At 70.5% G+C, this 40,388-nt stretch carries 32 protein-coding genes, 3 pseudogenes and 1 riboswitch; of the genes and pseudogenes, 11 read left to right on the top strand and 24 right to left on the bottom strand.

The features are described 5' to 3' along the window. Positions 1-82 precede the first annotated feature (82 nt). From JGS39_RS06085 to JGS39_RS06070, 4 genes and pseudogenes are all read right to left on the bottom strand, one after another. Positions 83-628: pseudogene (locus tag JGS39_RS06085) on the bottom strand (TerD family protein); the annotation flags it as partial. Positions 629-722: 94 nt separating this feature from the next. Further along, the gene (locus tag JGS39_RS06080) at positions 723-1,922 is read right to left on the bottom strand and encodes a serine hydrolase domain-containing protein (RefSeq protein WP_219567687.1); all 1,200 of its coding nucleotides are present in this window, start codon (positions 1,920-1,922) and stop codon (positions 723-725) included. Positions 1,923-2,140: 218 nt separating this feature from the next. Continuing rightward, entirely contained in the window at positions 2,141-2,755 is a 615-nt protein-coding gene (locus tag JGS39_RS06075; protein ID WP_219567686.1) for a DUF6461 domain-containing protein, read from the bottom strand. A gap of 147 nt (positions 2,756-2,902) precedes the next feature. Beyond that, positions 2,903-4,069, bottom strand: coding sequence for an alanine--tRNA ligase-related protein (locus tag JGS39_RS06070; RefSeq protein ID WP_219567685.1), 1,167 nt, complete (start codon positions 4,067-4,069; stop codon positions 2,903-2,905). A gap of 432 nt (positions 4,070-4,501) precedes the next feature. Here JGS39_RS06070 and JGS39_RS06065 point away from each other — a divergent pair, with 432 nt between their 5' ends. Continuing rightward, on the top strand, positions 4,502-4,825 hold the full coding sequence (locus JGS39_RS06065; RefSeq protein ID WP_219567684.1) for a hypothetical protein: 324 nt from the start codon (positions 4,502-4,504) through the stop codon (positions 4,823-4,825). A 36-nt stretch (positions 4,826-4,861) separates the two neighbouring features. On the opposite strand, the gene thpR is transcribed toward JGS39_RS06065, so the two are convergent. Beyond that, complete coding sequence (gene thpR / locus JGS39_RS06060) at positions 4,862-5,530, bottom strand: RNA 2',3'-cyclic phosphodiesterase (protein WP_219567683.1); 669 nt, start codon at positions 5,528-5,530, stop codon at positions 4,862-4,864. 34 nt (positions 5,531-5,564) lie between these two features. Continuing rightward, on the bottom strand, positions 5,565-6,179 hold the full coding sequence (locus JGS39_RS06055) for a TetR/AcrR family transcriptional regulator (RefSeq protein ID WP_219567682.1): 615 nt from the start codon (positions 6,177-6,179) through the stop codon (positions 5,565-5,567). Between the two features lie 114 nt (positions 6,180-6,293). On the opposite strand from JGS39_RS06055, the gene JGS39_RS06050 reads away from it, so the two are divergent. Both JGS39_RS06050 and JGS39_RS06045 read left to right on the top strand, forming a co-directional pair. After that, entirely contained in the window at positions 6,294-6,725 is a 432-nt protein-coding gene (locus tag JGS39_RS06050; protein ID WP_219567681.1) for an aldo/keto reductase, read from the top strand. Between the two features lie 151 nt (positions 6,726-6,876). Then, positions 6,877-8,418 (top strand): MFS transporter, encoded by a 1,542-nt coding sequence (locus JGS39_RS06045; RefSeq protein WP_219567680.1) that lies wholly within the window; start codon positions 6,877-6,879, stop codon positions 8,416-8,418. A 111-nt stretch (positions 8,419-8,529) separates the two neighbouring features. Here JGS39_RS06045 and JGS39_RS06040 read toward each other — a convergent pair whose 3' ends face one another. From JGS39_RS06040 to JGS39_RS06030, 3 genes are all read right to left on the bottom strand, one after another. Beyond that, a complete protein-coding gene (locus tag JGS39_RS06040; RefSeq protein WP_371930683.1) occupies positions 8,530-9,735 on the bottom strand; it encodes an MFS transporter in 1,206 nt (401 codons plus the stop codon). 126 nt (positions 9,736-9,861) lie between these two features. Beyond that, positions 9,862-10,866: an alpha/beta hydrolase gene (locus JGS39_RS06035; protein WP_219567679.1), complete on the bottom strand. Its 1,005-nt coding sequence runs from the start codon at positions 10,864-10,866 to the stop codon at positions 9,862-9,864. An 85-nt stretch (positions 10,867-10,951) separates the two neighbouring features. Continuing rightward, on the bottom strand, positions 10,952-12,568 hold the full coding sequence (locus JGS39_RS06030; protein ID WP_219567678.1) for a phosphodiester glycosidase family protein: 1,617 nt from the start codon (positions 12,566-12,568) through the stop codon (positions 10,952-10,954). A gap of 766 nt (positions 12,569-13,334) precedes the next feature. On the opposite strand from JGS39_RS06030, the gene rph reads away from it, so the two are divergent. After that, a complete protein-coding gene (gene rph, locus JGS39_RS06025) occupies positions 13,335-15,941 on the top strand; it encodes a rifamycin-inactivating phosphotransferase (protein ID WP_219567677.1) in 2,607 nt (868 codons plus the stop codon). Positions 15,942-16,070: 129 nt separating this feature from the next. Here the strand turns inward: rph and JGS39_RS06020 are convergent, their stop codons facing one another. The 3 genes from JGS39_RS06020 to JGS39_RS06010 form a co-directional block, all read right to left on the bottom strand. Next, positions 16,071-17,075: a MerR family transcriptional regulator gene (locus JGS39_RS06020; RefSeq protein ID WP_219567676.1), complete on the bottom strand. Its 1,005-nt coding sequence runs from the start codon at positions 17,073-17,075 to the stop codon at positions 16,071-16,073. 9 nt (positions 17,076-17,084) lie between these two features. Then, positions 17,085-17,750, bottom strand: coding sequence for a HEAT repeat domain-containing protein (locus JGS39_RS06015; protein WP_219567675.1), 666 nt, complete (start codon positions 17,748-17,750; stop codon positions 17,085-17,087). A gap of 156 nt (positions 17,751-17,906) precedes the next feature. Continuing rightward, complete coding sequence (locus tag JGS39_RS06010) at positions 17,907-18,260, bottom strand: PRC-barrel domain-containing protein (RefSeq protein WP_219567674.1); 354 nt, start codon at positions 18,258-18,260, stop codon at positions 17,907-17,909. A 291-nt stretch (positions 18,261-18,551) separates the two neighbouring features. Here JGS39_RS06010 and JGS39_RS40635 point away from each other — a divergent pair, with 291 nt between their 5' ends. The 4 genes and pseudogenes from JGS39_RS40635 (at position 18,552) to JGS39_RS41830 (ending at position 20,930) form a co-directional block, all read left to right on the top strand. Next, entirely contained in the window at positions 18,552-18,722 is a 171-nt protein-coding gene (locus tag JGS39_RS40635; RefSeq protein WP_148019197.1) for a hydrophobic protein, read from the top strand. Between the two features lie 176 nt (positions 18,723-18,898). Continuing rightward, positions 18,899-19,802 (top strand): annotated as a pseudogene (locus tag JGS39_RS06005) (ATP-grasp domain-containing protein). Between the two features lie 101 nt (positions 19,803-19,903). Then, positions 19,904-20,647, top strand: a pseudogene (locus JGS39_RS06000) (CocE/NonD family hydrolase C-terminal non-catalytic domain-containing protein); the annotation flags it as partial. Positions 20,648-20,744: 97 nt separating this feature from the next. Continuing rightward, a complete protein-coding gene (locus JGS39_RS41830; protein WP_372456131.1) occupies positions 20,745-20,930 on the top strand; it encodes a hypothetical protein in 186 nt (61 codons plus the stop codon). Positions 20,931-21,009: 79 nt separating this feature from the next. On the opposite strand, the gene JGS39_RS05995 is transcribed toward JGS39_RS41830, so the two are convergent. The 12 genes from JGS39_RS05995 to JGS39_RS05940 all read right to left on the bottom strand — a co-directional run bounded on the left by JGS39_RS05995 (position 21,010) and on the right by JGS39_RS05940 (position 36,956). Beyond that, complete coding sequence (locus JGS39_RS05995; RefSeq protein ID WP_219567673.1) at positions 21,010-21,612, bottom strand: gamma carbonic anhydrase family protein; 603 nt, start codon at positions 21,610-21,612, stop codon at positions 21,010-21,012. Between the two features lie 59 nt (positions 21,613-21,671). After that, a complete protein-coding gene (locus JGS39_RS05990) occupies positions 21,672-23,081 on the bottom strand; it encodes a purine-cytosine permease family protein (protein WP_236062980.1) in 1,410 nt (469 codons plus the stop codon). Continuing rightward, a riboswitch (TPP riboswitch) is annotated at positions 23,073-23,169 on the bottom strand. Its footprint overlaps the gene before it by 9 nt. Before the next feature lie 205 nt (positions 23,170-23,374). Next, positions 23,375-24,013 carry a hypothetical protein gene (locus tag JGS39_RS05985; RefSeq protein ID WP_219567671.1) on the bottom strand — a complete coding sequence of 213 codons (639 nt, stop codon included), beginning with the start codon at positions 24,011-24,013 and terminating at the stop codon, positions 23,375-23,377. A gap of 56 nt (positions 24,014-24,069) precedes the next feature. Next, the gene (locus tag JGS39_RS05980) at positions 24,070-24,840 is read right to left on the bottom strand and encodes a phosphatase PAP2 family protein (RefSeq protein WP_219567670.1); all 771 of its coding nucleotides are present in this window, start codon (positions 24,838-24,840) and stop codon (positions 24,070-24,072) included. A 3-nt stretch (positions 24,841-24,843) separates the two neighbouring features. Continuing rightward, entirely contained in the window at positions 24,844-25,797 is a 954-nt protein-coding gene (locus JGS39_RS05975; RefSeq protein WP_219567669.1) for a YihY/virulence factor BrkB family protein, read from the bottom strand. Beyond that, complete coding sequence (locus tag JGS39_RS05970) at positions 25,798-27,552, bottom strand: bifunctional phosphatase PAP2/diacylglycerol kinase family protein (RefSeq protein WP_219567668.1); 1,755 nt, start codon at positions 27,550-27,552, stop codon at positions 25,798-25,800. 262 nt (positions 27,553-27,814) lie between these two features. Next, positions 27,815-29,068, bottom strand: a complete 1,254-nt coding sequence (locus JGS39_RS05965) for a PP2C family protein-serine/threonine phosphatase (protein ID WP_219567667.1) — start codon at positions 29,066-29,068, stop codon at positions 27,815-27,817. Then, positions 29,065-29,865: an alpha/beta fold hydrolase gene (locus tag JGS39_RS05960; RefSeq protein WP_219567666.1), complete on the bottom strand. Its 801-nt coding sequence runs from the start codon at positions 29,863-29,865 to the stop codon at positions 29,065-29,067. Before JGS39_RS05960 ends, JGS39_RS05965 begins: the two co-directional genes overlap by 4 nt. A gap of 220 nt (positions 29,866-30,085) precedes the next feature. Next, positions 30,086-33,175, bottom strand: a complete 3,090-nt coding sequence (locus JGS39_RS05955) for an alpha-mannosidase (protein WP_219567665.1) — start codon at positions 33,173-33,175, stop codon at positions 30,086-30,088. Positions 33,176-33,248: 73 nt separating this feature from the next. Beyond that, on the bottom strand, positions 33,249-34,265 hold the full coding sequence (locus JGS39_RS05950; RefSeq protein ID WP_219567664.1) for a LacI family DNA-binding transcriptional regulator: 1,017 nt from the start codon (positions 34,263-34,265) through the stop codon (positions 33,249-33,251). A gap of 55 nt (positions 34,266-34,320) precedes the next feature. Continuing rightward, positions 34,321-35,247: an ROK family protein gene (locus JGS39_RS05945; protein ID WP_219567663.1), complete on the bottom strand. Its 927-nt coding sequence runs from the start codon at positions 35,245-35,247 to the stop codon at positions 34,321-34,323. Beyond that, positions 35,244-36,956: a class I mannose-6-phosphate isomerase gene (locus JGS39_RS05940; RefSeq protein WP_372456130.1), complete on the bottom strand. Its 1,713-nt coding sequence runs from the start codon at positions 36,954-36,956 to the stop codon at positions 35,244-35,246. The genes JGS39_RS05945 and JGS39_RS05940 overlap by 4 nt, the downstream gene beginning before the upstream one ends. 270 nt (positions 36,957-37,226) lie before the next feature. Here JGS39_RS05940 and JGS39_RS05935 point away from each other — a divergent pair, with 270 nt between their 5' ends. The 3 genes from JGS39_RS05935 to JGS39_RS05925 are packed head-to-tail and all read left to right on the top strand — an operon-like array spanning position 37,227 to position 40,314. Continuing rightward, entirely contained in the window at positions 37,227-38,543 is a 1,317-nt protein-coding gene (locus JGS39_RS05935) for an ABC transporter substrate-binding protein (protein WP_219567662.1), read from the top strand. Next, positions 38,540-39,481: a carbohydrate ABC transporter permease gene (locus tag JGS39_RS05930; protein ID WP_219567661.1), complete on the top strand. Its 942-nt coding sequence runs from the start codon at positions 38,540-38,542 to the stop codon at positions 39,479-39,481. The genes JGS39_RS05935 and JGS39_RS05930 overlap by 4 nt, the downstream gene beginning before the upstream one ends. A 2-nt stretch (positions 39,482-39,483) precedes the next feature. After that, positions 39,484-40,314, top strand: a complete 831-nt coding sequence (locus tag JGS39_RS05925) for a carbohydrate ABC transporter permease (protein WP_219567660.1) — start codon at positions 39,484-39,486, stop codon at positions 40,312-40,314. Positions 40,315-40,388 lie beyond the last annotated feature (74 nt).

Genomic DNA, 40,388 nt, shown 5'->3' with positions numbered 1-40,388 from the left:
CTGGCGACCGACTTCGGAATCAGCGTCGACGAGGAACCGCCTTCCCCCGGCCCCGCGGCACCGCACCGCGGCCCCGTCCGGCCCCCGGCCCCCGCCGGGCGGGGCCGCGGTGCGGTGCCGCGGGGCCGGGGGAAGGCGGTTCCTCGTCGACGCTGATTCCGAAGTCGGTCGCCAGCCCGGCCGGCCCGTCCGCGTATCCCTGGCCGACGGCGCGGAACTTCCACCCGCCGGCGCGCCGGTAGAGCTCACCGCTCACATAGGCGGTCTCCGCGCCGGCCTCCATGTCGAAGCGGGCCAACTCGGTACCGGACGCGGCATCGAACAGACGCAGATGCAGGCCGGGAACCTGCCCGAAGGTCCCACCGTCGGCCGAAGCGCACAGAGCGACCCGCTCGATGTCCGGTCCCAGACCGTTGAGATCGACATCGAGCGAGTCGGCCCCTGCCTGCTTGCCGAGGTGACGTACGGCCCCGGACGCGTGCCGCGGCCGGTTGCAGAAGACGAAGTCGTCGTCGGACCGGACCCGTCCGCTGCCGGTCAGCAGCAGCGCGGAAGCATCCACGTCCGGCACGCCGGGCCCCGGCGACCAGCCCAGGACGGCGCGCACGGTGGATGCCGTCACCGGCATGTTGGCGCCCCTGCTCAGTGTCGTCACGAGGACAGTCTGCCTGCCTTCCGGAGGACACGACCCCCGAGGTGCGACGAGCGTACGGCGAGGGTGCTCAGCGTGGCGTGACCGAACCGTCGTATACGTTGCCCGGCGTGACGACTTCGGTGACGGCCCGGGCGAGCAGCGTGGACGGTTCCTGGGACCCGCTGGTGATATCCGTGTTGATCATGATGACCAGGGTGGCCCGCTGCGAGGGCAGGTACACGGTCACGGTCTCGTACCCCGGCAGGGAACCGTTGTGCCCGATCCAGCCGCCGGTCTCGAAGATGCCGAGCCCGTAGCTCAGGCCCGGGATGCCCGTAGGAAGAGTCCTGAGCCGCTGCGCCTGCGTCGCGGGGCTCAGCAGCTCTCCGGTGGCGACGCCCCTGGCCCACCGGCGCAGGTCCTGCAGATCGGAGATCATCGCGCCGGCGGACCATGCCCAGCTGGGATTCCAGTCCGTGGAGTCCTCGGTCTCACCGCTCAACGTCTGGTCGGTGTAGCCGCGCGGGTGCGGATCCGGGAACCCGGGCCCCGTCGGGAACAGTGTGTGGTGCAGGTGGGACGGGCGGAGCACCCGGTCATGGATGACGTCCTCGATCCGGTGGCCGCTGACCTTCTCGATCACCAGGCCGAGCAGGACGAGGTTGGAGTTCGAGTACTGGAACTGCGCGCCGGGCTCGAAGTTGTTCCGGTGCTTCATGCCGTACGCGAGCAGTTGCCGCGGGGTGAAATGGCGCTGCGGGTTGCTGAGCAGGTCGTGTGTGAAGTCCGTGTCGGCGGTGTACGGGAACAGACCGCTGCGCATCTCCGCGAGATGTCGGAGCGTGATCCGGTGTCCGTTGCGCACCCCGGGGACGTACTTGGAGATCGGGTCGTCCAGCCGGATCCGATGGTCGTCGACGAGTTCGAGCAGAGCCGTGACGGTGAAGGTCTTGGTCTCGCTGCCGATCCGGATGTAGGAGTCTGCGGCCATCGGCTCGCGGGTGGTGGTGTCGGCGACGCCGGTCGCGCGGACGTAGCTCCCCTTGCCCGGCATCCACAGGCCGACGACGACACCGGGAATGCCGGCCTGCTCGCGGACGTCCTCGATGGCCTTGTCCAGCCGGGCGTTCACCTCGGGGCCGAGGCCACCGGGCGGGCAGTCGTCCTGGCCGTGCCGGTCCACGCCCACGGCGTGAACCGCCGGAGCCGATCCCACCGCCATCGGCGCCAGCAGGGTCGCCACGAGGGATGCGGCGGCGAACAGACGTCGAGCGGAGATACGTCGCATGTCAGGGTGCCTCGTCCAGGTCGGGGAGCGGACGGCAACATCACCATCCGGACCCCGGACGGAAGGCCGCGCCGGATACGCGCTCCGGTGATTCCACTCGTTCGGAGCCCACCGGATCACCGCAGCGGCCCTGACCCGCACCCGGACCCGGCAACACCCGCGCGCCGCCGCACAGTCGGCCGAAGGCCCGCGGGCCCAGGCCGCCTTCGCGCCGCGGGCTACGGCAGCCACGCCGCTTCCAGGTCGCTGAAGAGCGCGTCGGGGGAGGCGAGGGGCACGGTGCGCAGTGCCGTGTCCATCCAGGCGGGAACGACCTGTACGCCCATGATGCGCTCCAGCAGCGCGAAGGACTCGGAGCCCTGAGTGTCCAGCTGGAAGGGGATCCCGGCCGCCCAGGCGGGAATCTCGGGCGTGGGCTCCATCCAGGCGGCGTCACCCACGACGGAGGGGTCGAACATTCCGTCCACACGCCCGTCGCGTGCGTGCATGACCTGATGCTGGGCGAGGACGTTGTGATGGACGCTGAAGAACTCACCGCCGTCCGAAGAGGCGAGCCTGGCGATTTCCGGAATGCTGCCGTGGGACCCCCACTCGATGGCGACGACATGTTTCTCCACGGTGACGACCCGCAGGAGAGCGTGGTCCGCGTGGATGTGGTCCGCCTGCTCGTCGGCTGCCTCGGCGAACGTCATGGCTCGGGACGTGGCCGGGTCGCCGCCGAACGCCCGGATCACCTCCTCCTCGGTCTTCCCCCTGACCACGGAGAACGTGTACGTCTCCCAATCGGCCGCATCGGCCCACGCGTACCCGGCAACAAGGTCTTCCCACACCACGGCCTCCCCTGAGAACACCGGCGGCCGACGCGCTGACCGCTCCCGCCCGTGACGCCGCACTCCATCCAGCCCGCGACGCCGGACACCGTCCCCGGCCCCGGGCAGGGGACGGCTGCCCGGATGCCGCCCCCACCGGTGCCGGGCCCTTCAGTCCTGGCGCAGGCTCGTGACCAGATCACGGGGCAGGCCATGGGTGTCGTGGAGGTAGTGGAGGTCGTCCTCGGTGAGCCGGCCTCGGAACCGCGGCCGGGCGAGAACCTGCCGTCCGCGCTCCATCAGGAGTCCGAACCGGCGCTCCTCGTCGAGCAGCACCTGATGTACGTCGGCCGGCTGGAGGTCCTGCCGGAAGTGGTCCAGGGTGTGGCGGACCAGGTCGTCCGGCAGGTCGGCGAGACCGTACGAGGGATCCTGCCGCCACAGAGCGGTGAGGACCCTCCGTACCAGGCGGCGCACTACGTAGCCCCGCCCTGTGTTGGCCGGACGCACGCCGTCGCCCAGCACCACGACGGCCGAGCGCAGATGGTCGAAGACCAGGCGCAGCGACGGTTCGTCCAGATGCCACAGCGGCGGAACGAGGCGACGCCACGGCTCGAAGAGGTCGGACTCGAACACGGACGACTTGCCTTGGAGCAGGGCGGCCAGCCGCTCCAGGCCGAGCCCGGTGTCGACGTTCCGCTGGGGAAGAGGCACGAGCGATCCGTCGTCGAGCCGGCGGTGCCTCATCATCACGTGGTTCCACACCTCCACCCAACGGTCGTCCTGGGTGGGCGTCGACCGTGGCGGGCCGTCACCGTTCCACAGGAAGATCTCCGAGTCGGGACCGCATGGTCCGACGGCCCCGTTGGACCACCAGTTGTCCTCCACGGTGAGTTCGACGGGGACCCCGCGGTCCTGCCACAGCCGAAGCGACGGGGCGTCCTGTTCGCACTGGCTGTCGCCGGCGTAGACGGTGGCGTGCAGCAGACCGGGATCGATGCCCAGGGCCTCGGTGAGCAGTCCGTACCCCCAGCCGAGGCTGAGCGGACCTTCGTAGTCGCCGAGTGACCAGGTGCCGAGCATCTCGAAGACCGTCAGGTGAGTGGCGTCGCCGATCTCTTCCAGGTCCGTGGTGCGCAGACAGCGCTGTACGTTGACCAGCCGCCTGCCCAGCGGATGGGGGCGGCCTTCCAGGTAAGGGGTGAGCGGGTGCATGCCGGAGGTGGTGAACAGGACGGGGTCGCCGGGTGGGGGCAGCAGTGTCGAGCCGACGATCCGGTGATGACCGCGCTCTTCGAAGTACTCGACGAACGTGCTGACCAGCTTTTCCGTATGCATGGGATGGCTCCTTCGCGTCACAGCGGGGGAGGCACCGGAGAACGGGACCGTTCAGTCACCCGGCCGGGGCCAGAGGCTCCACGGCACTGCCGACGGACCGTTTCCGGTCGCCGGGGGGAGGGAAAGTCAGACGGCGGCAACCGGCGAGCTGGTCGCTCGCGCGGTCGCGGTGGTGTGAGAGCCGGTGACGTTCATGTGAACGACCATAGCGCGGCCCGCTCACCCGGTCATATGTATTTGCCGCCGCCGCCGCCCGCAGCGCAGGCCGCCCTGCGCGCCGTGGGGAGGGGCAGGGCGCGGCAAAGTACCTGGCCGGCGAGTTCGCTGTGACGGTAGTGTCCGGCTTCCGGCCCGACACAGCGGTGGGGCTCACGTACGGAGAGCGATGCGGATGACCGGGCGGCAACGACCCTTTGGCGCCCCACCGGACCCGTGGAACTGGACCTGGTGCGGGAGCTGAACTGGCGTGCCTGGCCGCCCCGGCTGCCCGAGCAACCGATCTTCTACCCGGTTCTCAACGAGGACTACGCGGTGAGGATCGCGCGCGACTGGAACGTGAAGCACGACGGCGTCGGCTTCGTCACCCGGTTCGAGGTCGAGTCGGAGTTCCTGAGCCGGTATCCCGTACAACAGGCCGGCGGGCGGACGATCCTCGAACTCTGGGTTCCGGCCGAGGAGCTCGACGACTTCAACGCCCACATCGTCGGCGAGATCCAGGTGGTCCAGGAGTTCCGCCGGCGCGACGAGTCCCTATGAGGGGGAGCGGCCAGGCCCTCGGCGCCGGTTCGGTGATCAACCGTCATGGGCGGTGCCCGCGGCCGGCCGGGCCGAGCCGTACGGGACCGCAGCCGACGGAGGTGCCGAAGACGCTTCACCGCGGTCCCCGGAGCCGAGGGGCCACGCCGTGATGTCGCGATAGTGGATCGGCCCACTGCTCCGCGCGGCGTTGCTGCCGACCAGATGCAGCCGTTCGGCGTCCCACGGGCGGCCGGTGAACCCGGCGAGCCCGGCCGCGATCTCCGCTGCCGAGGACTGGTCACCCCGGCGTGCGCGGGCCAGCGTCAGATGCGGTCGCAGGGGCCGGTCCGCCGGCACGGCTCCGCAGTCCCTGACCGCGGTACGTACGTCGGCGGCCAGCTCGTACAGCGCTTCCAGGTCTCCGTCGACTCCGGTCCATACGACCCGGCCGTCGAAGTCTCCGCCGCCCCGCAGCGCAAGGCGCGGTGAGGGATGCGCCGCCGCGATGCCGGCGAGTGGCGCACGCAGGAGCGGAACCGTGTCGACAGGCAGCTCTCCGAGGAACGCCAGGGTGATGTGCCAGTCCTCGACGCGATTCCACCGCATCCGTGGATGCGAGCCGTAGGCAGGCCGAAGTTTCCGGGCCAGTTCTTCCTTCGCGGGGTCGGGCGGGGCGAGGGCGATGAACACGCGGATGGTCGCGGGCTGCGTCTGCTCGTTCACGTTGGTTTCGGTCCGTATCCGGTCCGGGGGCCGGTCAGCCGCGCTCGCCGTCCGTAGCCGGGGGGAGGGCGCCGTCCGTGCCGTGACGGAGGCCGTTGACGAGCAGCGCGATCATGCGCTGCGTGTAGCCCTGGTCGTCCGGCGAGACGAGATCGCTGATGGCGCGCAGCAGGTCGTACGGGGGGATCTCCGCGCGGAGCTCGCCGGACGCGGCGGCACTCTCCAGGAGCTCTGTCACGACGGGGAGGAAGCGCTGCTGGAAGTAGGCGGGCAGGCTTTCGTAGGCGGGGTCGCCCGAGTGCAGAGCCGCCTTGAGGCCACGCTTGGCCGCGACGAACCGGGCGAAGCGTTGCAGCCACAGGGTGAGCGCTTCGACCGGCTCGTGCTGCTCCGCGAGGGCGGGGGCGGCCTCGGCACATGCGTCGACCTCGTGGCGGAACACGGCGGTGATGAGGTCGGAGCGCTGCGGGAAGTGACGGTAGAGCGTGCCCGCCCCCACACCGGCCCGGGCGGTGATGCGTCGCACGGGGGCGTCCACGCCGTCCGACGCGAAGATCTCGGCGGCTGCGGTCAGCAGGGCGTCCAGGTTGCGCTGGACGTCGGGCCGCACACGGCGGGCGACCGGCTCCTCGGTGGGGCGATCAGACATGGAAGGGGTTCCCTTTGCGCTCCGGAACGATGTTCCGTATTGTCATTGCTGAACGGTGTTCCGGTTTCATTCTATCCGGCCCCGCGACCGGGAGCCCATGGAGGGAGAGGACTCATGAAGTACCGCACGCCGGGCCGGACCGGCATCAAGGCCGGCCCCTACGCACCGGGTGCCATGATGTCCGGCGCCCGGGGCAACACCGACCACGACGACTGCCCCCGTATCGTCCACACAGCGCTGGACGCGGACGCGGGCATCGACTTCATCGACACCGCGGACGCCTGCGGACGCGGTGAGTCCGAGGAGATCCTCGCCGCGGCCCTGAAAGGCCGCCGGGACGATGTGGCCGAGGCTCAACGGGTCGCCGACCGGCGCGCCCTGCAGCGCTTCCGCGCCGAGCAGCCGCCGTACTCGAATCTCGACCGGATCGACGCCATCGTGGCCCCCGGGACCGGTGTCGGAGCCCTCGACGTGGCGTACAACCCGCCCGCCCTCACCGGGGCCACCTGCCGTCGCAGGCCCACGGCCACCCGCGACGCGGCCTGACCCGGCGCGGCGCGGAGCCTGCGAGACCAGGCTCCACAGACGCAACGCCGCTCACCCTCCTTCAGCCCCCGAATCCTTCTCCAGCCCTGAACCCTCCTTCCGTCCCGAATCCTTCCGCAGTCCCGAATTGAGTCCCGAAGTGGGTACCCCCATGTCCGAAACAACTCTGTCCGCCGGAAAGGTCGGCACCGGCCCCGACCCGAAGCGCTGGAAGGCGCTGATCTTCATAGCCCTGGCGCAGCTGATGGTCGTGCTCGACGCGACCATCGTGAACATCGCGCTGCCCTCCGCCCAGCAGGACCTGGGCATCTCGGACGGCAACCGGCAGTGGGTCATCACCGCCTACGCCCTGGCCTTCGGCGGTCTGCTGCTCTTCGGCGGCCGCATCGCCGACCTCTGGGGCCGTAAGCGGGCCTTCCTCGTCGGCCTGACCGGCTTCGCCACCGCCTCCGTGCTCGGCGGTGCTGCCCAGGGCGAGGCCATGATGCTCGGCGCGCGTGCGCTCCAAGGTGTCTTCGGCGCGCTGCTCGCGCCCGCGGCGCTCTCGCTGCTCGCGGTGACGTTCACCGAGGCCAGGGAGCGCGCCAAGGCGTTCGGCATCTACGGAGCGATCGCCGGTGGCGGCGGAGCCGTGGGCTTCATCCTCGGCGGCACCCTCACCGAGTACCTGAACTGGCGCTGGACCTTCTTCGTCAACGTTCCCTTCGCGATCGTCGCGGCCCTGGGCGCGTACTTCGTGATCCGTGAGCCGGCCGGTGGCCGCAACCGCTCGCCGCTCGACATCCCCGGCGTCGTCCTCTCCAGTCTCGGCCTGGTCTCCCTCGTCTACGGCTTCACGCGCGCCGAGTCCGCGGGCTGGTCCGACGCGCTGACGATCGGCATGTTCGTGGCCTCCGCGGTGCTGCTAGGCGCGTTCCTGGTCACCGAGGCCAGGGTCAAGGCGCCGCTGCTGCCGCTGCGCGTGCCGGCCGACCGCAACCGCGGCGGCGTCTACCTCTCGCTCGGCCTCGCCGTCATCGCGATGTTCGGCACCTTCCTGTTCCTCACCTACTACCTGCAGATCGTCCAGGGCTACTCGCCGGTCAGGACCGGGCTGGCGTTCCTGCCGATGGTCGCAGGCATGATCACGGGCTCCACCCAGATCGGCGCCCGGCTGATGACGAGGGTTCCCCCGCGACTCCTGATGGGCCCGGGCTTCCTGGTCGCCGCGACCGGGATGCTGTTCCTGACCCGGATGGACATCGGCAGCTCCTACGCCGGACTGGTACTGCCCGGGCTGCTGCTGCTCGGACTCGGCATGGGCACGGCGTTCATGCCCGCGATGTCGCTCGCCACCCACGGCGTCGAGCCGCGTGACGCCGGAGTCGCCTCCGCGATGGTCAACACCTCGCAGCAGGTGGGCGGCGCCATCGGCACCGCGCTCCTGAACACCATCGCTGCCTCGGCCACGACCGCGTACCTCGCCGCGCACGCGGCAGGTGCGACGACTCCGGCCGCACAGAAGCTGGTTCAGGCACAGGCCATGGTGCGCGGATACTCCAGCGCCACCTGGTGGGCGGTCGGGATCCTCGTTGTTGCCGCCGCCATCGCACTGACCATGATCAAGGCCGGTCACCAGGGCGGCCCCGCGGCCACCTCGCGTGCCACGGAGGGAGCGCAGGAGGAGACGAAGATCCCCGCGGCCGCGCACTGAACCCACTGGACACCCACCCGCAGTCGGAAGGGCACGGTCAGCACGCCGACCGCGCCCTTCCGGCGTCCCGGTCACCGCTGCCCACCTCAGGGTCCGGCCACCGGAAACCGGCTACGCGGGCGCCGGCGGCCTGAGGGCGGAGTAGATCCCCGCGCCTGCCGCCAGCAGCATGACGCAGCCCGTGAAGATCAGCCCGGCCTCGCGAAGGCCCAGCCACGTGGCCAGCGCACCGACACCGACCACCGGCACCGAGATTCCGGTGTACGCGACGACGAAGAACGCCGAAATGGTGCCGCCCCGGTGCGTCGCCGGAGCGGCGTCGCTGACCAGCGTGAGTGCCGCCCGAAAGGACAGCCCCTGGCCGGTACCCCCGCACAGGGCGCCGAGAACGAGCAGCGGCAGGGACTCCGCGAGCAGCGAGGACGCCACCAGCAGCAGGCCGACGACGAGAGCGCCGCACCCCAGCGGCAGCGCGAGGCGCGCGCCGATGCGCCCGCTCAGCGACTGCCCGACGGTCGAAGCCAGGAACACGGAGAACACGACGGCTCCGGTCACCGCCAGGTTGTCCACGCCCAGCGTCTGCGTGGCGAAGCTCGGCGCGACCGCGGTGAACAGCCCGAGCAGGGCGAAGCCGGCGAACGCCGCCACCGCGGCGCGCGCGAACACCCCTTTCACCTCCGGCGGAACCGCCACGCCCTGAGGCGCCGGACGCGGCCACCGCCGGGGATGCGCCACGGTCTCCGGCAGACGCCAGGTGATCCCGCACGCCACTGCCACCAGCCCCAGATGAACCCAGAACGGCAGCGTCAGGGGCCACGGCGTGTACTCGGCGAGGAAACCCGACAGCAGCGGCCCGCAACCCAGCCCGCCCATGTTCGCGGCCGTGGCAGCGAACCCGGCCCGCGCCTTCTGCCCCGGGCGGGCGAGCTCCAGGACCGCCGCGGTCGCCGCGCCGCTCAGCAGGCCGGCCGCGCCGCCGGACAACAGGCGGCCCGCGAAGAGCAGCGGCAGCCCGCTCTCCAGCAGGAAGCAGCCCGCGCTCGCCGCCGACAGCGCCATGGCGCACAGCAGCACGGGCCTGCGGCCGACCTTGTCGGAGTAGTTGCCCAGCAGCATCAGCACGGCGATCACCGCCAGGGCGTACGCGGCGAACACGACGGTCACCATCAGCTCGGAGAACCCGATCTTCTGCTGATAGAGCCCGTACAGGGGAGTGGGCAGCGTGGTCCCGGCCATCCCGATGGCGAAGACCACCGCCGCAGCCGGATAGCCGGGACGCCGGCCACTGCCCGTACTCACCGCACCCTCGCGAACGATCACCCGCGTCACCCTACGAGCGGCCACCCGTCCCGACCGTGCAGGGCGCGAGGCACGGCCGGGTCGATTCGCGGCCGCGGCCGGCCGCCGGCGGCCACGGGGGTGGCCGCAGCCGTCCGTACACGCTCAGCGGTCGGTCCCGAGAGCATGGAGCAGCATCGGCAGCGACGCGTGCAACTCACGCTCCCAGTACGCCCAGCGATGGGTTCCCGGCCCGTAGAAGTGGGTGACCACATGCCGTGCGCCGACGCGTTCGAGCTCGCCGGCCAGGGCGTGGTTCTGCCGGTTGAAGTCCGCCTCCAGGGCGTTCGTGCTGCCGGGCGGGTCCAGAGGGCCGGCGGTGCCGTCGCCGCAGGACAGGTAGACCGGGGTCGACCTGAGGCGCTTGGCCAGGTGGAACGGGTCGTGGTCCGCCCAGACATCGCGTTGCGCGACCGGGTCGCCCCAGACCCGCAGCGGGTCGTCGCCCTGACCTGCGAAGTACCCCATGATGCGGTTGACCGACTCGTCGTCGAGCAGCGGGTGGGCGGAGCCGGAGTACGAGGCGGCCGCCTTGAACATGCCGGGATGCCGGGCGGCGTACATCAGGGCGCCCTGGCCGCCCATCGACAGTCCCGCCACGACGCGGTTGCCGCTCGCCCCCCAGCCCTGTTCGAGCAGGCGGCGCAGTTCCTTGGTGTGGAAGGTCTCCCACGCCGGGTCACTGCCCTGGCCGTAGTTCCACCAGTCGCTGTACCAGCCGTTCCAGCCGGCCTCCGGCATGACCACGAGTACGTCGCGCAGGCTTTCGGTCTGCGCGACATCCGTCTTGCCGGTCCACGAGGTGTAGTCCCCGCAACAGCCGTGCAGCAGCCAGAGAGTCGGCCAGCGCCGGCTCCGGTCGCCCGGATCCCAGCCATCCGGCGTGAGCAGGCGCACGTTCACCGTCCGGCCTCCGAGTGCCGGTGAACGAACCGACAGGTCGACCTGCCGGTCGGCGACCTGGGTGACGGCGACGACCTCGGCACCCCGGGACGGGGCGGCCCCGCTGGGCTCCGCGGCGGCCGACACGGACGCGTTCGACATCAGCGTGAACAGCAGAGCCCCAACGATGAGCAGCAGGCGGGCTCTTCGGATCGGAACAGCGGTCATGGCGACTCCTGTCTGTGGACTGTGGACGGTCGCGAGCCGGGCTTCCCCGGCCGGACCTTCCGGGACCTTCCCGACCCGGACCCGGTCAGCTCCGGTCGGGCAGTATCAGCAGTGCGTCGCCGACGGGGCGTTCACCGGCCGCGTCGGACGGATCGTTGATCATGACTCCGTCGACCACCATCGTGGTCGACCCGCCGCCGTCGAGATTGACCGCGTCGCGCAGGCCGAGTGCCCGGGCGACGGCGGCGCTCTCGGGGATGCTCAGCCCGAGTGCGCCGGTGCTGCGCCCGTCGGCAGTGACCAGCACGGTCCGGCCCGCGGCGTCCACTCCGGCCAGCGTGCGCGGATTCCGCTTGTGCATCCAGCCGTAGTAGAAGCTCGGATTGGCGGACTGCACCATCCCGTCGGCGGTGGGCGTGACGTGCAGGCGCCCGTTCCGGACCAGTTCGGGGCCTCCGTTGAGGATGCTGGTCGTCGGTGACGGCGACACCCTGTGGCCGTCGCCGTCCCGCAACGTCCTCTCGACGCGCAGGGGCCGGCCGACCTGAGCGAGGGCGGTGAGCTCGGCGACGCGGGTGCCGGTCGCCTGAACGGAGCTGCCGCCGTCCGGTAGCAGCCCGCCGCGCGGCGAGCGCAGTTCCAGGACGCGGCCGCGGCTGTCCAGCACGGCCTCGATGCCCTCGCCACTCGGCGTACGGCGCCCGTAGTCGGGGGTGAATGCGACGAGCTCGTCGTGGTCGGAGCAGGTGACGTCGTGCAGGGGCAGCGAGGTCGGCGTGTCGTCCGCGGTGCCGCCGCAGTTCCGGATCAAGCCCGGAACACGGTCGACTCCGTCCAGGGACTGCGACGCCCGCCGGCCGACGACACGCCCCTCCCAGGTCAGCCGGGCCACCGCGCTGTGCCGGCCGTTGCCATGGATCACCAGGCCCGGCCGCCCATGGACCGGCTCGCTCAGGACCCGGCCGTCGTAGACACCGACACCGGCCGGATCACCCGGTGCACCCGCCTTCGGATCGAGTACGAAGAACCCGGCGTTGATGCCCGCGGTCGCACCGGCGGCGGCCGCCAGCTCACTGGTCTTCTCACGGTTCTCCAGATCGGGGCCGTACGAGGCATCGAGCCGGCCGCGGAACCGGCCCGGGTCGATGGTGAGCACGTCGATCCGCCACGGACCGCGGTCCGCCGTGTCGCCGTCCCAGCCGGTGTAGAGCGCGGATCCGGCGTAGCCGGCCTTTCTCAGCAGCGTGAGCTCGGCCGCCGCTGCGGACTGCGTGTCGAACCGTCCGACGCGGACCCGCCACCCGAGCGGTCCGCCGGCGTAGTCGGCGACGGCCGGAGTCGTGACCTGCTCGGCCCGGGCGTCGAAACCGTCCCCCTCGATGTCCGCGGTCAGTTCATCGGCACTGGCCCGGTCCTTGAGAGCCGTCGGCGGTGCGTCGGGATCCGGCGAGGTGGCACCGCCGGGTATCGACACCTCCACGGTCCACGTGAGCGCCGGAGCATCGGCGCCGCGCACGATCCGCGTGAGGGTGACCCCGGGCTGCAGCGTCCGCGTGCTGCGCGTCTCGGCCAGGCCGACGGCACCCAGTGGCAGGGCACGCGCCGGACCGGGACGCGGCTCGAAGGAAGCGGGCGCGGGCGATGCGCCCATCACGGCCAAGAGGACCAGGACCGTGGCCGTGCCGAGGACCTTGCTGTTCATGTACCCCCCTGGGAAAGATCCGCCCAGCAACGGTGCGTGGGGAGGCCGTCACCCGTCAAGGCGTGTGCACGTCAACTCTGATGGTCCATCGGCGCAACTCCACACGAACGCGCACCGAACCGGATCGACGACTCGTACCCGTTCCGGCCGAGCGGCGCATGTCGCTCGAAGGGCGTCAGGAACGGGGGCGCGGAGACCGGACCTGTGCCGCTGAAGGCCGACCGCCGCTACCCGCACCGTGATCGGGTCCCCTCGGCGACGGGCGGGTCCGGCTCTCAGGGTGACGAGTCAGGGGCAGCGGCCTGAAAGGAAGCCGGCCGGGGATCCGCCTGAAGCGGTCCGTCGGGGTGCCGCGGGCATCCGGCCTGTGCGAGGTGCTGGTCCGCAGGCGGCGCCGGAACGGCAAAGGCAAGGAGATCGCTCTCCTTGCCACTCCTAACGTATAGCGCACTGGGGGGCTTGCGGCAAGGCCCCGGTGGTGGCGCAGAATCGTCGGCCGAGGCCACAGCCTGCGGATATGGGAGCACGACGTGCGTGAGTTGTTGATGTGTGGGGGACGCGGTGACGTCGGAGAAGCGGTGGGCGCAGCGGCGCGGGTGCGGGTCTTCGGCGCCTCGGGGCGTGTGTGCACGCCGTCCGAGCCGTCGGACGGCGTGCAGCCGGTGACGACGACGTGGCTGGCAAAAGGTACGACGGATGGGGAGGCGCCTGTGATTCGATCGGCCGGTGCAGGGCAATGGGACACGACTGCCTCGGAGGTATCGCGATGAACGAGCAGTACGTGTGGGATCTGCGGGAGGCTGACGAGACGCAGGTAGCTGTCGTCGGGGGCAAGGGCGCGCATCTGGGCGGGCTGTCGCAGATCGAAGGTGTCCGGGTGTCGCCCGGTTTCTGTGTGACGACGGACGCCTTCAGGCGCGTCATGGCGGAGGTGCCGTCGATCGGCGATCGGCTCGACCAACTGTCGCGTCTGAACCCCGACGACCGGGAGACGATCCGCACGCTCAGTGCGCAGATCCGCCGGACCATCGAAGGGATCGCCATCCCCGGCGATCTCGCAGCGGCGATCACCGGCAGGCTCGCCCGGCTCGGCGACCGGGCCGCCTGCGCGGTCCGTTCCAGCGCGACGGCGGAGGACCTGCCGACGGCCTCGTTCGCCGGCCAGCAGGACACGTACCTGAACGTTCTTGGGCCGGCGGCGATCCTCCAGCACATCAGCAGGTGCTGGGCCTCGCTCTTCACCGAGCGGGCCGTGACCTACCGTCAGCGCAACGGCATCGACCACCGTACGGTCCACATGGCCGTGGTCGTACAGCAGATGGCCTTCCCGGAGGCGGCCGGCATCCTGTTCACCGCCGACCCCGTCACCGGCAACCGCAAGGTCGCCACCGTGGACGCCGGCTTCGGACTCGGTGAGGCACTGGTCTCCGGTCTGGTGAACCCTGACGTCTTCAAGGTGCGGGACGGCGAAGTCGTCGCCCGGACCATCGCCGCCAAGGAGCGTGCCGTGCTCGCCCTGCCGGACGGCGGCACGAAGGAAGTGGCGATCGGCGTGGAGCGCCAGGAGCAGCCGGCGCTCACGGACGCGCAGGTGGTGCGGCTCGTGGGCCTCGGGCGGCGGATCGAAGCACATTTCGGCCGCCCGCAGGACATCGAGTGGTGCCTCGTCGACGACGGCTTCCAGATCGTTCAGAGCCGGCCGATCACCACCCTGTTCCCCGTCCCCGAGACCGACGACGAGGACAACCACGTCTACGTCTCCGTGGGGCATCAGCAGATGATGACCGACCCCATGAAGCCGCTGGGGTTCTCCATGTGGCAGCGGACGGCCATGGTGGCGATGCACGAGGCAGGCGGAAGGCTGTTCGTCGACGTCACCGGGCGTCTGGCCTCGCCCGCGGGCCGCGCCGCCCTCCTGGAGGTCATGGGTAAAGGCGATCCACTGGTCAGGGACGCTCTGGAGACCGTCCTCGACCGTGACGACTTCGTTCCGTCGCTCCCGGACACGGCTCCCGGGAAGCCGCCGGCCGGAGGCGCGCCCGCCCCGATCGAGACCGATCCGGCCATCGTCACCGACCTGATCGAGGTGAGCCGGGCGTCCGTCGCCGCCCTGGAGCGCGATATCCGGACGAAGACCGGGCCGGCGCTGTTCGACTTCCTGCTGGAGGCCTTCGAGGAGCACAAACGAGTCCTCGGTGACCGGGTGAGCATGCAGGTGATCATGGCCGGTATGGAGGCCACATGGTGGCTCAACGACAGGCTCGAGGAGTGGCTGGGCGAGAAGAACGCGGCCGACACCCTCACACTGTCCGCTCCTGACAACGTCACGTCGGAGATGGGGCTGGCACTGCTCGATGTCGCGGACGTGATCCGCCCACGGCCGGAGGTGGTGGACTTCCTTCGGGGCGTCGAACACGTCCGCGACGACGCCTTCCTGGACGAACTGGCGAAAGTCACGGGCGGGCCCGAAGCACGCGAGGCCATTGAGGCCTACCTCGACCGGTACGGCATGCGCTGCGTCGGCGAGATCGACATCACGAGGCCCCGCTGGCGCGAACGCCCCACCACACTCGTGCCCGTGATCCTCGACAACGTCAGAAACTTCGGGCGGGGCGCCGCCGGGCGGCGTTTCGAGGAAGGGCGGCAGAGGGCGCAGAAGAAGGAACAAGAGGTGCTCTCACGCCTGCGAGTTCTGCCGGACGGGGATCAGAAGGCCGACGAGGCCAAGCGGATGATCGACCGGGTCAGGACGTTCATCGGGTACCGGGAGTACCCGAAGTACGGCATCGTCAGCCGTACCTTCGTCTACAAGCAGGCCCTGCTGCGAGAGGCCGAGCGTCTCGTCGAGGACAACGTGCTCCGGGACAAGGAGGACGTCTTCTACCTCACGTTCCAGGAGTTCCACGACGTCGTGCGCTCGAACCGGCTGGACGAGCGGCTGATCCAGCGCCGCAAGGACGCCTTAAGGTCGTACCACGCGCTCACACCGCCCCGGGTTCTCACCTCGGACGGTGAGGCGCTCACAGGGGCGTACCGGCGCGACGACGTGCCGGCCGGTGCTCTGACCGGTGTCCCCGTGTCCGCCGGGACGATCGAGGGAAGGGCCCGCGTGATCCTCGACATGTCGGAGGCCGACCTCGAGGCGGGCGACATTCTGGTCACGGCCTTCACGGACCCCAGCTGGTCGCCGCTGTTCGTCGGCATCGCGGGCCTGGTGACGGAGGTGGGCGGCGTGATGACGCATGGTGCGGTGATCGCGCGGGAGTACGGCTTGCCGGCTGTCGTGGGCGTGGAGCAGGCCACCCGGCTGATCCGGGACGGGCAGCGGATCCGTGTGCACGGAACGGACGGGTACGTCGAGATCCTGGCCTGACCGGTCCACGGGAGGTCCCACGCCGCACGCCGGGACACGCTTCCCGGCGTGCGGCGTGCGGCGTCCGTCCGACGTCCTGTGCCGGGCCCCGCGCGTGCGGCCGCGGTGCCGGGCGAGTCCAACCGGGCGCTACCGCGCGCCGCGTAGCCGCAGAAGGTAGGTCGCGGTCAGCGCGACGGCACGGTCCCCGTCGCGCGACAGTTCCACGAGGGCGGATGACGCCGCCGTCCCCGGAACGGCCGCCAGCGCCTGCGTCAGCCGTCCGCGGGCGGGCGCTCCGGTGGCGTCGTGAGCCAGACGGCCGACGAGTTCGGTCGCGATCCCGTCCGCCATCGCGGAGTCGGTGGCCAACACGCTCAGGGCGTCGGCCGCGTCGGTGTCGTTCCTCCCGTCCACGATCATGGCGATGAGGATCGGGACCGCCTCGGTCTCGCCACGTGTACCGAGGGCCAGAGCCGCATGTCCGCGGACCACGATGTCGGCATTCACCAGGGCGTGCCGCAGCTCCGCGGTCGCCTCGTCACCCGGCATCTCTGCGAGTGACCGGACGGCACGCTCCCGTACCGCGGCCACCGGTGAGCAGAGGCCCCGCGCCAGCAGCCCGGGAACGCCGTCGCCGGACCGGGCCAGGGCCCAACGCAGCGCTCCGGCCACGTTCGTGTCCGCCTCGCTCAACGCTGCCTCGACCAAGGCCTCCACCGGCACCGGAACCTCGTCGCCCGAGGTGAGGGCCGCGCGTTGGCGCGCACCGGGACTCTTCGAACCCAGAGCCTGGATAAGCGCGACGACGTGGAGCACGCCCTCCCAGCCGGCGGGGTCCGCCGCATCGATCCGGCGCAGCCGCGTGAGCAGTTCGGTCTCGGCCTCGATGCGCTCGTGCGTCTGCCGGATGAGATCACCGACGAGCTCCGAGGGCGTGAAGCCGGGATCGTCGAGCGCGCGTCCTACCTCACGCAGCGACAGCCCCAGCGACCGCAGGCTCTCGATGTGGAAGATGCGCCGGATATCCTCCCCGGAGTACTCCCGGTAGCCGGATCCCGTACGGCCGAAGGGCCGTACCAGACCGAGCGACTCGTAGTGCCGGAGCATCCGGGCACTGACTCCGGACCGTTGCGCCACCTCACCGATCAACACGTCCTATTGTCACCCGTGGATGTGCCCGCCGAGGGCCACGACGCGTTTCGCCTCCTCGAGTGCGAACTCGAATCCGGCCTCCGGATCGTGCAGCAGTCGTTGGGTGGCGAGCGCGTGGACGCGCACCTGCGGGCCGGAAGCCGTCGTCGCTCCGTGCAGAGCCGGCACGATGACCTCACCCAGCGCGACCAGAGCACGGCTGAGGCTCAGCTGCGTCTCCCGGTCCCCGCGCCCGAGCTGCGTCGCGAGCACCACGGCCAGGGCCGACTCCCTGCCCTCCGGTACGAGCGCGACCGCGGTCCTCCAGGCGGCCCGTGCGACCTCGTGGTCGGCGTCGGTCAGCAGCGCCCGTGTGATGGCCGGCCAAGCCTGCCGGTCCCCGATCTTGGACAGGGTGTGCAGTGCCTGGCTGCGGGCCTGCGGACGTTCCGAACGGAGTTCGCGGACCAGCCGGGGGAGTGTCGTGGACACCGGGTGGCGGGTGAGAGCCCAGGTCAGCATGTCGCGGACGAAGAAGTCGGGCTCGATCCCGCACCGCTGGACGAGTTTGTCGACGAAGCCCGGGTCGGGCGTCGAGCCGACCGTCAGAGCAGCCCGCAGCCGCACGGAGGAACGGCTGTCCTCCAGCCCCTGGAGCGCTCGCAACGCATCCGTGTCCTGTTTCATGGCCGTCATCTCGACCACCTCCTCGGCAGACAGCGAAGGGCCTGTCACCGTGTCAAGGTCAAACCGCAGCCGCTGCGCGGTCGCGCCGGCGTCACGGCCGAGCAGACGGCAGGGGCCCGACCGGAGAATCCGGTCGGGCCCCTGCCTACTGCAGTCCCGCGAGAATCAGGTGCGGCGGTGACCGCCGTAGTAGTTGCCGACCTGCTCGTGGTATCCGGCGTCGCCGACGTGCTTGTCCTTGTCGAACTCGGGGGAGTGCTTGATCTGGTCCTTCGTCAGGTCGACGAAGATCCTCTGCTCGTCCGGGTCGACGCTGAGTACCGTGCCGGCCGGGAGCAGGACGTGCTTGCCGAAGATCCAGAGGCCGGTGTCCACCACGAGGTACGAGGAGTTGACTTCGTCCGAGTGCTTGTCCACCTTGCCGATACTCCCGTCGGTGGCTTCGACCTTGTATCCGATCAGGTCGGTGCCCGCGGTGTAGTTGGCGGCCGGCTGGTAGCCCCAGATGTTGTCACTCATGAAATGGCTCCTTCATAGAGATTCTTCACCTTCCACAGGTGAAACGGCGGAGGGTGTCGGCGTCCCGTGCAAAGCGGTGACGCTCTCTCGGGAGACCGCATGCCCTGCCTTCCCGTCCCCATGCGTCTGCTTCTCGGAGAGTTTGCGGGACGGGGGGAACGGGCGAAGAAGGGAGGAAGCCGCCTCGCGGCCGAGCGGCTCTTGTTCCCGTGGTTCCGGCGGAGAAACCAGCGGATTCTGATGCATGAGAGGTGGTGGGCAGGGCATTCGAGATCCTGGAGGTTGATAACTATGGTTCCCCTGCTTCTCGTTCTCCTGCTCGCTCTCGTTCTTTTCGGTGCCGGATTCGCATTGAAGGCCTTGTGGATCGTGGCAGTGATCGTGCTGGCTGTCTGGCTGCTCGGCTTTGTCATGCGCTCCGTCGGAGCGGGCGGCCACCGTGGCCGCTGGTACCGCTGGTAGTCATCGACGACCGGTCAGCAATTCAGTAGTTCAGCAGTGCGGGGTGGCCCCGACCAGCAGGTCGGGGCCACCCCGCATCTGTGTGTTCTGCAGGAATTGGCCCGCCCGTCCCGGGACGCCGGTTCGGAGCGCGTGGGAAGGGCACGCGTCGTGAACCCTCACGAAAGGACAACGCCGTGTCCCACCGGCGGAACATCTTCGTGCCCGGCCTCGACGAAGCCAACCTGCCGACGCTGAACGCTGTCCCGGACGCCGACACGTACAGGCTCAATCCACTGCTCAGCATCACGGAACTGCAGGAGGGTGAGGTCTCGGTCGCCGATCTGATGAGCCGGTCCCGCGCGGTCCTCGACGCGCACGACGGCAGCATTGACGCGCACCCCGGACTTCGGACGGGTGGACCTCGACAGCACGGACCCCCGGCCGCCCGACGGTGTGGCTTTTCCCATGTGGCTCAAGCCTGCTCTCGCCTACTCCTCGGAACTCGCCTACGCGGTCTCGGACATCGCGGAGTTCCGTGCGGCCGTCGACAGGATACGAAAAGGGATCGGCGAGGTCGGAAGGCCCTTCGACGCGGTGGTCAGTCTTCTCGAACTGCCGCCATAAACGGCCGGCGTGGGCGGCCAGGTCTGTCTTGAGGAGGAGGCCATGACGGGTCTCCAGGTGGCCGTGGAAGGCTATGTGCACGAAGGGGAAGTCACCGTCTACGGAGTGCTCGACTCGATCAACTACCCGGGCTCGTCTTGTTTCCTGCGCCACCAGTATCCGAGCATGCTTCTCCCGGGGGTGATACGGCGACTTCATGAGGTGAGAAGGCGAATGATGCGGCAGATAGGAATGGACGCGGACACATTCAGCATCGAGTACTTCTATGACTCGGAGACGGACGAGATCAGCCTGCTGGAGATGAATCCAAGGCATTCCCAGGACAGCTACAGCTACAGCTACGAGGTCGCGCACATCTTCACCGGAGCGGACGACGAGAAGGGCCTGCGGCGCAAGTTCGACCAGTGCGTCGCCGCGTCGGGCCTCACCTTCGACGAAACGGCTCCGGGCGGCTGTGACCGGGAGCCGCCGTGAACGGGGACAGGAGCAGGAGCAGGAGGGAGCAGACCATCGGTGTGCGACATGCCGGTCAACTGCCGTACACGGTTCTGCAGGAGGACCACGTCACCATCACCATGTCGGACGGGGTCCGGCTGTCAGCGAGGGTCTGGCGCCCCAGCGGGTCGGACGCCGAGCCTGTCCCGGCGACCCTGGAGGCCATTCCGTACCGGAAGAACGACCTGACCTCCACCCGCGACGCGATCCACCACCCCTACATCGCCGGCCACGGTTACGTCTGCGTGCGGGTAGACCGTGCGAGGCACGGGGGAGTCGGAGGGGGTCCTCCGGGACGAGTACCTGGAACGGGAACAGCGCGATGCGGAAGAAGTGCTCGCCTCCAGTGGCTGGGCGGACGGGTACTCCAACGCGGTGAAACGTCTCCTGAGCCATGTCGGCGTACCCCGCAAGGGGCTGATCGGGCCCTGGTCGCACAAGCTCCCTCACACTGGGAAGTGGGCCTCCTGCAACGCCCCGCCGGATCTGCCGTACGACCAGCGCGAGGAGGACGGCGCTCACTCGTCTTCGATACACAGCCCCTGACGGAACGCCTGGATATCCTCGGCGCCCCCGCCGCGGAACCGCTGGTGTCCTCGTCGGGCCGGGCGGCGCAGGTCACCGTCCGCCTGTCGGACGTCGCTCCCGACGGCCGTGCGAGGCGGGTGACCTACGGGGTGCTCAACCTCGCGCACCGATCGGGTGATGGCGCTCTTGAACCACTCGAACCGGGCAGGATCTACCGGGTCCGGATCCCGCTCAACGGAGCCGCCCAGGTATTCCCCGCCGGACATCGCGTGTGCCTCTTGCTCTCGACCTCGTACTGGCCGCTCGTCTGGCCGGCACCCTCACCTGCCCGGCTGAGCGTTCACGAGGCCGGCAGCTCCCTCACCCTGCCGGTCCGGCCCGTGGCGGCCCCGGATGACGTGCCGTTGGCGCCTTTCGGCCGTCCCGGACGGGACGTCCGGGTGGAGACTGGAGACCCGCACGATCCTGACGTCGGACGAGACCGATTTCCACGTCGATGCCACGTTGGACGGCTACGAGGACGGCCGCAGGGTTTTCTCCCGCACCTGGAACAAGAGCGTCCCGCGTGTGAACGTCTGAGCGTCGCCCGCGCGGGAGCGGATATGCCCTCCGGCCTGCCGTGCGCCGACCGGCCTCACCGGGGGCACTCCTGCGCGGCTCAGATCTCCTGGTCGTCGCTGTGCCGGCCGAGGCTGCGGCCGAAACGTTCCGAGATCGCCGGCATCAGGCTCTCGCCGTCGGCCGGGCGGTCGAGGCCGAAAACGTGACCGGGGAAGTCCAGTTCCTTCTGCACCGCCCAGATCCCGTCGTGCTGCTCCGGCGGAAGGATGCGCACCGGGTCGCCGACGGCGACCCATCCGATCGGCACCATCGAGTCCGCCGGCAGCACGGTGCGCAGATGCACGATGCCGTTGATCCGCACCTCGGATCGGGTCCCGATCCGTGCGCCGTTGAAGACGCGGCTGCCGGTGGCCAGGAAGACCTCGTCCTCGACCCGGCAACCGGTCAGGCAGGAGGTGGGGCCCACCAGCACCTGCCGTCCCAGAACCAGCGGGTCCCGCCGGGTACCTCGCAGGACCGCGTTCTCCATCACGATGCTGCCCTCGCCGACCTCCACCGGTCCGCCCTCGGCGGTGAGTACCGCACCGAACAGCACCCGGCACCCGGCGCCCACCCGCACGTTCCCGCACAGCGTGGCGGTCGGAGCGACATAGGCCGTGGGGTGGACCGTTGGCGAGCAGCCATCATGAGTAATCATCATGGCGGTGATCATCCCGTGTCCGGAGCGCGGGCGTACAGCCGTGCGGTGACCCCACCGGCTCAGCGGCCGGCCGCCCGGCGGCGCAACCGCAGGGGCGCGTAGACGGCGAGCGCCGCGACGAACGCGACGTAGTACGCGAGGTCCGCGCCGTGCAGAGCCGCGGCCACCGGCCCCACGTACAGGCTCGTGTCCATGAACGGAACCGCCGCGCCGAAGGCGACGACGAACGCCGCGAGGGCGGGCCACCACGGCTGCGGCCGGTCACCCTCGGCAGCCGGATCGAACGGAACTCCGCCCCTCTCCCCGGCGCGAGCGAACCAGTCGACGGCCACGACCGCCACGAACCCGGGGATCCAGTAACCGACGAACAGCAACACGTTCTGGAAGCGGGCCGTGGTGTCCGCGGCGTGCATCCACAGCACCAGCGGGAAGCCGAGTACGGCGGAGAGCGCCGCCGCCAGCGGCCGCGGGATGGGCACCCCGACGGTCTGAAGGGCCAGGGAGCCGCTGTAGTCGTTCATCGCGTTGCTGCACAGCGCCGCCAGCGCGACGGCCAGCAGTCCGAACGCGCCGAGCGCGCCGCCTCCCAGCAGTTCGTCGACGCCCTTCGCGGTCTGGTCGGTGAAGGCGGACGCTCCCCACAGGCCGAGCGCCTGCACCGCGACGAAGGAGACCGAGATACCGAGAAGCGTGTACCAGAACATGCGGGGGCGGGAGGCGGACCGTGGCAGGTACCGGCTGAAGTCGCTGGCGTACGGGGCCCAGGACAGCGCGAGGCTGAGCGCGATGGTGCTGGTGAGCACGAAGGCGCCGGCGCGGTCGGCGCCGTGTACCGACCCGCTGGTGGTGGGGTGGACGCCGTCGAGGAGTTTCACGGCCAGCGCGACGAACGCGGCGGCCAGCACGAAGGTCATGACCTTCTGCAGCCGGTGTATCGCCTCGTAGCCGAAGACACCGAGTAGCCCCTGCCCCACCATCATCACGAGTACGCCCAGCCAGAACGGCCATCCGCACAGTCGAGCCAGCGCGTCCCCGCCGAAGAGGCCGATCAGCGCGTCCCACGCGACCGACGAAAGCCACTGCAGTACGCCCGGCACGGCAACGGCCCGGCCGAAGGCGAGTCGCGCCAGCGGCAGTTGACCCGTGCCCGTGAGACTGCCCCAGGTCCCGAGGTACGCGGTGGGCGCGGCGCCCACGAGGGTGCCGAGCACGACGGCCACCAGCGCGGTGGTGAAGTCCAGCCCGAGAACGATGCCGATCGTGCCGGTGAAGACGCCCGTCATCGTGAGGTTCGGGGCGAACCACACGGTGAACAGCCGCCCGGGAGCACCGTAGCGGTGCGACTCGGGGACCGGGGCGATCCCGCGGGTCTCGATGCGCAGATCACCGGATGCGGAGGGCGTCCGCCCGTCGAGGACGGGCGGGTGACCGGTGGCCGCCGGGCCGCTCGGAGCATGTGGAAATGACATCGGTGACATCCCTCCGCCAGTGCTAACTGGTTCAGGTTCGACGGGTGTGATCTCAGCCCCGCTGGTCGGGGCACCCCGTGTCGGATTGCGTCGGCAAGGCTAACCCACGTGTTCGGGCCCGGGCGACAGGGCTCCGACCGGTCGGTCGCAGGACCGCCTGACGGTGTGTTCACACGGCTCGTCGAGCAAGGCGCGGGCTTCGGGGAACTGTCACGGTGACGGGGTACGGCTGCCGGGACCGGGCCCGCAAGAGGCTCCTGCGGGCCCGGTGTCCTGCGGGCCGGCCGGGACCGTCAGCCCGTCGAGGTGGGGCGGTGGCCCGGGCCCCGGGCGATCTCCACGGTGGAGGTGACCCGGACGACCGACGGGACGCGGGGCGCCGACCCGAACCCGAAGGTGACCGGCGGGTCGACGGGGGCGAGTCCGCCGAGGTTCCGAGCGCCCAGCGTCGCGGTTGCCGCACGGACACGGTGCAGGTCCCGGGCCCCGTACCACTCACGGCGGTCCGGGCCGGCGCGCCCCAGCGTGCGGACACCCGGCAGCAGGCGGGCCGGTACGTCGCAGACGGCGGCCCAGGTGCGGCTGCGGGCCAGGGGCGCCGGCACCGTACGCAGCAGCAGGCCCAGGGCGGACCTTGAACCGGTGACGAGGTCCAGCACGAGCGGCCCCGCACCGACGTGCCAGCGGCTTCCGTCGCTCCTGACCTCCACCGGAACCACCTCCACATGCTCGAACGTGTAGGTGTCCGCGACGAATTCGGCGATCCGGCGGGAGGGGGCGAACAGACGGCGCTCGCCGTCCGGGTGCTCGATCATGACGTCGCTGAACGCCCCGAACGGAGACCGTGGCCAATGCCCCCACACGATCCGCGTCCCGGAGACCGTGCCGACGGCTCCGATCCATCCGTCGAAGTGCAGCCGTTCCTTTGCCATGGCGACAGTCTGGCCTGCCCGGGCCGCGCCGGCCGGGACCGCCGCCCGCCCGTCGGTCACCGCTCCGGAGCGTCCTCGTTCAGTTCGGGCTCCAGGCCCTCGGCCACCGTGCTGCGGCCACGGCCGGAGTCGGCGCGCCACGCCTCGAAGGCCCAGGTGGTCGAGGCCACCACGGCGAGGCCGAGGAGCCAGCCGCCGACCACATCACTGAACCAGTGAACGCCCAGCGCGATCCGGGTGAAGCCCACACCCAGGACCGAGAGCACCGACACGCACCAGCAGAGGATTCTCGGCCCGCCACGGGGCACCAGCGGCAGCAGGACGAGGAGCAGTACGGCGAACGAGGTGGTGGCGGTCATCGCGTGCCCGGAGGGGAAGGAGAAGCCCGGTGCCTGCGCCACCGGGTCCGGCAGGGAAGGCCTGGCCCGCTCGACGACGGTCTTGACCAGGAGCCCGGTCAGCGCGCTCGCCACAGTCGTCGCGCCGGCCCAGGCGGCCAGCCGCCAGGCCCGCCGCCGGAGCAGCCACACCGTCAGCAGAGCGACCACGGTACGGAGCGTCGCCGGGTCCCAGACCCAGTCGGACAGGAAGCGGAGTGTGCTCGTCCACGCAGGGTGTGCGAGCGCGGTCCCGTGCAGCCGCCGCGCTCCGCCCGCGTCCATGACGCGGAGCGGGTGCCACCGGCCTTCGACGAGGACGAGAAGGAGACCGAAGGGCACCGCGGCGAGCGCGGCGACCGCCACGGCTCCGAACAGCCGGACACCGAATCTGCGGTCGGCCGCCCGGACACGGTGTCGGCGAACCAGCGGGCCGGTCGTGCGCACCACCGCTCACGCTCCAGGGTCGGGGTGGATGGGGCCGGGCCGACGCGCACGCGCGGCTTCGAGCTGCGCGGCGAAGGACAGACCGAGAAAGAGGGCGATGGAGGTCAGATAGGCCCAGAGGAGCAGCGACATGAAGGCGCTGAGCGGCCCGTAGACCGTGTCGAAGGACCCGCTGACCGCGAGGTAGAGGCTGAGCAGCCACGTCAGCGCCGTCCACAGCACCAGGTAGACGGCGGCCCCGAACGCCAGCCAGGTGTAGCCGGGTTGCCTGCGGCGGGGGGACCGGCGGAAGATCGCGCTCGCGGAGATGAGAGCGAGCAGCAGTCCGCAGGGCCAGCGCAGCAGATCCCAGGAGTTCCCGGCGTCGTCGCCGAGGTCGTAGACCGTCACGGCGGCGGCGGCCAGGTCGCCGCCCACCACCATCAGGATGAATCCGATGCCCAGCGGGACACCGGCAGCCAGTGCCATGACCAGACCCCGGAAGTACTTCAGGTGGAAGGGGCGGTCGCGCTCCACCCCGTAGATCCTGTTGGCGCCGCGTTCGATCTGGCACATCGCCGTGGTGACGTTCACCAGGGAGAAGGCCAGACCGAACCAGAGCGTGAGCTGAGAACCCTCGCCGGCGCGGCGGCGGCTCCGGGCGAGGGCATCGTCCACCACCTCGGCGCTCGGACCCGCGGCGATGCGGTGGATGGTCAGTTCCGCCACCTTCCCCACGTTCTCCGTATGCAGCGAGGCGGACAGCCCGACGAAGGCGATGACGAGGGGTATCACCGCGAGAACGGTCTGCAGGGCGAGCGCACGGGAGTGGCTGAAGCCGTCGGCGTAGCGGAAGCGGATGAAGGAGTCACGTACCAGCGGCCAGCGGCCGTAACGGCGCAGCGAGGCCAGGGCCTCGTCGGCGGACAGCTCGTCACCAGTCATGTCGCGGGTCTGCGGGACCCGGGTCGCGGTGCCCATTCACTCATCCCCCGACGGCAGGAGCACGGTCAGGGCCCCGGGCTCGACCTCGGCCACGAGCAGCCGGCCCGGGCTTACCGGATCTCCGTCGATCTCACGCGGCTGCTCCGATGCGAAGCGGAGTTCGGCGCGGCGGAAGGCGAAGTACTCCACCGGGGTGCCTGGGTGCTCCCCACCGGCAGGGGGGAAGCTGCCCCGCGCACGGGGGCAAGGCGGTTTCGAGCGGCCGCGCAGCAGTATGCCGAGGGTGCGCAGCCAGCCGGTGGGCCCATGGGGGTCGAAGACGGCCAGATCGATCAGACCGTCGTCGGGCTCGGCGGCGGGGACGAGCGCGGCGCCGCCCTGCACCTTGCCGATGTTGGCGAGGAGCACCATACGGGCGGTGCGGTGCAGGACCGGCCCGCTGTCCAGCCGGATCGCCACGGACATCCGGGGTGCGCGCAGGCTGCTCACACCGGCCACCACGTAAGCAGGCCAGCCCCACGCGGATTTCGCGCGGTCTCCGGTGTTCTCCAGCATCGCGGCGTCCAGACCGGCACCGGCCATGGCGGTGAAGCGCGTGGCCGGGAGGCAGTCGCCCTCGATCCGCCCGATGTCGATCCTGCGAGCACGGCCCGAAAGCGCTGCGGCCAGGGCATCCGCCGGTCTCAGGGGCAGACCGAGGTTCCGGGCCAGCAGATTGCCGGTGCCGCAGGGCACCACGGCCAGGGGAACTCCGGTGCCGGCCAGCGAGTCGGCCGCCGCCCGGACGGTCCCGTCGCCGCCGCAGACCACCACCAGGGACGCGCCCGCCTCGATGGCTGCGGAGGTCTGGCCACCGCCCGGGTCGTCGGCGGTGGTGGTGACGAACTCCGCGGCGTGATGACCGTGCTGCTCCAGGACCAGTCGCAGGCTGTCGCGTTGCGCGTCATCCGTAACGGTCGGGTTGACGATGACGACGGTATGGCCGGCGACACGTTCGGCGCGTTCCTCCGCGGCCTTCAGCGCGATCTCCATGGCGTTCGACGGTGCGGGAGCGGGGCTGTGGCCGTCGGTCATGAGGTGGCGACCGACGATCAGGAGCGACAGGCCGCCGTTCAGCAGTCCGCCGAGAACGTCGCTGGGATGGTGCATCCCCCGGTAGAGGCGTGCGACCGCCACCAGCAGCGGTATGAGCAGCAGCAGTCCACCGACCGCTTTCCGCCACGGGCCCCGGATACGGGAGAGTGCCAGAACGGCGAGGCCGCCGTAGAGCGCCGTGGCGGCACCCGTGTGGCCGGAGGTGTAACTGGCCGTCGGCGGCGAGGCGTCGAGGCGATCGACATCCGGCCTGTCGCGGTCCACGGACGTGGTGATGACCAGGAACACCAGTGCCTGGAGCGAGACGGAGACGGCGAGGAACACCGCTTCCCGCCACTTCGGCAGCCTGGGTATCAGGATCAGGCCCGCACAGACAAGGACGGTGGTGATGATCACCGTGGCGGTGTTGCCGGCCTCCGAGGCGAAGAGTGACACGTCGTTGAGAGCCCCGTTGCGCAGGTGCTCGAGACTCTCGTTGACATGGTCCTCGACGGACAGGGGATACATCCCAGCGGCGGGTCCGGTGATCAGAAGACCGAGCCCCACCATCAGGGCTGCCTGGCAGACGGTCAGCGCGCCGATCCGCACGGCGGCCGGTCCCCAGCCACTGGTCAGGGCGGGTGACCGCCCGGGGTGGGAGACGGGACCGGGCTCGGCGGTCCGACGGACGGGTCTTTCCGGTGACGCGGTAGGCATGGCGCTCCCAGTCTTGAGCGCTGCGAGGCAGCAGTGGTGGTCGGGCGCGGGCTCGTCCCTCCCGGTGACCGGCCTTCTGCCCCCAAAACCGTCCGCCAGGCATGCGCGCCATGTTCAGCGGCAGGCCGGACTCCAGTACCTTCCACGGGCGCCCGACGGGAGCTGCCAACAGCGTCCCGGCAGACGCTCTTCCCCGGTACGGCGCAGCGGTCCGCGGCGTCTGCTCAGCACTTCCCACGAGCTTCCGCGGCTCCGGTTCCGCTCATTGACCGGTCGGGGGAACGCTCATCGCCAGGAGTGCGGTGTCGTCGTCGAGTCCTTCGCCGAACGAGTCCAGGAGGCCGGTGAGAGCCTTGACAGCGCCGGTGGCCGAGGTGGGCGCGAGGGCCCGGGCGAAGCCGAGGAGGGCCTCCTCGCCGTAGCGTTCGCCTGCCTTCGAGGTACGCGCTTCGGTCAGACCGTCGGTGTAGAGCAGCAGGGTGTCGCCGGGATGCAGATCCAGGGTGACGGTGGTGAACTGGGCGTCCTGGACGACTCCTGCCAACTGGCCGCCGGGCGTGGGCCGGTACTCGGCGCTGCCGTCGGCACGCAACAGCATGGCAGGGGGGTGCCCGCCGCCGGCCAGCACGATATGGACTCCCGTGCCGTTGCCCGCGCAGGTCAGCAGGCCGAAGATCACCGTGCAGAACCGGGGCTCGTCCTCCTGCGCCTGGCGGTTGAGCGCCGTGTTGAGGTTGGCCAGGACCGCAGCCGGTTCCGGGTCGGAGACCGCGGCGGCTCGCAGGGTGTACCGCGCCAGTGACGTCACCACGGCCGCGTCGGCGCCCTTGCCGCGCACGTCCCCCATGAAGAAGCCCCATCGGCCGTCGGCCAGCGGGAACAGATCGTAGAAGTCCCCGCCCACCTCGTCGGAGGACGCGAAGTGATAGTGCTCGGCGACGTCCAGGCCCGGAACCGGTTCGAGTGCCGGCGGGATCAGGGTGCGCTGCAGAGTCGTGGCGAGGCGCTGCAGCCGTTCGCGGTCGCGCTCGGCCTCCTGCCGGGCGCGCAGGAGCTCACGCTCGTAGGCGCGCCGGTCCCGGGCATCCAGGAGGGTGGTGCGGATCAGCAGCGGTTCACCGTCGCGGTCCTGCTTGACCTTGGAGGTGACCAGGACCGGCAGCCGGCTGCCGTCCGCGGCCTTGAGCTCCAGCGCGATGCCGTTGACCTCACCCTGCATGTGCAACAGCGGCGCGAAATGCGTCTCGTGGTAGAGCCTGCCGCCGATGGTCAGCAGGTCGGGGAACTTCCTGTGACCCACCAGTTCCTCCCGGCGGTAGCCGAGCCAGTTCAACAGGGTCCCGTTGACCTTGGCGATCCGCCCGTCCATCAGTGTGGAGAGGTAGCCGCAGGGCGCGTTCTCGTACAGGTCCTCCGCACTGTCCTCCAACAGGGCGGCGAACGACAGCTGTTCCTGGTCGCGATTCCCTGCCGCCCACAAGCCGTTGGCTTCCTCGCCGCCCTGGTGCACCGTCACGGCCCCTGCAGAAAGGCGGTGATCGCCCGGGTCGTCTCCTCGGGGGCGCTCAGCTGGGGGCAGTGGCCCGTTGAGTCCAGAGTGACCAGCTGACTGCCGGGGATCTGCTCGTGGACGAAGGCGCCCACCTCACGCGGGGCGATGGTGTCGCGCGCGCTCTCGGCGATGAGCGTCGGCACGGTCACCTCGGCGAGATCCGCGCGGTTGTCGGAGAGGAACGTGGCTCGCGCGAACACCCGTGCGATGTCCGGATCCGTTCGGCAGAAGCTGTTGGTGAGCTCCTCACCCAGCTCGGGGCGCTCCGGGTTCCCCATGATCACCGGTGCCATGGTCGCGGACCAGCCGAGGTAGTTGCTTTCCAGCGACTCGAGCAGTTCGTCGATGTCCTGCTCGCTGAATCCTCCGTGGTAGTCACCGTCGTCGATGTACGAGGGTGACGGGGTGAGGAGGATCAGCCTGTCGAAGAGACCGGGCTCCCGCACGGCCGCAAGGACACCGATCATGGAACTGACCGAATGCCCGACGAAGGCCACGGGACCGAGGTCGAGCGCCCGGCATATTTCGATGACATCCTGCGCATAACCATCCAGAGTGGAGTACCGCTCCGGGCTCCAGGCGGACACATCGGAGCGCCCCGCCCCCACGTGATCGAAGAGGACCACCCGAAAGTGCTCCTCCAGGGCGGGGGCCACGAGACGCCACAGGTTCTGATCACATCCGAAACCATGGGCCAGCATGACCACCGGGCCGCCTTCCCGGCCCGTCACCGATACATGGTTCCTCGTCCGGACATCCATGGGAATATCCTGACACTCCCCGCACGCTACGGCCTGCGCAGCAGGAGCAGGCCGGCTCACCAGCACTGCCGGGGCAGTGCCCCCTTGACCGGTGGCTCATCGCCTCTCTCCGGGACGCAGACCGTCGTCGCGGCACGCTCAGGTCGTGTACGGGGAGTCCCGCCCAGCGGCTTCGGGTGGACGGGGCTCCTTTCGAACCGCGCCCCGGCGGCTACGGCCCTCAGCCCGCGTCGGCGGGTGAGGCCCCGTTTCCGGCGGGTACCAGGCGCAGGGTCAGGATCTGGAACGGGCGAAGGGACAGCGTCACCTCGGCCCCGTGGAAGGCCGGTGCCGCCGCGCCCTCCAGGTCCCGCTCCAGCAGGTCCGTGATCCGTGCGGAGGCCACAGGGAAACCGGCCCTGAGAGTGGTCCGCACACGACCGCCCCCGGACTCGTAGAGGCGCACGACCACGTCGCCCGAACGGTCGTCCGCGAGCTTGACCGCCTCGATGACGACACCGTCCCCATCGGTCCCCACCAGCGGCTCGACAGCCGCACCGCCGGGAACGGCACGCTCGGGCAGGTTGAAGTGGTATCCCTCGCGGATCGCGTCGTGGATGTCCGCGCCGAGGACCAGCGCGTACCGCAGACGGTGTTCACCCCGGTCACAGTCGGGGTCCGGGAAGAGAGGGGCCCGCAGCAGCGAGATCCGCGCCGTCGTGGTGGTCCCGCCGTCCGGGCGGACGTCCCGCGTCACGTCGTGGCCGTAGCTTGAGTCGTTGACCAGGGCCGCGCCCCAGCCCGGTTCCGCGAGGTGCAGGTAGCGGTGCGCACAGATCTCGAACCGGGCACTGTCCCACGAGGTGTTGCTGTGCGTGGGGCGCCGGACATGACCGAAGGGGATCTCGGCGCTCGACTCCGCCGCCCGTACGTCGAGCGGGAAGGCGGCCTTGAGGATCTTCTCGCACTCCTGCCAGTCGACGTCCGTCTCGATGTCCAGACGGCGGCTTCCCTCGGCCAGGCGCAGCACCTGGGTGATGCGGGAGGCGTTGAAGCTGCGCACCACCCGTACGCCACCGCCGGGGACCGCACTGACCTCGTCGGCCTCGGTCAGGTCACGCACGGTGTTGCGGTAGAACGCGTCGACGTCCCAGGCGTCCCACTGGTTCGGGAAGTCCTGGTGCAGCTGGAGGAGGTTGCCGACCGTGCCCGGTGCGAGCGCCTCGCGTCCGGCGGTCAGGTCGAGGGCGGAGGCCACCAGACCCCGGGCGTCCACCGTGATCCGTACGAGGCCGTTGTCCAGGACGAACCCGCCGTCCCCGGTGGGCCGGGCGGCGACGGGGCCGGCAGCCCGCGCACGCGGTGACGCGCCGAGCGCGGGAACGCCGTCCCGGGCATGCGGCGCCGCGTTGAACACGGTCTCACCGCCCGCCCCGCTGCCGCTCCCGCCCGCCGCGAGGCTGCGCTGGGCGGTGTCGATGACCTCGCCGAGCTCGCGGGCCACCTCCGCGTACGTCTCCTCCGCCTCGCGGTGCACCCAGGCGATCGACGTCCCGGGCAGGATGTCGTGGAACTGGTGGAGCAGCACCGTCTTCCACACCCGGTCGAGCAGTTCGTACGGGTACGGCAGGCCGGTTCGCAGGGCCGCGGTCGCGGCCCACAGCTCGGCCTCCCTGAGCAGGTGTTCGCTGCGCCGGTTGCCCTGTTTGGTGGCGAGCTGGCTGGTGAGCGTGCCGCGGTGCAGCTCGAGGTAGAGCTCGCCGACCCAGACGGGGGCGTCCGCGTACTCCTGGCGGGCCTTGGTGAAGAACTCCGCCGGGCCCTCCATCTCCAGCCGGGCCGAGCCTTCGAGGTCCTCCAGCCTTCGCGCCCGTGCCAGCATCTCGCGGGTGGGCCCACCGCCGCCGTCGCCGTAGCCGAAGGGGACGAGGGAACGGTTGGCCGCGCCCTTGTCCCGGAAGTTGCGCTCGGTGTGTCCGATGTCGGCGCCGGACAGGTCGCCGTTGTAGGAGTCGACGGGAGGGAAGTGGCTGAAGATGCGGGTCCCGTCGATGCCCTCCCACCAGAAGGTGTGGTGGGGGAAGGCGTTGGTGGTGTTCCAGGAGATCTTCTGGGTGAGGAACCATTCGATGCCGGCCAGCTTCATGAGCTGGGGCAGGGCCGCGTTGTAGCCGAACGTGTCGGGCAGCCACATGTCCTTCGTCTCGACCCCGAACTCCTCCAGGTAGAAGCGCTTCCCGTGTACGAACTGCCGGACCAGCGACTCCCCGCCGGAGAGATTGGTGTCGGGCTCCACCCAGAGGCTGCCGGTGGGCAGGAACTGCCCGGTGCGCACCTTCTCGACCACCCGGGCGAACACCTCGGGCCGCTGCTCCTTGAGCCAGGCCAGCTGCTGCGCCTGCGACATGACGAAGCGGAAGCCGGGATGGTCGTCCATCAGCGCGGTGACGTTCGAGACGGTCCGGGCCGCCTTGCGGACCGTCTCGCGTACGGGCCAGAGCCAGGCGGTGTCGATGTGCGCGTGGCCCACGGCGGAGACGCGGTGGGCGCCCGCGTGCGCGGGGGAGGCCAGCGCGGGGGCGAGGATCTCGCGAGCGTGCGCGGCGCTGCCGCCGATCTCCTGGAGGTCGATGACGTCCAGGGCGCGGCCCAGGGCATGCGCCAGTTGCCGGCGCCGGGTGGAGTCCTCGGGCAGCTGGTGCATCAGCCCGCCGAGCACGTCCATATCCTGTACGAGTTCCCACACGACGGAGTCGAAGACGGCGAGGTCCATCCGGTTCAGCCGGTACAGCGGCTCGTCCGGAGCCCCGTCGCCGTGCAGCCAGGGGGCGACACCGCCGGCCCGGGTAGGTACGAACGGGTCACCGTCCGTACCCGAGTCGAAGATGACCGGATTGGCGGACGCCTCGACGTAGTAGACGAACTCCTCGCCCCCACGGGCGGGTTCGGCGATCGGGAGCCACACGTTGCGGGGGTTGAGAGCCTTGACCGGCGTTCCGTCGGCGCGGTACACGAGGCCCTCCGCGGAGAAGCCCGGCTGGGTGGCGCCGAAGCCGAGGTCCAGAACCGCCTCGACCCGCTCCCCGGCCCAGGCGGCGGGAACCGTGCCGCTGATCCGGAACCAGCTGGTGGACCAGGCCGGCCCCCACGTTGCGCCGGTACGGACCGGTTCGTACGGCGCGGCGATTCCTTCGGACACGGGCACGGGCTCGCCGCTGACGTTCCATATCGCGACGTCCAACGGCAGGCTCTCGCGGTACACCGCGGGCCGCAGGCGCTGGTCCAGTACGCGGGCGAGCCGGCGTTCGGTGACCGTTCGGTCGTGGTGCATGGGAACTCCGTGAGGGATTGCGGGGAGGCGAAAAGGGCAAGCCGGTGCCGTGGAAGGGGCGGCAGGGGCTGGGTCAGTGCGTCCCGTAGCGGATGACGTGGGTGGGGACGACGGTTCTGCGGGCCGGGATCGGCCCGGCGGACGAGCCATTGATCCGGTCGATGAGCATCTGGCCCGCCCGCCGCCCTATCTCGTCGGCGTCGTACGAGACGATCGTCAGCGGCAGACCGAGGACGTCGGCGAGGTCGAAGTCGTCGAAGCCGGCGAGCGCGACCGGTCTGCCGAGCGCCCGCACGGCGCGGATGGCTCCCTGCGTCAGGCGGTTGTTGGTGCAGAAGAGAGCCGTCGGCGCGTCGGGTGCGTCAAGGAGCGCGCGTGCGGCGGCCTCGGCGGTGGGTACATCGGTGAGCCCGCGTCGTACCTGGCTCTCGTCGGGTTCGATCCCGGCGCTCTCGTGGGCGGCCCAGTATCCGCGGAACCGTTCCGCGCCGGTGTACAAGGCGGGCGGGTTGCCCAGGAAGCCGATCCGGCGGTGACCGTCCGCGATGAGCTGTGCGGTGGCCTGCTCGGCGCCGCCGAAGTCGTCGACCAGGACGCAGTCGGCGTCCATCCCGGCGGGCGGCCGGGATGCCAGGACGATCGGCATGCCGCGCAGCGCGGCGGGCGCCAGGTGACGGTGGCTGCTGCCGGCCGGGACGACGATCATGCCGTCGACCTGACGGGACGCCAGGTCCTCGACGAGCCCGCGCTCCTTGTCGACCTGCTCGGCGGTGTTGCTGAGCAGAACCCGCAGGCCGTGCTCGGACGCCACCTCCTGCACACCGAGTGCCAGACGCGAGTAGAACGGGTTGGCGAGGTTGGTGACGACCAGTCCGATCATTCCGCTGCCGCCCAGGCGCAGGCTGCGCGCCGTCTCGTTGCGCCGGTAGCCGAGCTCCTCGACGGCGGCGAGCACGCGCTCCCGCGCCGGCTCGCTGACCCGGGTGTCGTTCTTGAGCACCCGGGAGACCGTCATGGCACTGACGCCGGCGCTGGCGGCCACGTCGCGCATCGTCGGGGCTCCGCCGTCGCCCGATCGGTGCTGTGCCATGGGCAGTTCTCCTGCGGGGTCGTCGGGTGGCCGGTGCGTCACGAACGCCGTCATTCTAGGTCCGTACCGGGGGAGCGCCGGCGGACCTGTGCAGAGCCCAGTGGGCGGCGCCGATCAGGGGTGCGTCGGCAGGGCGCCGGGCCGTGACGGTCAGGGGCGCGGTCCCGGGTGCCCAGGACTCGAAGCCTGCCCGGACGGCGGGCCCCACGAGGTCCCAGGACCCGGCCATCGACCCTCCGACGACCAGGAGGTCCGGCCGGAACCGCTCGCACCAAGGCGCGAGCGCCCGGCCGAGCGCACCGAAGCAGTGCCGGACGGTACGCAGGGCGTGTGCGTCGCCGGCGCGGGCGGAGCCGGTGATCTCGTGCACGTCCGGGAGGCGGTGGGCGTCGGGCACCGCGGCGGCCCGGGCGTAGAAGTCGCGGATCGCACGCCGGGAGACCACCTCCTCCAGCGGGAGCCCGTCGACGGCGAGCCGGTGCGCCCTGCCGCCGGGCGGCACGTCGGGGCCCTCCACGACCGGATGCCCCCCGTCCAGGAAGGAGGAGCCGACGCCGGTGCCGAGCGTGATGCACACGGCCCGGCGCCGGCCGGCGGCCGCGCCCGCGCGGTATTCGCCGATGGCGAAGGCGTCGGCGTCGTTGACGAAACTGATGCCGCTCGGGGCCCCCGGGAGCCGGCCGAGCAGTTCCGCGCCCACGTCCACACCGTGCAGCGACTCGAACTTGCCGATTCCCCGGAAGCGGCCGACACCGGTGGCGTAGTCGAAGGGACCCGGAATCGCCACGCCCCAGTGCGCGGCCGCCGGTACCTCGACGCGGTCGGCGACGGCGGCGATCGCGTCGAGGAGCTCACGGGCAGGGGCGTCGGCGGGGACCGGCTGCCGTACGGCCGAGAAGGGGACGGGCAGTCCGGCCCCGGTGTCGATGACGGCGGCCGTCACATGCGTGCCGCCGATCTCCAGCACGGGAACGTGGCTCATACCTGCGTCACCAGGGACTTCACCACGTGCACCGGCCGGCTGCCGACGGGGTGCAGCCGGTAGGGACCGACGGACGCGGGCACGGTGAGGGTCTCGGCGAAGGCGAGGTCGTGACGGAGACCGCCGGCGGTCTCCACGACGACACCGTCGCCGGCCGAGACGTTGAGGATGTGGAAGCGGCCCGCGGTGTCGTCCTCCGCGGCCTGTTGCCCCTCGATCACGAAGCGGTGCACCGCGTAGAACATGTCCGGCAGGGCGCCGACGATCTCCTCGCGCCAGCCGAGGCCCTCGCGCAGGGTGCGCGGCTGCTGGACGAGGTCCTTCAGGACGTCGTCGCCGCGGCGCGAGGTGTCGAGGTTGGCGAAGCCGTGCGCGTACGAGAGGGGCCGGGGGGCACCGGAAGTGCCCTTGCGCAGCCAGTCGTAGAAGCGCAGGGAGTAGAGATAGGGCGTGGCGCTGATCTCCAGGACCAGGTTGCCCTCGCCGGACGAGTGCGGGGTGCCGGCCGGGATCATGAAGAGCTGCCCGGGCTCCGACGGGTGCCTCATCACGTGTTCCTCGACGCGCAGCGGCAGCCCGTCCGCGGCGGCCGCCTCGACCTCCTTGCGCATGACGTCCACGTCAGTACTGTCCCGCAGGCCGAGATAGACCTGTGCACCGGGTTCGCTCGCGGTCACGTAGTACGTCTCGTGCTGGGTGTACGGCCAGCCGAACGTCTCCCGCATGTACTGCTCCCGCGGATGCAGGTGCAGGGACAGGTTGCCGCCGCCGACGGTGTCGAGGTAGTCGAACCGGATGGGGAAGGACGTGCCGAAGCGGCGGTGGACGTCCGGGCCGAGGAACTCCTCGGGGTGCAGTTCGCACAGCAGCTGGAAGGGGATCTCCACCTGGGCGGCCCCGTCCTGGCCGACCAGGATTCCGGCCTCCGGGGCGATGAGTTCGTAGCCGAGGGCCGTGTTACCGCCCCGCGGCTCGAAGCCGAGTTCCCGCGAGGCCCACTGCCCGCCCCACGGCGTGGAGTTGAAGAAGGGACGGGTGCGGACGGGGCCGGTCGCGAGCACGGCGAGGGTGGCCCGCACGGCGGCGCCGTCCAACGAGGCCGGGCCCTGCGGGTCCTGGAGGTCGACCCATCGGTCGACCCGGTGTGCGAAGGCGTCGCGGTGGCGGTCGCCGACCGGCCAGTCGGTGTAGAAGAGGCTGCGCAGCTCACCGGGGGTGCCGGGGCGGCCGAGGTTGGCGCCGAGCGGCAGTTCTCGCCGGGTGACTGCCTCCTCGGCGTACCGCTTGGGGAGGTCGGCCCACCAGAGCAGGTCGGGTTCGGCGAGGGCGGCTCCCGGACCGAAGACGAGAAGGACGCCGGTGCGCGGGCGCTGCTGGACGGGGGGTGTCTCGAAGAGGTCGCCCATGGAGAACTCGGCGAGGGGCAGGAAGAACGGGTCCGCGTCCGCGGCCGGCACGCAGAGCCGTTCGACTGCCGCCGTGGACCAGAGGCCCCGTACGTCGCACAGGGTGACCTCGGTGCCCCGGGCGCGCAGAGCGGCGGCGAGGGCGCCTGCGGCCTCCTCCCAGTCCAGCGCGGCGGGTCCGTCGAGGGCGAGGACGGTGGAGGCCGTCGGCAGGTCAGCCGCGGCGGCCGCCCAGCCGGTGACGACGGTGCCGCCGATGGCGGCGTACCGCGGGTTGCGTTCGTAGGGACGGGGCTGGTGCACAGATGCTCCTGAGGACGAGGACCGGCAAGCAGGTGAATGGTATCGATAACATTCAGCGCGAACAAGGTGTGCCCGGCAATGACTCCTGGATTGCCATCCTGAAGTGCGGATTTATCTGATTCGAAGAGAAACCCTTGTTTCGATCTCGTGGTGTCGTTAACATCCTGGCAACCCGGAGCGCGGAGACGAACGACGTACCTGCATCCGGCGGATCTCCACACCGCACCCCAGAGCCACGGATCCCACCGGGATCCAGAGGGAAGTGAACGCATGAGATCAACCGGCGGGACGACAGAGCAGTCGCCCCACCCGATCCGCCGGCGCACCGTGCTGGCGGGCCTCGGGGCCGGCGCGGCGGCCGCGCTGGCCGGAGGCTGCGCACGGGGCGACAGCACGGCCTCGATACCGGGGACGACGTCACTGGCCAACGACAACGCGACCTGGGACGCCGGATACGTCGCAGCCGGACGCGAGCTCAAGAAGCTCACCGGCTACGCGCTGCGCCCGCTGTCCAACCCCAACCCGACCGCCTACACCCAGGTCACGCAGATCTCCCTGCAGACGACCAAGGCGACGGACCTGATCAAGTGGCAGTCCGGCTACAACCTCAAGCAACTCGCGCGCACCGGCAGCCTCAGCGACCTGACCGGACTGTGGGACGCGTACGAGCGCAAGGGCTGGGTGACCAGATCGCTGCGCGACGCGATGTCCTACCGGGGCGCCGTGTACGGGATGCCCCTCTACCAGTCGTACTACGTGCTGTTCTACAACACCGAGCTCTTCGACAAGCACGGACTGCGGGCACCGGAGACCTGGGAGGAGCTGCTCCACAACGCCGAGGTGCTCAAGAAGTCCGGCGTCACCCCGTTCGTCGCCACGCAGAGCGGCAACTGGCCCGCGTACGAGTGGTTCGAGGAGCTCGTCAGCAAGGTCGATCCGGTCTTCTACGCCGACCTGATCGCGGGCCGGGCCCGGTACACCGATCCGCAGGCGCACAAGGCCATGCAGATCTGGCAGGACTTCATGAAGAAGGGCTGGATGACCCCGGCCGACTTCGACCAGAACAACGGTCCCGCCGCGCTGAAGACCGGCAAGGTCGGCATGTTCCTGCACGGTTCCTGGCAGTCGCAGGGCCTGGCGGCGGCCGGGATGAAGCCGGGAGAGGGCTTCGACGCCTTCGTCCTGCCTCCGGTCGACTCCTCCACGAAGCGATCCGTGATCACCGAGGCGGGCGTCCTAGCCGTGCCCGAGAAGGCCGTGTCGCACGACGCCGCCATGGCCAACGCCGGCAACTGGCTGAACCCCTCGGTCCAGCGGGTGTGGACCGACTTCCTCCAGGACGGCTCGGCCAACCCGCAGGCGGTCACCTCCAATCCGGTGCTCGCCCGCCTCAGGAAGAGGGCGCTGCGCGAACACTGGACCGAGCTGCCCCGCTACGGACAGTCCGGGCCGCCCAACCTCATGCAGGGGAACACCGACGACCTGGGCGCCTTCATGACGCAGGCCATGTCGTCCGAGGCCACTCTGCGCAGCATGGCGAGCCGGGCCTCCAAGGAATGGGCCGCCTGGAACAAGGACGAATCATGACATCGGCAGTCGACAGGCGCCCCACGGCAGCCCCTTCACCCGTGCCGCCGCCCGCATCCCCCGTCCGCACGCCCCCGCGCAGGCTGAAGGACAGGCTGGCCGGCGCCGGCTTCCTGGCCCCCGCCGTCCTGCTCGTCGCGGCCCTGCTCCTCACCCCGTTCGCCGTGACGGTGTACCGCAGCTTCTTCGGCGACGGCCGGGTCTCCTCCTTCACCTGGTTCACCAACTACGGGCTGTTCCTCAGCGATCCGGTTCTCGCGAAGTCCATAGAGAACACCCTGATGTGGGTGGTCGGCACGGTCGCCCTGCCGCTGGTCCTGGGCCTGGGCATCGCGGTCATGACCAACCAGTCCGGATGGTCCAGGGTGGCGCGCCTGCTCGTGGTCCTGCCGTACGCGATCTCCGGATCCGCGGTGGCCGTCGTGTGGAACTTCATCCTCACCACGGACGGCGCGGCGAACCAGGCCCTCCAGGCGCTCGGCCTCGGCTCGTTCGCCCAGGGCTGGCTGCTCGAATGGCCGGGCAACACCCTCGTCATGATCGTCGCCAACACCTGGCAGTCCACCGGTGTGGCCGTGATCCTCTTCCTGGTCGGCCTGCAGACCATTCCTCCGGAGACCCTGGAGGCGGCGTCCCTCGACGGCGCCGACGGCCTGCGGAAGTTCTGGTACGTCGTCATGCCCCAGCTGCGGACCGTGTCCGTCATCGTGGTCGGCAGCAGCCTGGTCAACGGGCTGAAGTCGTTCGACCTCATCTGGGTGCTGACCCAGGGCGGTCCCGGCCGCAACTCCGAGACCCTCGCGGTCTCGATGTACCAGGAGACGTTCCTCGCGCTGCGTCCCGGCGCCGGGGCGGCGGTCGCCGTCGTCCTCACCGTCATCGTGCTGCTGGCCTCCTGGCTGTATCTGCGGCGCCAGCTGACCCCGAAAGGCGCATGAGCATGACCACCCGCCGCATCTCCGCCGGAACCGCCGTCCGCAACACGGTCCTGGTCCTCGTCTCCCTCCTCTGGGCCGTGCCCACCTGGCTGCTGGTGGTCAACGCCCTGGTGCCGGCCGCCGACTACAGCGGCAGCCCGCACTGGCTGCCGCACGGGGGCTTCGGTCTGTTCGACAACATGTCGCAGGCGTGGACCCGGGCCAGGCTGGGCCCCGCGATGGGCAACAGCCTGCTGTACGCGGTGACCAGCTCGGCCGCCGCCATCGTGGTCGCCACGACCGCCGCGTTCGCCACCGTGATCATGCCCGTGAAACGCAAGACCCTGTGGTTCTGGCTGATCTACTCGGGCACGCTGCTGCCTCTCCAGGTCTTCCTGCGCCCGCTGTTCCTCGCGTACGCGCGCACCGGCCTCTACGACGCGCAGATCGGACTTTTCCTGGTCTATGTCGCGGTGGCGATCCCGTTCGCGTACTTCATCATGCGCAACTTCGCCCAGACGCTGCCCGGTGAGGTGATCGAGGCGGCGAGGCTGGACGGCGCGTCCTGGTGGCGCGTCTTCTGGCAGATCCACGTGCCTCTGTCCAGGTCCGCGATGGTCGCCGCCTTCGTCTTCCAGTTCGTCGCCGTCTGGAACGACCTGCTCTTCGGAATCACCCTGTCCACCAGCCGCAACATCCGCCCGGTGATGGCCGCGCTCGCAGAACTCCAGGGCAACTATTCCAACGTCGGGCCGCCTGTCGTGCTGGGCGGAGCGCTGCTTGTCTCCCTGCCGACCGTCGTCCTGTTCTTCTCCGCGCAGCGCTTCTTCGTCAGCAGTCTCAAGCTCGGCTGATCCCGGCCGGGGCCGTACGCACGGTCCCGGCCCCTTGCCCCCGCACCGACGCCCCGAGCCGAACCCCGAAAGGC

The sequence above is a fragment of the Streptomyces poriferorum genome, from assembly GCF_019399235.1.
In the GTDB taxonomy this organism is placed as follows: domain Bacteria; phylum Actinomycetota; class Actinomycetes; order Streptomycetales; family Streptomycetaceae; genus Streptomyces; species Streptomyces poriferorum.
The sequence above is the reverse complement of the archived record's forward strand: the minus strand, read 5'-3'. Positions and strand labels throughout refer to the sequence as shown.

Coding starts and splice junctions, on each gene's coding strand:
- JGS39_RS06080 (WP_219567687.1), bottom strand. CDS start 1,922: ATGCGACGTATCTCCGCTCGACGTCTGTTCGCCGCCGCATCCCTCGTG.
- JGS39_RS06070 (WP_219567685.1), bottom strand. CDS start 4,069: ATGCATACGGAAAAGCTGGTCAGCACGTTCGTCGAGTACTTCGAAGAG.
- JGS39_RS06055 (WP_219567682.1), bottom strand. CDS start 6,179: ATGTCTGATCGCCCCACCGAGGAGCCGGTCGCCCGCCGTGTGCGGCCC.
- JGS39_RS06050 (WP_219567681.1), top strand. CDS start 6,294: ATGAAGTACCGCACGCCGGGCCGGACCGGCATCAAGGCCGGCCCCTAC.
- JGS39_RS06045 (WP_219567680.1), top strand. CDS start 6,877: ATGTCCGAAACAACTCTGTCCGCCGGAAAGGTCGGCACCGGCCCCGAC.
- JGS39_RS06035 (WP_219567679.1), bottom strand. CDS start 10,866: ATGACCGCTGTTCCGATCCGAAGAGCCCGCCTGCTGCTCATCGTTGGG.
- JGS39_RS06030 (WP_219567678.1), bottom strand. CDS start 12,568: ATGAACAGCAAGGTCCTCGGCACGGCCACGGTCCTGGTCCTCTTGGCC.
- rph (WP_219567677.1), top strand. CDS start 13,335: ATGAACGAGCAGTACGTGTGGGATCTGCGGGAGGCTGACGAGACGCAG.
- JGS39_RS06015 (WP_219567675.1), bottom strand. CDS start 17,750: ATGACGGCCATGAAACAGGACACGGATGCGTTGCGAGCGCTCCAGGGG.
- JGS39_RS06010 (WP_219567674.1), bottom strand. CDS start 18,260: ATGAGTGACAACATCTGGGGCTACCAGCCGGCCGCCAACTACACCGCG.
- JGS39_RS40635 (WP_148019197.1), top strand. CDS start 18,552: ATGGTTCCCCTGCTTCTCGTTCTCCTGCTCGCTCTCGTTCTTTTCGGT.
- JGS39_RS41830 (WP_372456131.1), top strand. CDS start 20,745: ATGACGTGCCGTTGGCGCCTTTCGGCCGTCCCGGACGGGACGTCCGGG.
- JGS39_RS05995 (WP_219567673.1), bottom strand. CDS start 21,612: ATGATGATTACTCATGATGGCTGCTCGCCAACGGTCCACCCCACGGCC.
- JGS39_RS05990 (WP_236062980.1), bottom strand. CDS start 23,081: ATGTCATTTCCACATGCTCCGAGCGGCCCGGCGGCCACCGGTCACCCG.
- JGS39_RS05985 (WP_219567671.1), bottom strand. CDS start 24,013: ATGGCAAAGGAACGGCTGCACTTCGACGGATGGATCGGAGCCGTCGGC.
- JGS39_RS05975 (WP_219567669.1), bottom strand. CDS start 25,797: ATGGGCACCGCGACCCGGGTCCCGCAGACCCGCGACATGACTGGTGAC.
- JGS39_RS05970 (WP_219567668.1), bottom strand. CDS start 27,552: ATGCCTACCGCGTCACCGGAAAGACCCGTCCGTCGGACCGCCGAGCCC.
- JGS39_RS05960 (WP_219567666.1), bottom strand. CDS start 29,865: ATGGATGTCCGGACGAGGAACCATGTATCGGTGACGGGCCGGGAAGGC.
- JGS39_RS05955 (WP_219567665.1), bottom strand. CDS start 33,175: ATGCACCACGACCGAACGGTCACCGAACGCCGGCTCGCCCGCGTACTG.
- JGS39_RS05950 (WP_219567664.1), bottom strand. CDS start 34,265: ATGGCACAGCACCGATCGGGCGACGGCGGAGCCCCGACGATGCGCGAC.
- JGS39_RS05945 (WP_219567663.1), bottom strand. CDS start 35,247: ATGAGCCACGTTCCCGTGCTGGAGATCGGCGGCACGCATGTGACGGCC.
- JGS39_RS05935 (WP_219567662.1), top strand. CDS start 37,227: ATGAGATCAACCGGCGGGACGACAGAGCAGTCGCCCCACCCGATCCGC.
- JGS39_RS05930 (WP_219567661.1), top strand. CDS start 38,540: ATGACATCGGCAGTCGACAGGCGCCCCACGGCAGCCCCTTCACCCGTG.
- JGS39_RS05925 (WP_219567660.1), top strand. CDS start 39,484: ATGACCACCCGCCGCATCTCCGCCGGAACCGCCGTCCGCAACACGGTC.